Below are 57,671 nucleotides of genomic sequence, written 5' to 3'. Positions count from 1 at the left end.
CCCCGAAGACGATGTTCTGGTCGTCACCAAGGTCGGCGCCGACCCCGACCCGGACGGGCGCCTGCCGCTGCGGGTCGCGCAGCGGCCCGAGCAGTTGCGGGCCAGCGTCGAGGACAACCTGCGCAGCCTCGGCGTCGATCGGATCCCGGTGGTCAACCTCCGGCGCCTGGACACCGGACCCGGCCTGCGCCCCGAGGGCGACCAGGTGGTCGATCTCGACGACCAGCTCGCGACCATGATCGCCCTGCGCGACGAGGGCAAGATCGGCGCGATCGGCCTGAGCAGCGTCACCCTCGACGGCCTGCGCCGCGCCCTGCCGGCCGGCATCGTCTGCGTGCAGAACGCCTACAGTCTCGTCTCCCGCGACGACGAGGACATGCTGCGGCTGTGCACCGCCGAGGGCATCGCCTGGGTGCCGTTCTTCCCGCTCGGCGGGGCCTTCCCGGGCCTGCCCAAGGTCACCGAGGAGCCGGCCGTCCGCGCCGTGGCCGAGTCGCTGGGCGTCACGCCCGCCCAGGTCGGCCTCTCCTGGCTGCTGCACCACGCCCCGAACGTGCTGCTCATCCCCGGCACCGCCGACGCCGCCCACCTTGAGGCCAACATGGCGGTCGGCGAGATCACCCTCGACGACGCCACCCTCGCCGTCCTCGACGCCGTCGAGTCCCGCTCCGCCGACATCCCGATCGGTTAGCCGGGAGACGCGTACGGCCATGGACGCCCTGTTCTGCCACGGCATCACCACCGAGTGGAGTGATCACTGACAATGAAGGCCATCGTCTACCGCGACAACGGCGGCCCCGACGTTCTTCGGCTCGTCGAGCGCGACCTGCCCGTGCCCGGCCCAGGCGAGGTTCGGGTCCGGATCGCCGTGTCCGGGGTCAACCCGACCGACTGGCAGGCCCGTTCCGGCGCCGCGGGCCCCAAGAGGTTCCCGGAGGTCACTCCGCACCTGGACGGCGCCGGCGTGATCGACGCCGTCGGTGAGGGGGTCGATCAGAGCCGGGTCGGTCAGCGGGTCTGGCTGTTCATGGCCGCCGCCGGGCGGCCCACCGGCACCGCCGCCGAGTTCACCGTCGTCCCCGCCGAGCAGGCCGTGCCGCTGCCCGACGCGGCCGGTTTCGACGTCGGCGCCTCACTCGGCGTCCCCGCGCTCACCGCGCACCGCGCGCTCACCGTCGCCGAGGACGGGCCGAGCCGTCTGCGGCCCGGCGCGCTCGACGGCAGGGTGGTGCTCGCCGCGGGCGGGGCCGGGGCGGTCGGGCACGCGGTGATCCAGCTCGCCCGGTGGGCCGGGGCCACCGTGGTCAGCACGGTCAGCGGCCCGGAGAAGGCCCGGCTGGCCACCGCCGCGGGCGCCCACCACGTGATCAACTATCGCGAGGGCGACCCGGCCGCCGAGATCCGCAAGGTCGCCCCGGACGGCGTCGACATCGTCGCCGAGGTGGCGCTCGGCGCGAACCTCGCCCTGGACCTGGCCGTGCTGCGGACGCGCGGCACGATCTCGACCTACGCCAACGACGGTGGCAAACCGGTCGAACTGGACGTGCTGCGGAACATGGTGCTGAACGCCCGCTTCCAGTTCCTGGTGCTCTACACGGCCGGTCCGGAGGTGCGCGCCGCGGCCGCCGAGGACGTCGCCGCCGCGGTCCGCGACGGCGCCCTGCCGGTCGGGGAGGAGCACGGCTTGCCCCTGGTCCGCTTTCCGCTCGACCGCACCGCCGACGCCCACCGGGCTGTGGAGGGCGGCGCGGTCGGCAAGGTCCTGGTGGACGTCGCATGGTGACGTCCGGCCGGCTCGACCGCCGAGGAGAACGATGAGCAGCCGAGGAGAACGATGAGCGATCGTCTTCCCAGGAGCACTCCCGCCGAGCAGGGCGTCGACGCGACCGGCATCGACGCGTTCATCGCCGCCCTCGCCCCTCTGCCGGACGTCGAGCTGCACAGCCTGATGGTGCTGCGGCACGGCCACGTGGTGGCCGAGCGTTGGTGGCGTCCGTACCGGCCGGAGTCGCCGCGGGTGCTGTATTCGCTGAGCAAGAGTTTCGTCTCGACCGCCCTCGGCTTCGCGGTGGCCGAGGGCCTGGCCGACCTGGACGCCACCGTGCTGTCCTACTTTCCCGAGTGGGACGCCCGGGTGACCGATCCGCGGTCACGCGCCACGCTGGTCCGGCATGTGGCCGCGATGGCCAGCGGGCACGCCGGCGAGCGGGAGGAGCAGGCGTACCGGGCCGGGGAGGGTGACACGGCGCTCGGCCTGCTGCTGTTGCCGCCGGAGTTCGAACCGGGCACGTTCTTCGCCTACAACCAGCCGTGCACGAGCACACTCGCCGCGATCGTGCGGAAGGTCGGCGGCGGCTCGCCGGCCGCCTTCCTGGGGCCTCGGCTGTTCGAGCCGCTGGGCATCGACACGCACGGGTGGTGGCGCGACTCGGCCGGTGATGAGCTGGCCCATCTCGGATTGCACACGACCACCGAGGCGATCGCCAAGCTCGGACAACTCTATCTGGACGACGGCGTCTGGCAGGGCGAACGGCTGCTGCCGGCCGAGTGGGTCGCCGAGGCCACCCGGTCGCAGGTCGCCACCGACGGTCCCGATCCGGACTGGCGGCAGGGGTACGGCTTCCAGTTCTGGGTCAGCCGGCACGGGTACCGCGCCGCCGGAGCGCACGGCCAGTTCGCGCTGGTCCTGCCGGAGGCCGACGCGGTGGTGGCGATGACCGCGCAGAGCCCGAACATGCAGGGGGTGCTCGATCAGGTGTGGGCGCATCTGCTGCCGGCCCTGACCGCGGAGAGCGGCCCGGAGGGGCCGTGGCCGGCTCTCACCCCGGACCTGGCCCTTCCGGCGGGTACGACCGGCGCGATCACCAGGGCGACCTACCGGCCGGGCCCGGAGAACCAGGTCGGTCGTTTGCGTACGGTGGAGTTGAGCCCCGGCGAGATGACCCTGACCGACGACGGCCCGCCGGTCACGGCGGCCCTCGGCCCGGCCGGCCGCTGGACCACCACCGACGTCTGGGCCACCGCGTGGGCCTGGTCCGACGGCGAACTCCACGTCGATGTGGTCTTCCTGGAGACCCCGCACCGCCTGCGCCTGACCCTGAACCCGGCCGGCGACACCTTCACGGCGGCCTGGCAGTCGCCGCCGCTCACGCACCGGCCGCTCGCCCACATGCGCATGCCGGCCGCGGCCGGCGCCGACACCGCCGGCAGGCGGGTGTAGGGGCCTCTGGCCGGGTGAACCGCATCGGGAACACGGGGCCGTCGGTGCGGTGTGCTCCAGGCGCCGATGGCGGTCAGCCGGCGGACCCGCCGGTGTGCGGCGGCGCCACGGACTCCCGCGTCCGGAGGGGCATCGTGACCCGGTGCACCTCGCCCTTCCGGCCGGGGTCGGGCTGATCGCGGCCGATCTCGTCGAACAGCACGTCAACGGCCTTGCGGCCGAGCTCGTAATGGGGCAGCGCCACGGTCGTCAGCTTGGGCCGTATCCACGAGGCGATGGGATGGTCGTCGAACGAGACGACGGAGACGTCCTGTGGCACCTTGAGCCCGGCGTCGTCGAGCGCCTGGTACGCGCCCATGGCGATGCGGTCGTTGAAACAGATCAACGCGCGGGGGCGCCTGGTCCGCAACAGCTCCCGCGTCTCGGTCAGGCCGTACTCGGGCTGCCAGTCCTCACAGAGGCGGCCTCCCGCGAGCTTGACGCCCGCCTCGCCGAGCGCCTCGCGGATGCCCCTGAGCCGTTCCACCCCCGCTACGGTGTCGGGGGGCACGTTGCGCATGCCGGGGCCGGCGCCGATCACATAGATGCCCTCGCGATGGCCGGCGTCGAGGAGCACCCGGGCGGCGAGGCGCCCGGCCTCGATCTCGTCGGGGATGACGGCGGGCAGGGTGCCGGGCTGTTTGGGCAGCGCGTTGAGCAGGACGGCGGGAGCGGCCGTGACGCCCTTGGGCACCTTGATGGTCCTGGTGAACATCGAGGCCAGGATGAGTCCGTCGACCTGACGGTCGTGCATGGCCTGCAGCAGGAGGCGTTCGAGCTCGGGGTCTCCTTCGGTCTCGCCGATGAACAGCATGACGCCGCGTTCGCGGGCGGCCTCCAGCGCTCCCTTGATCATGTCGCCGGCCAGGCGTGAGGTGGCGACGGTGTCGGAGACGAAGCCGATCGTGCGGGTGCTGCCCGTGCGCAGGCCCACGGAGACGATGTTGGGCCGGTACTGCAACTCGTCGGCGGCTCGCAGGACTCGCTGCTCGACGTCCTGAGAGATGCGCAGCTCGCGGCCACGGCCGGACAGCACCAGTGAGGCGGTCGGGCGGGAGACGCCGGCCGCTTTGGCCACGTCGGCCAGCGTGACCCGTCGTGGGCTCACCCGGGGACCTCCGATCGTCAAGGATGTGTTACGGGGGGTTGACACCTCGCGACGCGCATGGTGAGACTATCGGGCGCTAACCCGATTTAGCAATTGGGGAATGCCATTGCCACGCGTCCCAGCAGCGAAGGAGAGGCACATGGCTCGTCGCGTTCGCCCCGGCAGGTCCACCGCAGCGCTCGTGGTCGCCGTCGGGGCATTGGCCGCCGCCTGCGGGGCTCCCGGCAGCAACAGCCCGCAACCCGCGGCCTCCGCCAGCGCGCCCCTGTCCGGGACGCCCACGTGCGGCACGGCGCCGGTCGCGCTCAACGGCTACTTCGAGACCGGCTTCCCGCTGCCCAAGGCCCTGACCACCGAGTTCTCCAAGCAGCACCCCAACGTCACCTGGAACATCCGGGAGGACCAGTTCGCGGTGATCACGCAGAACGCGCCCCGCGTCCTGGCGGACAACCCGCCCGACCTGATGCGCCTGCCCCAGGTCTCCGAACTGGTCAAGGACAACCTGCTGAAGAACCTGGACGGCTACGCGCAGGCATTCGGCTGGGACAAGTGGCCGGCCTCGCAGCTTGAGCAACTGCGCCTCGGGCCCGGCGGGCGACCGCGCGGCCAGGGCTCCCTGTACGCGATGGGGCTCAACTTCAGCATGACCGGCGTCTTCTACAACAAGAAGCTCGCCGCCCGGATCGGGATGTCCACGCCACCCGCCACGCTGGAGGAGTTCGACGCGGCGCTGGCCAAGGCCAAGGACGCGGGCATCACGCCCATCGTGCAGTTCAACGGCGGAGCCACCGGCGGCCTGGCGTTCCCGCTGCAAAGTCTCATGGCCTCCTACGGCCCGCCCGGGCCGATCAACGACTGGATCTTCCAGAAGCCGGGGGCCACGATCGACACCCCGTCCAACCTGCGGGCCGCCCAGCACCTGGAGCGGTGGGTCAAGGCAGGATACTTTCAAAAGGACGTCAACGCCGTCGACTACGCCACCATGATGAGCCGCTTCATCGACGGCCAGGGCCTGTTCATGTTCAACGGCGACTGGGAGTCGGGCAACCTCGACAAGCAGATGCCGGGCGACGTGGGCTTCCTGCTGATGCCGCCCGCGCAGAAGGGCGGCAAGCGGGCCACCATGTCGGCCCCCCTCACCTTCGGGATCGGCGCGAACGCCAAGAACGCCGACTGCGCGGCCTTCTTCCTCAACTGGGTGGCGACCGACAGGAAGGCACGCGAGATCACCGTCGAGGTCGGCGGGTCGCATCCGATGGGCCCGGCCGACGCGTACATGCCGGACGTGGCCGCGGACACGGTCACCGCGGGCACCCTGGCCGCCGGGGCGGACATCGCCAAGGACAACGGCGCGATGGACTTCATCGCCAACGCCACCGGCGCCATCTACGCCAAGAGCTGGACCCCCAACCTGCAGAAGCTGGTGGCCGGGCAGCAGACGCCGCAAGGGCTGCTCAAGGCGGTCCAGGCCGACTACACGAGCCAGCTCGAAGGGAACTGAGCATGACGCGGCCCGTTCCCGGCCAGTCCCCGCCGAGGCCGGCGGCCGTGGCGAAGGCGCGGAGCGCGCGTGGATGGGCCGGCTGGCTGTTCGTGATCCCGGCGTTCGCCTTCTACGCCGTCTTCGTCCTGCGCCCCATCGCTCTGACGGCCCAGTACTCGCTGTACCGGTGGGACGGCATCGGCCCGTCCACCTGGGTGGGACTGGCCAACTACGCCAAGGTCTTCACCGACCCGGACCTGTTCGACTCGCTGGTGAACGCCTTCAAGCTGATCGTGTTCTTCAGCGTGATCCCGGTCGTGCTGGGCCTGACGATCGCCGCGACGATCCGGCGCATCGCCCAGAGCCGGCTCGCCCTGGTCGCGCGCACGGTGCTGTTCCTGCCGCAGGTCATCCCGCTCGTCGCCGCCGGCATCGCGTGGAGCTGGCTGCTGTCGTCCACCGGGGTGGTCAATCAGTTGCTCTCGCTTGTGGGACTCGGCGGGGTGACCCGGGCCTGGCTGGGCGACCTCTCCACCGCGCTGCCGGCGGTCGGGATGATCGGCGCGTGGGTGCTCCTCGGCCTGTGCACGATCCTGCTCCTGGCCGGCATGAGCAAGATCGATCCGGCGCTGTACGAGGCCGCCCGGCTGGACGGCGCCGGGGCGTGGCGGGAGTTCGTCTCCATCACCGTCCCCAGCCTGCGGCAGGAGATCGGCGTCTGCGTCACCGTGACCGTGATAGCGGCCCTGGCGAGCTTCGACATCGTCTACATCTCCACCCAGGGCGGTCCGGGCAACGCCACCATGGTGCCCGGCCTGCAGATCTACTACCTGGCCTTCTCCGAACGCGAGGTGGGCATGGCCTCGGCCCTGGCCATGGTGCTCATGGTGCTCGTGATCGCCATCGCCCTTCCCATCCAACGGCTCACCAAGGACACCGACCAATGATCATCGCGCGGCGGGAGGCATGGACCGGACGGCTGCTGCTCGTCCTGCTGATGGCGGTCACCATCCTGCCGTTCCTCAGCTTGTTCGTCACCGCCCTGCATCCCTCGGGCACCTACCCGGTCGGGCTGGCCTGGCCGAGCGATCCCCAATGGGGCAACTTCGTCACCGCCTTCCAGGCCGCGAACATGAGCGAGCTGCTGAAGTCGAGCGTGCTGATCGTGCTGGGTGTGGTGCCGATCTCGATCCTGCTGGGCACGATGGCCGGCTTCGCCCTCGGCCACCTGCGCATGGCCGGCAGCCGCCTGGTCTTCCTGCTGTTCGTGCTCGGCCTGACCCTTCCGTTCGAGGGCGTCATCACGCCGCTGTACTACCAGATCCGCGACATGGGGCTGCTGAACACCCGCTGGGCGATCATCCTGCCGCTCATCGGCCTGTTCATGCCGTTCTCGGTCTTCTGGATGCGCGCGCACTTCGTCAACATGCCCGGGGAGCTGTCCGAAAGCGCGCGGATCGACGGCGCGAACGTGTGGCAGCTCTTCCGGCGCATCCACGTCCCCCTGGCCATGCCGGCGATCTCCTCGCTGGGCATCCTGCTGTTCCTGTGGACCTGGAACCAGTTCCTGCTGGCGATCGTCCTGGTGGACGACCCCGTCAAACGCACCATGTCCGGCGCCCTGGGCGCCTTCCAGGGCCAGTGGGGGACCGACATCCCGCTGTTGTGCGCCGGGTCGCTGCTGATCCTGACCCCCACGCTGGTGATCTTCCTCATCTTCCAGCGGCGCTTCGTCACGGCCCTGCTCCAGGGCTCCGTGAAGGGCTGACGGCGATGAGCGCACCACGGGACGAATCGCGCGCATGGCCCCGGCCGGCGCGCTGGACACGCCGGCACCTCGGCCTGCTGACCGAAGCCGCCACGACCACCGCGCCCGTCATCGGCCCGGCGGACGCACCCCGGGTCCTGCCGGACCACGACCTGTGGGACGTGTGGCCGGTCCAGGAGGAGGACGGCTCGACCTGCCTGATCAGCGGTCAGGAGCTGTGGATGGGGCTGTCGGCCCCTGCTCTCGGCCACCCCGAGGAGCGCCACGACCTCGCCCGCATCCGCCTGCTCGCCAAGGGCGGCGGCCGGTGGACGGACCTGGGCCCCGCGTTCGCCGACGGCGCCTCACCCGGCAGCCGCGAGTGGTCGGGATCGGCGGTCCGCCGGTCCGACGGCACGGTGTCGGTGTTCTACACGGCCGCCGGCCGGCGCGGTGAAGCACGCCCGACGTTCGGACAGACTGTCGTCGAGACGCGCCCCGCCCTGATCGCCGGCGGTGGCCGGATTCTGCTGGACCACCGCGCCGGGCATCGGGAGATCCTCCGCTCCGACGGCCGCGTGTACCTGCCGGCGGATGAGCTCGTCGGCGCGCCCGGACGCATTGCGGCATTCCGCGATCCGGGCTGGTTCCGCGACCCGGCCGACGGGCGCGAGTACCTGCTCATCGCCGCGTCCGTCGCAGGGGACGACGGCTTCAGCGGCGCCGTCGCCCTGGCCGAGACACGCGGCGGCGCCTGGTCGCTCCTCCCGCCTCTCCTCGTGGCCGAGGGCGTCAACCACGAGCTGGAACGCCCGCACATCGTCGTCCACCACGGGTGGTACTACCTCTTCTTCTGCACCCAGCGTCACACCTTCCATCCGGCCGGCCTCGCGCCCACCGGGCTCTACGGCTTCGCCGCGCCCAGCCTGGCCGGGCCGTACGAGCCGCTGAACGGGTCCGGACTCGTGATCCAGAACCCCGCCGCCGAACCGGATCAGGCCTACGCCTGGCTGGTGCTCCCCGACCTGGACGTGGTCAGCTTCGCCAACTACCGATCGCCCTCCGGCCGGGATCTCCGGCACGCGGAACCGGCGCGGGCACGAGCCGCCTTCGGCGGCACCATCGCGCCGACGCTCAAGCTCACCCTGGCCGGGATGACGACCTCGGTCATCCCGGCCACGTCGTCCGTGCCGGCCCCCGGGTGATGAGGGCCTCGGCGTCGGTCAGGTGGTCGCGACGGGCAGGCCGCTGGGGCGGTAGAGGGCGCCGGGGTCGGTCGCGGCCATGAGGGCGGCCAGCAACGCGGTCTCGACGGTGCCGAAGAGAACGCCGCGGGCCGAGAGCGTACGGATCAGGCGCACGCAGATGGTGTCTCCGTCGCGGCCGAGCTCGGGTCGTCACCGAGCTCGGCGAGACCCGGCAGGCGGATCGCGTTCAGGGCTGGGGGGTGAGCGCGTCCTCCAGTGCCGCCCGTGCGCCGCGCAGGGCGAGACGGAGCTGGTCCGGTGAACGGCGGACCTGGGCCAGCAGGAGGCCGCCCTGGATCGCGGCCATGGTGAGGTCGGCCAGTTCCGTCACGTCGGCGTCCGGGCGCAGCTCGCCCGACTCCTGCATCCGGCGCAGGCCCGCGATGAGGGGGGCCTCCCAGCGTGCGAAGGCGTCCACGAACGCCTGTCTTGTGAGGTCGTCCCGGCCGCTGAGCTGGCTGGCCAGGGAACCGATCGCGCAGCCGCCCACCGCGTCCTGCCGCGTCCCGTTGGCCACGATCGCGTCGAACCAGCGGTCGATGCCGGCCAGTGAGTCGACCTCCAGGAGCAGCGGTTCCTGCGCGGCCAGCACCTTGTCCACGGTGGAATGGACCACGGAGCGGATGAGATCGTCGCGGTCGTCGAAGTAGTGGTAGAGCTGGCTGCGGCCGACCCCCGCGGCGCGTTCGACGTCGTCCAGCGTCACCGCCGCGACGCCGCGCCGCTGGATGAGGTCTGCCGCCGCATCGAGGATGCGCTCTCGGGTCGCGCGACCCCGCGCGGTGGCCGGTGTGTGCCCCATGCAGCCTCCTCCGTGTTCTGTATCCCATAGTACAGACTTTCTGTACTTGCTGATACAGTCTGGCGGCAGACCCTCTGTACTGCGCGATACAGTCCGCGGCGGCGAGGGGCGGTCGGAGGACGCGTACGGTCCCTCGAACCGGCCGCCGAGCAGGTGCCGCACCCGTCCCGGCAGTAGGAGCACACCCTCTCCAGCCCGCACGACCGAAAGGAAGACCATGTCCTTCCACCGACCCACCGGGCTGCGGCGGCGCGCCGCCGCGCTCGGCCTCGCCGCCCTGCTCGCCGCGGCCCCGGCGGCCCTCGCGGCCCCGGCCCCGGCCCTGGCCGGGGTCCTGGCCACCGCCCCGGCGCATCCCGGCCACGGTGGCGGCACCCGCCTGGGCGACGTGCGCGTCCTCGTCCACTTCGACCGGGCCGCGGGCCAGGTCGCCGAGAGCATCGCCCTGGAGCCCGGGGGCGGCGTGGTCATCGGCATGATCCCCGCCCGCCAGGTGGTGCGGGTCACGCGGGACGGGGCCGTCCAGGTGCTCGTCACCATGCCGCTGCCTCCGGGAGGCGGCGGAACCACACCGGTCATCGGGACCCCTGTGGTGACCGGGGTCGCCCGGTCGGACGATGGCGCCCTGTACTTCCTCTACTCCTCCGGGCAGGGCGGGCTGACCGGGATCTGGCAGGTTCGTCGCTCCGGTGGGCCCCGGCTCGTCGTGCCGCTGCCTGCCGACACCATGCCGAACGCGCTGGTCATCGACGGCAAGCGGGGCCGCTTCCTGGTCACCGACTCCACCGGCGGGCGTATCTGGCAGGCCCCGCTGCGCGGCGGCGCGGCCTCGGTGTGGTCGGCGGACCCGGCCCTGGCGCCCAGTGGCTTCTTCGGCGCCAACGGCATGAAGATCCGCGACGGCGCGGTGTGGGCGAGCAACTCCGACCGCGGCACCATCGTCCGCATCCCGGTGACCAGGGACGGCGGCTCCGGCCGCGCCGAGGTCCGGGCGACGGGGCTGGAGGGCATCGACGACTTCGACTTCACCGGCCGGGGCACCGAGATCCTCGCCGCGATCAACCAGAGCAGCAAGCTCGTACGGGTGGGCGCGGACGGCGCCCAGGAGACCCTGCTGGACGCCGAGGACGGCATGCAGGGGACCACGGCCGTCGCCGTCCGAGGGAATCGGGTCTATGTGACCAACGGCGCCAACCTGGCCGGGAACGACCCGACCCTGATGCTCGCGAAGCTGCGGCGGCGCTGACGCGCCTTGATCTCACGCCAGGTCGCGGCGGCGCAGGCCGTACAGGCCGAGGAGGGTCAGCAGGGCGGCGAGCACCGTCAGCACGACCGTGGCCACCGGGGTGAACGTGCCCAGGGGGTGCCAGGGCAGGTGGGACAGGACGGAGGTGTTGGCCAGCCATTCCGGTACGCCCGCGTACGGCCCGAAGACCTGCACGAGCGCGCTGTAGAGGAACACGACCCAGGCCGCGGCCATGGCGCGCGGGGCGAGCCCGAAGAGCGCGGCGGGGATGGCGAGCAGCACCAGCACCTCCGGAAGCCGGAGCAGGCTCGCCGTGATGATCTCCGCCGCGAGAGCGGGCTCGCCGGTCGAGACGGCGGCGCCGGCGCCGAGCCCGGCGCCGTAGGCCGCCAGCAGGACGACCGTCCCGAGCGCGGAGACCGTCAGGGACGAGGCGAACCACGCCGATCGGCCGGTCGGCCCGGCGAGCACGGGTCCGGCCAGGCCGCGAACCTCCTCGGTACGCAGCCGGACGACCGACAGGAGCGCGAAGACGCCGGTGTAGAGGGATCCTGAGAACACCATGAGGCTGATCCAGGCCCGCCCGGTGTCCGCTCCGGCGGAGAAGACGGCCAGGTCGGTGGTCGCCATGCCGCCGGTGAGGCCGCCCAGCGCGAGACCGGCGGCGAGGAACGCCGCCGCCCACCAGCCGATGGCCGGCTGCTGCAGCCTCCATGCCAGGGTGAACGGCGAGCGCAGCCACGACGGCGCCGCGGCCCGGCCGGGACGCGCGGCGATCAGGGCGGCGCCGAGATCCCGGCGGCCGGCCAGGCGGTAGGCGCCGGCGATCAGGAGCCCGGCGAGCAGCACGGACACACCGAGCGGCCACCAGCGGTCACCGGCCAGTACCCGGGTCTGCTGGGACCAGCCGATGGGCGACAGCCAGAACACCGGTCCGCCCTCCTGGCTCTGCAGCGCTCCGGCGCCGCGGACGATCCACGCGGTGAAGAGCACCGCGCCCGCCATCCCAGTGGCCCCTCTGGGCTGCTCGGTGATCTGCACGGTGACCGCCGTGATCGCGGCGAAGACCAGCCCGGACGCGGCGAGAGAGGCGCCGAACAGCAGCGCGCTCCCCGCCGGGAACCCGATGCTGATCGCCGCGGCGGCGGTGAGGACGGCGAGCGCGGCGTTGCCGATCCCGGAGACGATCAGGGCGGCGGTGAGCTGGGCGTGCCGGCCGACGACCGCGGCCCGGATCAGCTCGGCTCGGCCGGTCTGCTCCTCGGCGCGGGTGTGCCGGGTGATGAGCAGGATGTTCATCAGCGCGGCGGCGAGCAGGAACTCGACCCAGTAGGCGGCCAGGAAGTAGCTCTGCGAGGTGACGGCCCGCTCGCCGAAGACGGGGCCGGCGAGCACCCGCATGAAGGACGTCCTGATCAGTTGCGCGGCTTCGGCCCTGGTCTCCGGGGTCGGGGCGACGATGGTGGCGGCCGCGTAGTAGAAGCGCGGGACCATGACGGTGATGGCGATGAGCCAGACGGGCAGCTTGATCCGGTCGCGGCGCAGCGCCAGCCGTACCATGGCGGCGGTGCCGGTCAGGTGGCCGCCGGCCGTGGGCGCCGCGGTGCGGCCGTGTGCCGGGGCGAGCGTGGTCATGCCGCCTCCTTGACGCCGTAGTGCCGGAGCATGAGCTCCTCCAGCGTGGGCGGATGGCTGATCAGCGAGCGGATGCCGAACGTGGTCAGGTGCCGGACGGCGGCGTCCAGATGCTCGCTGTCCACGCTGAACCGCACGCCTTCGCCGTGGCCCGCCGGGTCGTGCACGCCGGGCAGCCGGTCCAGGCCGGTGACCGGGGCGGCGGTGGTGGCCACGATCGTGGTGCGGGTCAGGTGCCGCAGTCGCTCCAGCGTGCCCGACTCCACGGTGCGGCCCGACCGGATGATGGTGACGCGGTCGGCCAGGTTCTCGACCTGGGCGAGGATGTGGCTGGACAGCAGGATGGTGTGGCCGGCCGCCTTGGCCTCGGCGACGACCTGCTGGAAGACCGCCTCCATCAGCGGGTCCAGCCCGCTCGTGGGCTCGTCCAGGATCAGCAGGTCCACGTCGGCGGCGAAGGCGGAGACGAGGGCCACCTTCTGGCGGTTGCCCTTGGAATAGGTGCGCGCCTTCTTCTTCGGGTCCAGCTCGAACCGCTCGATCAGCTCGTTCCTGCGCCTGGCGTCGAGCCCGCCGCGCAACCGGCCGAGTACGTCGATCGCCTCGCCGCCGGTCAGGTTGGGCCACAGCTCCACGTCGCCCGGCACGTACGCCAGCCGCCGGTGCAACGCCACGGCGTCCGCCCAGGGGTCGCCGCCCAGCAGCCGGGCGCTGCCCGAGGTGGCCCGGATCAGGCCCAGGAGGATGCGGATGGTGGTGCTCTTGCCCGCCCCGTTCGGGCCGAGGAAGCCGTGCACCTCTCCCTGGCGCACGGTCAGGTCGAGGCCGTCGAGGGCGCGTACCGGCCCGTACGTCTTGACCAGCCCGGAAACGGCTATGGCAGATGTCATGGGGGTCTCCGATCGGGGGTGATGTGTTCTGGCCGGGGGCCGGTCAGGTGAGCGGGCCGGTCACAACCGCGTCGAACTCGCGGTCGGAGAGGGTCCTGCCGAGGTTCAGGAGGGCTTCGGCCTGCCGGCCGACGACGTAGCGGGTCTCGGGCCGGTCCGCCTCGATCGCCTGCCGGATCGCCGTCGCGACGACGCCCGGGTCGGAGGCATGGTCGCTCTGGTGCCCGGTGGGGGCCTCGGCGGCGCGTGCCATGGCCTCGGCCATTTCGCGGTAGGCCCCATGTCCGGAAATTTCCCGCAATTGGCGGGGGGTTTCGGCCTCGAAGTCGGTCCTGATGATGCCCGGCTGGATGACGACGACGTCGATGCCGAACTGCGCGGTCTCCATGCGCAGCGTGTCGGAGAACGCCTCCAGCGCGTGCTTGGAGGCGTAGTACCAGGCGCCCAGCGGAAGGGCGATCTCGCCGCCCACCGACGACACGTTCACGATCGTGCCTGAGCGCTGCCGCCGCATGTGGGGCAGGACGAGCTGCACCAGCCGCGCCGGCGCGAACACGTTGATCTCGAACTCCTCGCGGGCCATCGCGAGCGGGGTGTCCTCGACCGCGCCGTGCACGACGGCTCCGGCGTTGTTCACCAGCACGTCGATGCGCCCGTGCTCGTCCAGGATCGTCCGGACCGCCCGCTGGAGGTCCTCCTCCTTGGTCACGTCCACGCCCAGGGCGTGACCCCCGGCCTGGCCGATGGCGGCCATGCGGTGCACCCGGCGCGCGGCGCCGTACACGATGTGCCCGCCGCGCAGGAGCTCCAGCGCGGTGGCGTGGCCGATGCCGGACGAGGCGCCGGTGACCAGGCATACCTTGACTGCCATTGCGGGCAATCTCCTTGACGTTGCGATGGTGGATCGTCCGTCCGGGCGCGGCCGGCCCGGGTCGCGCCGCGGGCTCGCGGGCCGGGCGGTCCGTCCTCGCGTGAACGGCCGTTCGTTCACGCACGGAGAAAAGTTACGGATGCCATCAGGAATCCGGCAAGCTGAGAACGGCGTTATCGCAGGTCACGGCGCTGTGATTGGCGCAGTGACGATGCCGGTGAATGCAACTGCGGGGATCGCGTGTCGCAATGACCGGCCATCGACGGCATACTTGGGCGTCCGCCGCGAAGGAGCCGTGAAGGCGCGGCGACGGAAGCGTCAGGAGGGGGAATGCCCGGAGGTCGCCTCTCGTACGAGGACCGCCGCACGATCGCGGAAGGGCTGCGAGACGGGTTGACGTACGCGGAGATCGCCCGTCGCCTGGGCCGCCCCAGGTCCACCATCGGCCGCGAGATCGCGCGCAACGGCGGCCCGCACGGCTACCGCGCGGCCCACGCGCAGCGGGCCACCGATTGGCGCGCCCGCCGCCGGTTGAGCCCGCCACCGGGTGCGTCGGCCACGACGGCAGGCAGGCGCGATCCGGTGGCGGTGCGGGAGTTCGAGGAGCTGCTCACGTCGCGGCTGAGCGGCATCCCGGCGATGGCGGCCCGGGTCCTGGCCTGCCTGTTCACCAGCGACACCGGTGACCTGACCGTCGCCGACCTCACCGAGCGGCTGCGCGTGAGCCCCGCGTCGATCTCCAAGGGCGTCGGCTATCTGGAACAGGTGGGGCTCATCAGGCGTGAGCGCGACAGCCGGCGCGAGCGGTACATCCTCGACGACGAGGTCTGGTACCACGCGTGGCAGGCGGGCACCCGGTCGATGACGCTGTGGGCCGAGACCGTACGCGCGGGCGTGGACGTGCTCGGCGCCGACACCCCGGCGGGCGTCCGCCTGAAGACCGCGAGCCGGTTCTTCGACCTGCTCAGCGCCGACATGGCGTTGGCGGCCGAGCACTACCGGCAGACCGTCTCGGGCAGCGGCGACGCGACTCCCGGCGCGTCGCCAGGTCACTGATCGGCCGGCTCCCACCACGTCAGATGGGCGGCCGCCTGGGCCACCGGCTCGATGATCTCCCATGCCTCGGCGATCAGCCCGTCGTCGATCCGCCAGATGTCGACGACGGCGATCCCCGGCCCCGCGCCCGGAAGCCGGCGCCGCGAGTGCATCACGACGTGATCGCCTTCGGCCAGCAGATGCTGGATCTCCACCTGCATGCCGCCCAGGTGGACGAGCGCGGCGCGTACGGCGTCGAGCCATTCCGCCTTGGTCGAGGAGGTCGAATCCGGCCGGTGATGGACGAAGTCCTCGCGCAGCAGCGGCGCGAGCGCATCGACGTCGCCCGTCGCGACCAGGGCCGTCAGCGCCCGCTGGATGATGCTCTTGTGGTCTGTGGCCATGTTCTGTGTAGTCATGCGGGGCAGTGTTTCCGCCGTCGCGACGGTTGTCGATGAACTCGCATTACATGGCGTGCGGTTCTCAGGAGGAGCTAGCATCGGCGGCCATGGACACGGTCGGGGAACTGTTGCGACGGTGGCGGCACCGACGGCGGCTCAGCCAGCTCGATCTCGCGATCGCCGCCGACGTCTCGGCCCGTCACGTCAGCCTGGTGGAGACCGGCAAGTCCAACCCGAGCGCCGGCATGATCCTCCGGCTCGCCGATCAGCTCGACGTGCCGTTGCGTGAGCGCAACCGGATGCTGCTCGCCGCCGGCTTCGCGCCCCGCTACGCCGAGCGGCCGCTCGACCGGGACGCGATGCCGGCGGCGTGGGACGCGATCGCACGGGTGCTGCGCGCGCACGAGCCGTACCCGGCGCTGGTCATGGATCGCCGATGGAACATCGTGATGACCAATCGCGCCGTCGATCCGTTCCTCGCCCACGCCGCCCCCGACCTGCTCCGGCCGCCGATCAACATGGTGCGGCTCGGGCTCGACCCGCGCGGCCTCGCCCCTCACATCGTCAATCTGGCCGAGGTGCGCTCGCTGCTCCGTACCCGGATCGGGCGTCAGCTCGCCGTGGCTCCCGACGCCGAGCTCACCGCGCTTTACCAGGACCTGCTGATGCCGGGCTCCGAGGACGCGGGCCACCCGCCGGAGTCCGAGGTGGCGATCCCGATGATCTTTCGTTTCGGTGGCCGGGAACTGCGGCTGTTCTCGACCACCACCACGTTCGGCACGCCGCTGGACATCACGCTGGATGAGATCTCGGTCGAGTCGTACTACCCGACGGACGCCGAGACCGCCGCCTACTTCACCGAACCCCGAGCGCACCCGGCTCGTCACTTCAGCTTGTCGTAGACCTCCACCTCGAAGATCCGGGCGACGTTGACCGCGTCGGACGACGGGCGCAGGAACACCAGCCGGACCGCGTCGGCCGTCACGGAGGACAGCAGCACGTCCGCCATCGGGGAGGTGTTGCCGCGCACCGTCGCGACCGTCGTCCACCCGCCGCCCGAGCGAGCCTCGACGTCGAAGTCCACGGCGACCTGCCGCTGCAGCGTGCCGCCGCTGTAGACGCGGACGAGCCGGAGGGCGGCGGCCGCCGCCAGGGTGACGGTGAACGTCGGCCTGCCGTCGCCCACGGCCGACAGCCAGCGGCTGGCGGTGTCGGCGCGGTCGCCGTCCACGGCCTTCTCCGGCGGGTAGGCGGCGCTGTAGACCGACGACGCCTCGACGGGCCGCCCGAGCGCCAGGTTGGGGCCGTCGGGGTCGTAGACGCGGTGGACGATCGGCTGCGAGTAGCCGACGCTGCCGTCGGACGCCTTGCAGGCCAGGCGTATCTGCACGTCGCCTGCCGGGACGCCGGACAGGTCGAGCGGGGCCCGGAAGCGGTAGCCGTCCTGCGCGGGGGTGCCCTTCCAAGCGGTTCCCCCGGCTTCGCGCCACTCCGCCCAGCTCGTGGTCGCCTTCCAGTACGACCAGGCCACCACGGGGCTGCGCGGCATGCCGGTGACCTCCAGGCTGCGCGGCTGCTGCCCCTGCGGGTCGGGGCTGAGGGTCAGGTCGACGGACAGGACCGCGTGGCCGTACGCGGGGATGGTGGTCTTCCAGGCCAGCTCGCCCACCCGGGTCAGGCTTCCGGCCACCGAGCGCCAGCCGGTCATGTCGGCCAGCTCGCCGGGCGAGACCGAGCGCGGGTCGATCGTGAGCGTGGCCGTCTGGTTCTCCGGCCGGCCGTTGAGCGCGATGACGAGGAGGGTACGGCCCTGCGTGGACATCGCGGTGAGCACGTCCACCTCGGGGTTGTCACCCTTGACCAGGCCCGGTGGCATCCAGAGGCGGGCGGCGCGAGAGTAGACCGTGCCGGCGGCGAAGCCGTACGGCGCGCTCGCCCCGACCTTCGCGGTCATGAAGCCGCGCGGGAAGGATATCCGCCCCTGCGAGCGCAGCCGGGCCTCGGCGAGCAGGTAGTCGATCATCCAGCCCAGGTGCCACCACCCGTGCCAGGGGAACTTGCCCGACTCGGTGTTGCCGGCGTTCCAGTAGTAGGAGGGCCACCCGCTGGCGGGATCGACCCACTCGTCCCGCCCGCGTGCGGCGGCCCTGGCCATGTCCAGGAACAGTTGCTCACCGGTCAGCTCGGCGAAGCGGACGAACGCGCCGGCGTGGGCGGCGAGCAGGATGGGGCCGCGCGAGGGCGCGCTGCCGGAGAACCCGGCGTGCTCGAACGACAGGCCGGCCTGGCTGGTCTGCCACTGCTCGACCTCGTGGTCGTTGAACGTCCGCGGCTGGGTGGACGGGGTGGGGTGGGTGTAGACCTGGGTGGCGTAGTGCTGGGCGGTCTCGATCGCCGCGTGGCGGTAGCGGGCCTCGCCGGTGACCTCGGCCAGTTCGAGCAGTGCCTGCGCGGCGAAGATGACCTGGAAGTCGCGCGGGAGCCGCGCGTCGTCGCAGACGCCGAGGAAGCGGCCGGTGCGCAGCGCGTTGGCGATGAACCAGTCGGCGCCGCGCCGCGCCGCCTGGAGGCAGGCGGGGTCGCCGAGCACGCGATGCGCCACGAGCAGGCCGTACCACGTGGCCCGATAGTCGGTCAGGTCGGGGTAGACGAGCTGGCCGGGAGACTCGCGCAGGTAGCCGACGTCGAAGGAGCCGTCGGGCTTCTGCCAGGCCAGCAGCCGGTCGGCGGCCAGGCGTACCCGCCGGCGCAGCTCGTCGTCGGCGCCGAACAGCAGGATGTTGCCCACGTCGGCCAGGGTGTAGAAGGTCGTGAAGATCGGCGAGACGTAGTTGGGCCCGGGGGTCTTGTTGTTGACGTTCTCGCTCTCCCACCCGCCGCGCCGGAAGTACTCGCCGAGCGCGGCGCCCTGGAAGGGACCGGCGGCCGTCTCCTGCTGGGCCAGCTTGAAGTTCCGCGCGTACGGCAGGCGCTCGTGCTCGATGACGGGGTCGCCGGTGATGGCGCGCATCATCCACATGGCGCCGATGTCGGAGAGCTTGTCGCCTTCCGCGCCGAGGGTCAGCCCGTTGTAGGTCCAGGTGCGCCAGCCGGACGGGCCGGTGCTGAGGAAGCGCTGGATGGTCGCGACGCGCTCGGTGAGGGGGCGGGCGTTGCGCGCCAGTTCGAGGTAGCGGCCCAGCCGGCAGACGTCGCGGGCGACGTGGTCGAGGACCTTGAACCAGTGCTCGTCGGTGAGGACGTAGCGGAAGGTGTAGGTCAGCGCCTGGCCCGCCGCCACGCGGGAGCCGGCCTGGCCGAGTATCGGGTGGAACGCGATCGGGGTGAACGTGCCGCGCCGGTCGGAGGTGGCCATGCCGAGCCGCCACTGGTGGTGGGTCGAGACGTCGGACGCCCATGGGTCGCGGGCCACCCCGGGCGCGGCCACCACGGCTAACGTGAGGTCGTGGTCGGTGGTGACCAGGGCCAGGGGCGTGGTGATGGTCCGGTCGCGGGCGGTCAAGGGCTCGGCGGGTACGCCGAGGCCGTAGAGGTAGGCCAGGTCGTGGTCGCTCTGGGGCGTCGTGCCGGACCAGAAGCCCGGGATGAGGCCGCGCTTGAGCTGGGCGGCCGTCAGCGTGACCAGGGCGGGGGTCGGCACGGAGTAGTAGGCGGTCTGGCTGGGCTGCCAGGTCATGGTGACGGAGATGTCAGCGGGGTGCGCCGGGTCGAGCCGCCATTCGGCCACGAGCGCGCCCGTGGGGAGCGTGGCGTGGAAGGCGTACCCGTCGGCCGTCTGGACCGCGCGCTGCGGCCAGAAGTGCTCCATCGTGCCGGCGGTTCCCTGCTGGACGGCCACGTCGGCGGGCGCGGTGGGGCTGTTCAGCAGGCCGTACTCGCCGGAGGGGCCGGGCAGGTCACGCCAGCCGTCCTTCGTGCGTATCGAGACCCCCGAGACGCGCCACACGCCGTCGCGGCGATGCCACTCGACCTTGATCCGGTCGTTGCCGAGCTGGATCGCGTCGGCGGTGACGTCCTGCCCCTTCGGCGAGGGCGGGGCGGTGCTGTGGACCTGTACGGGGACGACCAGCGCGGCTGAGCTTCCGGCCATGAGCTTGAGCGCGTCTCGACGGTGCATGGACATCGGGGCACCTCGCTCTGAAAGTTAGTTGCATATTGTGAGATGAAATCTCGGGTGTTGCACAGAGATAACCACTATGTGACTGTGATGTGCAAGGCCTTTAGATTGCAAGAAGACATCGGATGGATAGGGCCTAGACGAGCGGGATCTAGCCTGTTACGTTCCATTAGCCCCACATTCATCCGATCTCTCGTGTGGGAGTGCTCTTATGCTTCCGATGCGCCGTCGTCAGCTCTTACAACTCACCGCGCTGAGCGCGGGAGCGTCCCTCCTCCCTCCCGCCTTCCCCGCCACCGCCTCGGCCGCCGCGGGCGCGCCCGCCTACGGCTTCGGCCCGCCGCCCGCCACCGGCGCCCACCCGCGGGTCGTCACCGCGCCCGGTGACCTGCCCGCCCTCCAGGCCCGTGTGCGAATGGGCTACGTCCAGCAGAACTACGCGGACGTCCTGCGCCCGGCGGCGCTCGGCCTCCCCCAGAACCCCGACCTGGTCAAGCTCGCCGGAGGCGGCAGGCTGTCGGACGGCGAGCAGGAACGCCTCGCCAAGACCCTCGCCGGCGCCGCGTTCACCGCCTGGCTGGAGCAGTCGCCCCAGCTCGCCGCCACCGTCCGCGACGGCCTCCTGCTCTGGGCCAGGAAGCTCGCCGCCGAGACCTCGGGCGACTTCAGCCGCACCACCCACGGCGTGGGCCTGGCCTACGACTGGCTCCACCCGTTCCTCACCGAGGCCGAGCGCGCCGAGGTGCGCGACTGGCTGGTGCGCCGGGTCACCGCCTACGAGGCGTACCTGGACGCGCAGCCGTACGGCTTCAAGCCCGGCGCCTCCCGCTGGGACAACTGGACCCCGCACTACGTCGGCGCCTTCGGCGTCGCCGCCCTGGCGGTCGAGGGGGAGAGCGGCTACCTGGACCGCTGGTACGCCAAGGCGGTGGCGGCCATCCACGACTTCCTGGACAACGGGATCGGTCCCGAGGGCGCGCCGCTGGAGCTCGTCCACTACTTCGCCTACGGCATGTGGCAGGGCGCCTACCTGGTCAACGCGATGGCCAGGCGCGGCGACCCGGTCTTCGCCCACCCGCACCTGCGCCGGGTGCCGCAGTGGTGGACCAGCGACCTGTTCCCCTGGGGCAACGACTTCAACTCCCTGGCCGACACGCGCGACGTCTTCAACGGCGTCCCGGTCGTCTACCAGCTCATGCGCCTGGCCTACCCGGACGATCCGCGCATGCGCTGGGTCTACCTCAACGTCATGCGCGGCTACCTGCAGAGCCCCGAGGCCCTCGCGGCCGTGCTGTGGGCCAGCGAGCTGGACCAGTCCGACCAGGCCAGGACGGCGGAGCATCTTCGGCTCGACCCCAGCCAGCTGTTCCTCCACAACGGCCTGGTCTACCTGCGCAGCGGCTGGAAGACCTCCGACGTCTACTTCCAGTTCCAGAGCGATCCCGCCTGCGCCGGCCCGAGCCACGCGCACGCCGACCGCAACTCCTTCACCCTCGCGGGCCGCGACCGGCTGTGGATCATGGACGGCGGGGGCCTGTTCCCGGAGGACGTCGGCCACAACCTCGTCTTCATCGACGGCAAGGCCCAGGGCTGGTACCCGCACCGGGGCAAGGTCCTGGCCTACGAGGACGCCGGATGGGCCACCGGCATCCTCGGCGACGCCAAGGCGGCCTACGACTGGCGGGCCGAGCACGCCCACCGCGTCGAGAACGACCCCGCCTGGTCCCTGGTCGACGGCTTCTGGTCCCAGCCCTACAACCCGGTCCGGCGCGCCTTCCGCAGCGGCACCCTGGTGCGCGGAGCCCGTCCGTACGTGATGATCAGCGACGACATCCGCAAGGATGACGCCGCGCACGACTACTCCTGGGAGGCCCTGGTCCCGCTCGGCACGCTGGTGGTGCGGCGCGACGAGCGCTCGGTGCTGCTGCGCCCGGTGGACGCCGGCAGCGCCCTGCGTTCCGGCACGGCTCCGCTGACCGTGCCCTTCACCGTGCCCCGGGCCGGGCGCTACCGGGTCTGGGTGCTGGCCGGGCACGCCTACGACGGTCCCTGGCGGTGGGGCTCCACCCTGGCCCTCGACGGCCAGGCCCCGGTCACGGTCAGCGTCGCGGCCGAGGCCGACTTCGGCGACTGCGCCCAGCCGCACTGGCTGCCGGTGATGCATCCCGGCGGCTCCACCGAGCTGGCGGCCGGCCCGCACACCGCGACCATCACCCCCACCGGGGTGAACGTCTATCACGCCCTCCTGGTCGCCCCCGCCGACCACGATCCGGCCGGGCCGTACGGGGCGCGGGCGCCGGAGGGGAGCGTCACCGTCAGGCTCGGCGAGCTGCCCGCGCCCGGCGACTGGAGCCGCCTGCCCGCCGACCCCGCCTACCCCTCGTGCCTGGTCACCGTGCTGAACCCGGCCGACGCCAGGCTGACGGCGGAGCTCTTCGAGCGCCGCAGGGCCAGTGGCGAGTACTGGGGCAAGACCATCAAGCTGCGCGCCAGGGTCACCACCGACGAACCGCGCTTCCGCGTGCTGCTCTACCCCCACCGCCACGGAGACCCGGTGCCGTCGGTCACCGCCGATGCCGGCCGCGCCACCGTCACCTGGCCGGACGGAACCGTGGACAACTGGCGCTTCGGCCCGGGGCCCGGGTTCGCGGCGACCAACGGCGCCGCCGTGCGGCTGCAACGCGGACGCGACCGGTTCACGCTCGACATCACCTACGCCGGCCTGCGACGCCTCACCCGGGAGCACGTCGAGGGCCGCCACACCGCCGAGCAGTTGTGCGAGCTGCTGAACCGGGCCGAGCACGAGGACCGGAGAGGCCGCCTGGAGCCCAGGAACGCGGCCCTGCGGTCCTATCGAGACGGAGTGAAAGGATTCGACATGCCGCGTGCGGCACGTGACCTGCTCGTGCACCAGTCCGAGGAGCTGGCCCGATGAGCCGGGTGGCGGGCTTGGCCGAGCAGCGGTTCGGCCTGTTCATCCACTGGGGGCTGTACGCCCTGCCGGCCAGGCACGAATGGGTGAAGAACCGCGAACGGCTCACCGACCGGCAGTACCAGGTGTACCTGGAGCACTTCGATCCCGACCTGTTCAATCCCGAGGCGTGGGCGGCCGCGGCGGCGGAGGCCGGGATGAGGTACATGGTGCTGACCACCAAGCACCACGACGGCTTCTGCCTGTGGGACTCCGGCCTCACCGACTACAGCGTGGCGGCCACGCCGTACGGCAAGGACCTCGTCGGCCCGATCACCCGCGCCTTCCGCGCGGCCGGGCTCGGCGTCGGGTTCTACTACTCGCTGCTCGACTGGCACCACCCGCACTTCCCGCTGGACGAGCTGCATCCCGACTGGGGGCGGGCGAGCGGAGAGGGCCGCGACATCGCGGTCTATCGCCGCTACCTGCACGGCCAGGTGGAGGAGCTGCTCACCCGCTACGCGCCGATCGACACGCTGTGGTTTGACTTCTCCTACCCGACCCGCTGCGAGGGCGGGAAAGGCCGGGCGGACTGGGGCTCGGAGGAGCTCGTCGAGCTGATCAGGCGGCTGTCGCCGGACACGCTGATCAACGACAGGCTGGACGTGCCGGGGGACTTCGTCACCCCCGAGCAGTACCAGCCGTTCGCGCCGCTGCCCACGACCTGGGAGGCGTGCCAGACACTCAACGGAAGCTGGGGATACGACCGCGACAACCACGACTTCAAGCCGGTCGGCCTGCTGGTGCGCATGCTGGTCGACACCGTGTCCAAGGACGGGAACCTGCTGCTCAACGTCGGCCCCAACGGCCGGGGCGAGCTGGGGCCCACCGCCCTGGACACGCTTCGCGGCATCGGCCGATGGATGCGCCTGCACAAGCGCTCCATCCACGGCGCCGGGCCGAGCGCCTACACACCGCCGCCCGACTGCCGCTACACCCAGCGCGGCGACCGCCTCTACGCGCACGTCTTCGCCTGGCCGTTCGACCACCTGCACCTGCCGGACCTGGCGGGCAAGGTGCGGTACGCCCAGTTCCTGCACGACGCCTCGGAGGTGCCGCGGCTGGACTACGGCGACCGCGTGCCGCCCGGCACCCTCACGCTCAAGCTCCCGGTGCGGCGGCCGGACGTCGCGGTGCCCGTCATCGAACTGTTCCTCGACTAGGAGAGACCATGGACGCATATCCTTCGCGCCGTGCCGTGCTGACAGGGCTGGGAGCGCTGGGAGCAGTGGGCGCGCTCGCCGCCTGCGGCGGCACGGCCCGTACCCCGCAGACCGCGGAGGGACGCTCGACGGGCGGCCCCGGCGGCGACCTGTACCCCTTCGCGGAGGCCGAGAAGCTAAACGCGAGCCTCACCTGGCCGGCCTCCATCGGCGAGCCGGCGTCCAAGGTCGTCATCACCGTGGCCTCGCACTGGGAGGCCGCGTTCCTGCCCAGGCAGGAGCAGTTCGACCACTTCTTCATGCGGCGCCACCCGAACATCGAGGTGCGCAGGGAGATCACGCCCTTCGCCCAGTTCCTGCAGAAGTACCTGGCCCAGGCGGCGGGCGGGAGCCTGCCCGACATCATGTACAGCCACTACTCGTGGGTCTCGAACTTCGTCAAGCAGGGCGTCTTCCTCTCGGTCAGCGCGTACGCGGCCAAGCAGCCCGGCTTCGAGCGGGAGGACTTCACCGGCCCCTCGCTCGGCTACTTCGAGCGCGGCGGCCAGTTGTACGGCCTGCCGTACGACTGCGGGCCCAAGCTGCTCTTCTACAACAAGGACCTGTTCGACGCCGCGGGCGTGGCCTACCCGACCGCCTCGTGGACCATCGAGGAGATGCTCGACGCCGCGGTCAGGCTCGCCCGCGGCAAGGGCGCCGAGAAGGTGTTCGGCATGGCCGGCCTGCCCGCGCCCATCGCCGACCTGACCCCGACGTACCTGCTGGCGTACGGCGGGCGGTATCTCGACCCCACCGAGACCCGGTGCCTCATCGACCAGCCAGGCGCGGTCAACGCGCTGCGCCCCTGGTTCGACCTGCTCCACAAGCACAAGGCCGTGCCGAGCGCGGCCGACGCCGAGGCGATGAAGGCCGAGCCGTTCAGCATCGGCAGGGCCGCCATGGGCGTGCACGGCTCGTGGAACGCCCCCAACCTGGCGGCCAACGCCAGGTTCCGCTGGGCGATGGCGGACATGCCCTCGGGGCCGGAGGGCCGCTTCACCTCCGCGGTGGGCAGCGGGTTCGCGATCACCGCCGGGAGCAAGGCCAAGGACGCGGCCTGGATCTACCTCAACGAGCTGACCTCGCCGGCAGGGCAGATCTTCATGTGGGGCAGCACCGGGCGGGGCAGCCCGTCGCGCACGTCGGCCTGGCCGTCGTACCTGGAGTCCAAGCTCGCCCCCGAGGGCGCCGGCCTGCTGGAGAAGGCGCTGAACGACTACGCGACCAACGACGGCGTCATCAGGCAGCCCGCCGGGCCCAAGGTGGTCAGCGTCGCGACGCCCACCTGGGACCGGATGGCCTCCGGGCGGATCGCCGTGCCGGAGGGCCTGCGCAAGATCCGTGACGACGTCACGCCCGTCCTCGTGGAGAACCGTTGAGACAGGGGCCGCTGGCACGCGGGGAGGCGAGGCGGTTCTACCTCTTCGTCTCCCCGTGGATCCTAGGGTTCGTGCTGTTCGGCGGCGGCCCGATCGTGGCCTCCGCGGCGATCAGCTTCACCGACTGGTCTCTGCTGTCCAGCCCGTCGTTCGTGGGCGCCGCCAACTACGTGAAGCTGGTGCAGGACCCCGTCTTCTACACCGCGCTGGGGAACACGGTCTACTTCGCCGCCGCGTCGGTGGGTCTGGGCGTCGTCTCGACGCTGGGCCTGGCGCTCCTGCTCAACCTGCCGCTGCGGGGCATCGCCGCGTTCCGGACGATCTTCTACCTCCCGTCCGTGGTGTCGGGCATCGCCACCGCGCTGCTGTGGGTGAACATCCTGCATCCCGACTTCGGCATGATCAACTACCTGCTCGGCCTGGCCGGCATCCAGGGGCCGGGGTGGCTGACGGCGGAGGAGTGGGCGGTCCCGGCGCTGGTGCTCATGAGCATCTGGGGCGCGGGCAACACGATCGTCATCTACCTCGCCGGGCTGCAGGGCATACCGCAGTCGCTGTACGAGGCCGCGATGATCGACGGGGCGGGATGGTGGCGCAGGCTGCGCCACATCACCGTGCCCATGCTCTCGCCGGTGGTGTTCTTCAACGTCGTGACCGGCTTCATCGCCAGCCTCCAGGCGTACGTGCTGGTGCTGGTGATGACCAAGGGCGGCCCGGCCAACGCCACGCTCCTGCTCGGCCTGTACGTCTACCGGCAGGCGTTCGAGTACTTCGACATGGGATACGCGGCGGCCCTGTCCTGGGCGCTGTTCGCCGTGGTCATCCTCGTCACACTGGTGCAGTTCCGGCTGGCACGCCGGTGGGTCCACTACGAGGTGGCATGATGCGGCGGAACACGCCCAGGCTGCTGGCCTACCTGCTGCTGTGCGGCGGCGCCGTCGTCTACCTGCTGCCGTTCCTGTGGATGGTGACGACCGCGTTGAAGTCCGGGGACGAGGTGCTGGCCTTCCCGCCGGAGTTCGTGCCCTCCAGCTTCGAGTGGCACAACTTCCCCGACGCGTGGACCCAGCTCCCCTTCACCCGATTCCTGGTGAACACGCTGCTGATCACCGTGCTGGCCGTGACGGGGACGCTCGTGTCGAGCATCCTGCCCGCCTACGCCTTCGCCCGGCTGCCCGCGCGCGGCCGCGGGATCATGTTCGCCGCGATGATCGCGACGATGATGATCCCGGCGGAGATCACGCTGGTGCCGCAGTTCCTGATGTTCACTGAGCTGGGCATGGTCAACACCTACTGGCCCCTCGTGCTGCCCGCCTGGTTCGGCTACGCCTACTACATCTTCCTGTTCAGGCAGTTCTTCCGCACCATCCCGCAGGAACTCTCCGACGCCGCCCGCATCGACGGGGCCTCCCACGCCAGGATCCTGTGGTCGATTATGCTGCCCCTGGCCAAGCCGGCCATCGCCGCCGTGACGGTGTTCTCGGTGATCGGCAACTGGAACAACCTGCTCGGCCCGCTGATCTACCTGCGCGACCAGGACAAGTACACCCTGGCCATCGGCCTGAGCCTGTTCCAGGGGCAGTACACGACCGCCTACCACCACATGATGGCCGTCTCGACGCTCACCATCGTGCCGATCGTGGTTCTCTTCTTCCTCGCCCAGAAGGCCTTCGTCCGCGGCATCACCCTGACCGGCATCGGCGGCCGCTGAGGACGATCACGTCGCTGTCAGTTGGCCGGCCAGGAGCCGGGTGTAGGCGCCGTCGTGGGTCAGGAGGTCGTCGTGGGCGCCGGTCTCGGCGATCCGGCCGTTGTCCAGGACGATGACGCGGTCGGCGGTGCGGATGGTGGACAGGCGGTGGGCGATGATCAGGGTGGTGCGGTCGCGCCGGGCGGCGGTCATGGCGGCGGCGACCTCCTGTTCGCTTTCGGCGTCGAGGTTGGAGACGGCCTCGTCCATGATCAGGATGGGGGCGTCCTTGAGCAGGGCGCGGGCGATGGCGATGCGCTGACGCTGGCCGCCGGACAGGCGGGCGCCGAGCTCGCCGGGCAGGGTGTCGTAGCCGTCGGGCAGGCCGGTGATGAACTCGTGGGCGTGGGCCGCCCGCGCGGCGGTCTCCACCTCCTCCTCGGTGGCGTCGGGGCGGCCCAGGCGGATGTTGTCGCGGATCGGGATGTTGAACAGGTAGACGTCCTGGGGGACGAGGGTGATCAGGCGGCGCAGGTCCTCTTGCGGGAAGTCGCGCAGGTCGTGGCCGCCGATGGTGATCGCGCCGCCGGTGACGTCCCAGAAGCGCATGAGCAGGCTGGCGCAGGTGGACTTGCCCGCTCCCGAGTGGCCGACCAGCGCGACGCTCTCGCCGGGTGCGATGTCGAAGGTGACGCCGGCGACGGCTTCGGGCAGGTCCGCGGCGTAGCGGAAGCGGACATCGGTGAAGCGGACCCGCGGCTCGACGGGGCCGGGTGGCGGTGTGGTGACGCGGTCGGTGACAGGGGCCGGGGTGGTGAGGATGGTCATGATGCGGTCGCCGGCGGCGATGACGAGGTTGAGGTCGCGGGCCACGTCGGTGACGGCGATGACCGGGGCGAAGGTGGTGGCGGCCAGGACGACGGCGACGGGGAACAGCGCCGGTTGCAGGCTGCCTGCCGAGGTCAGCAGGGCCGCGGTGATGAGGACGGCGAGCAGGCCGAACGTGGTGGCCGCGTTGGTGACGGCGTGTTCGAGGCCGGAGCGCCGGCCGTGGGCGAGCTTGGCGTCCAAGAGCCGCCGATCGTGACCGGTGAGGCGGTCGAGCTGGCGGCCCCCGGCGCCGGAGGTGAGCAGTTCGCGCAGCCCTTGGAGAGTGTCGACGGCTTCGGCGTTGAGCTCGCCGAGCTCGGCGCGCAGCCGCGCGCCCTGGGCGGCGGCCCGTTTGCGCAGCCAGGCGGGCAGGAGGGCGAGCAGGATCAGCGCGGGTGCCAGCGCCAGGGCCAGGGCCGGGTGGAAGACGGCCAGGGCGGTCAGTGCGGCGACGGGGACGGTGACGGCGCTGATCAGCGGGCTGAGGGTGTGGGCGAACCACAGCTCCAGCTGCTCCACGTCGGAGATGGCCGCGGCCCCGAGGTCGCCGGAGCGGCGCTGGAGCAGGTAGCCGGGTGCCAGGCGCTCGAAGGCGGCGTAGACGCGTCCGCGCACGTCGGCCAGCACGCGGAAGGCGGCCACGTGGGCGAGGTAGGACTCCAGCCACGGGGTGAGGGCGAGCAGCGGCAGCAGGAGGCCGAGGGTGATCAGGCCGCCGCGCAGGTCGTCGGCGGTGGCTCCGGTGATGGCACGGCTGACCACCCAGGCTCCGACGCCCGCCGAGGCGAGCACGACCAGGTGGTGGGCGATGCCGCTGACGATCGCGGTCACCAGCAGCGGCCGGTGCGGGCCGAGCAGGGCCAGGATGGGCCGGAACCGGGAGCCGGGACGGACGGTCGTGGTGGTCGCGGTGGTCGCGGTGGCGGTGGTCATCGGCTCGCTCCGTTCTGCGCGGCGACCAGCCGGGCATACGCGCCCTGGCCGGCCAGGAGTTCGCCGGGCGGCCCGGCCTCCTGGATGCGGCCATCGGCCATGACGATGACCCGGTCCGCGGTTCGGACCGTGGACAGCCGGTGGGCGATCATCAGCGTGGTCCGGCCGCCGGACAGGGTGTCGAGAGCGTGCTGGATGGCGGACTCGTTGGCCGCGTCAACGCTGGAGGTGGCCTCGTCCAGGATCAGGATGGGGGCGTCCTTGAGCAGGGCGCGGGCGATGGCGATGCGCTGGCGTTCGCCACCGGACAGTTTCAGCCCGCGTTCGCCGACGACGGTGTCGTAGCCGTCGGGCAGCGCGGTGATGAACTCATGGGCCTGGGCGGCGCGGGCGGCGGCTTCGAGCCGGCCTGCGGTGGCGTCGGGCCGGGCCAGGGCCAGGTTGCGGCGGACGGAGCCGTGGAAGAGGTAGGTGTCCTGGGAGACGACGGCGACGAGGGCGCGCAGCCGCTCCAGGGGCAGGTCGCGCACGTCGATGCCGTTGACGGTGATGCGGCCGGCGTCGGGGTCGAACCAGCGCAGCAGCAGGGAGGCGACGGTGGTCTTGCCCGCGCCCGAGCGGCCGACCAGGGCGACGCGTTCGCCCGGGGCGACGTCGAGATGGAAGCGGTCGAGAGCGGGACGGCGGCGGCCCGGGTAGCTGAACGTCACTGCGTCGAAGGTCACCGACGGCGGACCGGTCAGGCCGAGCGGGGTTGTGCCCTGCGCGGGTTCGGGAGTGTCGAGGATCTCGAAGACGGCCTTGAGCGAGGGGACGGCGTTGTAGCTGGAGTGGTAGGCCGCCTCCAGCTCCTTCAGGGGCCGGAAGCTCTCGGCGGTCAGCAGGAGGATGATCAGCAGTTCGGTGACGGTCAGCTCACCGGCGGCCAGGCGCAGGGCGCCGGCGCCGAGCGCGACGGCGGTGCCCAGGCCGATGATGAGCGCCACGCCGCCGACGTAGCCGATGACGATGGCCATCAGCCGGATGGAGTCGCGGCAGAACCGCTCGGCCAGGCGGGCCAGCTCGGCGCCGCGCCGGGTGCTGGCGTTGAACGCCTTGAGCGTGGTCATGCCCTGCAGCGCGTCGAGGTTCTCGGCGTACAGGCCCTTGTAGCCCCGGAACCAGGCGGCGTTGCGCGCCCGCAGGATGCGGTCCGAGGCCAGCGGCAGCACGGGCAGCAGCAGCGCACAGGCCAGCACCACGCCGCCGACCAGCGGGTCCAGCGTGAACAGGTAGGCGGTCACGGCGATCGCGCCGAGGACCGCGGCGATCACCTGGGGAAGGAACCTGCCCACGTAGGCGTCGGCGGTCTCGATGCCGTCCACCAGCGTGGTCTGGGCCGCGCCGGTACGCACGCGCTGGGCGTAGGCGGGTCCGAGCCGCAGCAGTTTGCCGGTCAGGCGGCGGCGCAGCTCGGCTTTGACCGCGCCCGAGGCCCGCAGCGCGAGGGATTCGCGGACGGCCAGCGCGGCGCTGCGGGCCAGTTGCAGCACGACGACGGCGGCGACGAGCCACAGGATCGAGCCCGCATCCCGGCCGGCGAAGATCCGGGCCAGCGCCTGGGCGACGAGCACGCCCTGGCCGACGTAGGTCGCCGTGATGGACAGCAGCAACAGCACGAGCCCCGCCAGGCGCCATCCGATGGACGGCGACAGGGCCAGTAGTCGGGGGATCACCGCTCCTCCTTGAGCCGCTCGAAGACGAGCTGGGTGCGGCGCACGGCGCGCACGCCGTACACCTGACTGATCAGGTCCGGGGTGAGGACCTGTTCGGGCGGGCCGCCGGCCAGGATCCGGCCGGCGTTCATGACGTAGAGGCGGTCGCAGAAGGCGGCGGCCTGGTTGAGGTCGTGCAGGACGGCCAGCGTGGCGATGCCCAGCTCGCGCACCAGGTGCAGGAGCTCCACCTGGTGGCGGATGTCCAGGTGGGCGGTGGGCTCGTCCAGCAGCAGCAGGCGGGTCTGCTGGGCCAGGGCGCGGGCGAGCAGGACGCGCTGCTTCTCGCCGCCGGACAGGGTGGCGAAGACGCGGCCGGCGGCCCCGGTCAGGCCCACGCGGTCCAGCGAGCGCGCGCACACCTCCTCGTCCGCGGCCGGGGCGATCCTGTACGGGGTGCGTCCCATGAGCACGATCTCGGCCACGGTGAAGTCCAGGTCGGGCGGGGTCTCCTGGGCGACCACGGCGGTACGCCGGGCGGCCTGGCGGGCGGGCAGGCGGTGCACGTCGTCGCCGTCCACGGTGATGAGCCCGGCCGAGGGGCGAAGCGCCCGGTAGATCGTGCGCAGCAGGGTGGACTTGCCGCAGCCGTTCGGCCCGACCAGGCCGACGAACTCGCCGTCGTCCACCAGCAGGTCGGCCTCGTGCACGATCGGATGGCCGTCGAGGGAGACGGAGACCGCGCGCAGGTCGAGTTTCACGTGACGCTCACCGCCCGGTCCACCGAGCGGCGGCGCAGCAGCCACAGGAAGAACGGCACGCCGAACAGCGCGGTGACGATGGTGAGCGCCAGTTCCTGAGGTGCGTTGACGGTGCGGGCCGCGATGTCCACGAGCTGAAGGAACACCGCGCCGAGCAGGGCGGTGACGGGCAGCACCCGGCGGTGGTCGGCGCCGACGAGCAGCCGGGCGGCGTGCGGCACGATCAGGCCGACGAACGCGATGGCGCCGCTGGTGGCCACCAGCACGCCGACCAGCAGCGAGGTCAGCACGAACAGCGTCGCCCGGAAACGGTTCACGTTCACGCCGAGCGAGACGGCGGTCTCCTCCCCGGCGGCCAGCGCGTTCAGCGGGCGGTACTGGGCCAGCAGGTACGCCACCCCGGCCGCCAGGACGACGGCCGGCAGCGGCAGCATGTGCCAGCGGGCGCCGCCGAGGCTGCCCATCAGCCAGAACAACACCTGCTGGGCGGCCCGGCCGCTCTGGGCCAGTTGCAGCACGAAGCTGTACGCGGCCTGGAACAGGTACGCCAGCGCGACCCCGGCCAGCAGCAGCCGCGACGGGGTGAGGCGTCCGGCCCGCTGCGCCAGCACGTACACCAGGGCGAGCGCGAGCAGGGAGCCGGCGAAGGCGGCCGCCGACAGCGACAGCCCGCCCAGCGCCGAGGCGCCCAGGATCAGCACGAGCACCGCCCCGAACGAGGCGCCGGAGGAGATGCCCATCAGGAACGGGTCGGCCAGCGGGTTGCGCACCAGCGCCTGCAGCACCGCCCCGACCACCGCCAGCCCGGCCCCGACCAGCAGCGCCAGCAGCGCGCGCGGCAGCCGGAACTCCCACACGATCTGCTCCTGCACCGGGGTCCAGGTGCGCGGCAGGACGCCGGGGACGAGGCGGTCGGCGACGATGCCCCAGGTTTGGGGCAGGGCGACGTGCACCGCGCCGATGCTCACCGCCAGCCAGGTCGAGACGACGACGGCGACGATGAGCGCGGCCACGAGCAGGAGGAACCGGCTCGCGCGGCGGGTCGTGGGCGCCGGCCCGGTCTGTGCCCGGGTCTTCTGCGTCGTGCTGGTCACCGGGCGAAGGCGTCCGGGTGCAGGAAGCGGGCGATGTCGGTGATGGCCAGGATGTTGCGGTAGCCGGGATGCTGGGCCGCCACGGGAACGGCGAGGTAGCGCCTGTCCTTGGCGGCCGGGCTGTTCCTGGCGATGGCGAAGGCGTCGGCGGCCTTGGCCGGCGAGCTCGGCATGGCCTCCCCGCGTAGCGTGGCGTAGTCGCTGACCAGGATCGCCTCGGGCTGGGTGGCGCTGATCCTCTCGGCGCTGACCTCGGTGTAGTCGCCCTTGACGTCGGCCAGCACGTTCACGCCACCGGCCAGGGTGATCATCTGGTTGGTGATCCCGAAGCCGCCGTAGGCGTTGACCGGGCCCGTGCCGCCGTCGGTGGCCAGCACCTTGACCGGGGTACGGCCCGCGACGCGCTTTCGGACGTCGGCGAGCCTGCCCTTCAGTTCGCTGATCAGCTTGTCGGCGTGGCCGGGGACGCCGAAGATCGCACCGAGGTTGCGCAGGTCGGTGAAGGTGTCGTCGATGGTGAACTCCAGCACCTCCTCGGGGCTGCACCAGCCGCCCATGATGTACACCGGGCTGCCCGCCGCGTCCAGCTCCTCCACGGTGGCGTAACCGCCGGCGGCGTCGAAGCTCGCCATCGCGTTGTCCAGGACGAAGTCCGCCCCTTGGGCGAGCATGACCTCCTTCTGCGGCAGCATGATCGTGTCGGAGATCTCCGGGATCTGGTCGTACTGCTCCTTCTGGCCCGGCAGGAACGCGCTTTCGGCGAAGTTCGTGCGCCCGGCGATCCGGTCGCCCAGGCCGAGGGCGAGCAGGGTCTCCAGGGAGGGGTGGTAGCCGGTCACGACCTTGGCGGGCGGCCTGTCGAAGGTGAGCTTTCGCCCGCAGTTCTCGATCGTGACCGGGAAGCCGGCCCGCGGCGCCGCCGCCTGCCCGGCCTCGTGGGCGGCGGGAGCCTGCGAGCAGGCGGCCAGCGTCAGTGCCGCCAGCAGCACGAGCATGCGTCTCAAGCGCGTCATGCGGATCATGCGGATCATGCGGAGAGCACCGCCTCCAGCAGCGTGCGGTCGCGGGTGATGAGCGCCAGCGTGCCGACCCGCGACTCCTTCCAGGCGGCGAGCCGGTCCACGATCCGCGGCAGCGGCCCGAGCAGCGCGACCTCGTCCAGCAGCGCGTCCGGGACGGCGGCGATGGCCTCGGCGCGGCGGCCCTCGCGGTGGTGGGCGCGGATGGTCTCGGCCTCGGCCTCGAACCCGATCTCGCGCGCCAGGTCGAAGTAGGTGTTGCGGACGCCGGGCACGTCCGGGCCGAGGTAGGCCGCATACAACGGACGCAGCTCGTCGCGGGCCTTGGCCAGGTCACGGGTGCGGACGGCGTGCGTGATCACGGTGATGTCCACGGCCTCCCGGTCACGGCCGGCGCGTTTGAGCCCTTCGTCGAGCGGGGCGGTGATGACCCCTTCGCGTTCGGGGGAGTAGAAGCCGGGCAGCCAGCCATCGGCGATCTCCCCGGCCAGGCGCACCATGCCCGGCCCGATGGCGGCCAGGTAGGTCGGGATCGTGGTGCGGACCGGGTCCAGCAGGGCCTTGACCGGGCGGGCCCGGCCGGTGGAGCCGGGGCCGTGGTAGGGGAGCCGGTAGTACTCGCCGTCGTGGGTCACCCGCTCCTCGCAGCGGATCGCCGCGCGCAGGATCTGCACGTATTCGCGGGTGCGGGTCAGCGGCCTGCCGTACGGGACGCCGTGCCAGCCCTCCACGATCCACGGCACCGACACCCCCAGGCCGAGCAGCAGCCTGCCTTCGGACAGGATGTCCAGCGTCAGCGCGGTCATCGCGGTGTTGGCCGGGGTGCGGCCGGCCAGTTGCAGGACGCCGGTGCCGAGTTTGATCCGCTCGGTCCTGGCCGCCAGGTAGGCCAGCACGCTCACGCCGTCGGCGCCGTACTCCTCCACGCTCCACACGGAGTCCACGCCGATCCGATCGGCCAGCTCGACCAGCGGCGCGATCTGTGTCATCGGCTCGCCGTGGTACCCCAGGGCCAGTCCTATCCGCATATCCGGTGCCGCTCCTTAGGCGAAGGGAAGAGGGTCGAGGATCAGGTCGCCGGCGGCCGTGCCGAGCCGGGAGCCGCCGAGGAAGGGGAAGGCCGCCGGCGCGTTCGCGTACAGGCCGGGCACCACCACCCGCACCACGCACAGCCCGGCGGCCCGTACGTCGGGCGTGGTCAGATCGACCGACACCGCCCGCAGGCCCGCCGCCGCCAGCCGCGCCACATGGTCGTCCGGGCCGGCGGGGGCGGGAGGCGGGCCGGGCGGGGGCTCGCGCAGCCGGTCCAGCAGCGGGCCCTGCATGCGCGGGTCCAGGAAGAGCTGCAGGTTCAGCTCCAGGTCCGTCAGGTCGTGCCAGTCGGGGCGGAAGGCGTCGCGGTAGGTTCGGCCGGCCCGGTAGGGCCGGTAGGGGTGATCGCAGGTGCGCCAGACGGCGGCATCGCCGTCCAGCAGGTCCAGGCTCATCGTGTAGGACACCACGGCCTCGGTGAACGCCTTGGCCGCCGCGGCCTCCGGGTCGCGGCGGCAGGCCGTGCCGAAGGCGACGACCTGGCGGGCGCGGTCCTCCAGGAAGGCGCCGATGACCGGGACGCCGAAGGCCGAGGGGATCGTCAGGAAGGTCACCGACAGGCCACGGCCGGCCGCCTCCTCCAGCGGCCCGGCCAGGCCGTCGGGGATGTAGCGGGTGGCCTGCCGGCCGCGCAGCCACCACAGCGTGACCGCGTCGCGTTCGAACAGTTCTTCCAGCGCCGAGCGCTCGGCCCGCTCCCGATCCGGGCCCGCGGCGATGCCGGCGTTGACGTGGGCGTTGGTGTGCGGAGGGCGGGTGTAGTTGAGATAGACCAGCGAGGCCGGCACCAAGACCTCCGCGCCGCCGGCCAGGTCGCGACCGCTCGCCCACTCGATCTCCAGGTCAGGGGTCAGGGGCGTGAACGGGAAACCGGCGGCCGCGTACTGGTGTGGCGCGTACAGGGCGAGATGGTCCGGGTCGATCGCGTCGGCGGCCAGCCCGGCGTAGCTGCCACGAGGCAGCTCATCGGGGACGGCGTTGCCGCAGTAGCGTTCCACCGCCTCGCCGATGGCCGCGTCGCGGGCCTGGTCGTCGTCCAGCGCGGCGCCGCCGGCCACCCGGTCGGCCTTCCAGGGCGCGAAACGGTCCGTGGCCGCCACGTACGCCCGGTAGATCACACAGGCATCCAGCGCGCTCGCCTCCCGCACCACCCGCGTGATCAGCCCGTACTCCGAGTCCACGAGCTGCCGGGGGGTGGCGCTCCACGCCCAGCCCGGCCGCGGCAGCGGCAGCACGGGACGGCGGGTCAGGCACGCGCCGACGATCACCTGATGCCCCTCGCTCGGGACCGGCCGCCCGGACAAGACCGCGAGCACGTCATCGGCCAGCAGCCCCGCGACCAGGCCGCTCGACGCGTTCTCCGGTTCACCGGTCATGACGTCCCCGCCGTCCAGCCGGTCCCACAACGTCAGCAGTTCCTCCGGCAGGCGGGCGGCGGCGAGCCGGCGGGCACGGGTGTCGGCATAGGTGGCGGTGCGGCCCGGGACGGTGCACGGCCCGATCCGGAACGACAGGCCGTCGGCATGGCAGCGATGCCAGGGAACCCGGGCGCACACCTTGTCGATGCGCCGCCACTCGGCGTCGGGCAACCACCCGGCGCAGGCGACGACCATGTCCACGCCGTCCACCGACTCCAGCGGGCCCCGCACCACCGTGACGTGCGGCCGCAGGAGCGCGGCGGTCAGGTCGGCGATGGGCGTCTCCCCGGTCACGTGCACGACGCGGCCGCTCAGCGGCGGGACGGTCCCGGCCGGGACGAGCACCCCGCGCCGCTCCAGGGCCCGCAGCAAATCGCCCATGTCGTCGTCGATCGGGACCGCCCCTGCCAGGGCTTGGGGCAGGCGCCGCATCAGCGCGGCAGAAGTCAGGACGCGGGTCACCCGGCCGTCGGGGCTGTGGCAGCGCCAGACGCCGTCGGCGCCCGGGTAGAGCTGGTGGCCGGGGGCGATTCGGAGCGGGCGGGTCATCCGGCTGGCCTCCGGAGTCGGGCGGTCGGGCGAGGAGCGCGAGGCGATGAGGGTGCGGGAGACCCAGACCGCGGCCTCCCGCGGTCGATCACTTCTCGTCGTCCTCGTTCCAGGCGAACGCGGTGTCGACGGCCGGCGTGTGCGCCCTCACGCACACGGTGAGGTCCTCGATCTCTTCGAATGAGACATGTGCCATGGCCATCCTCCTCATGGATAGCTTGCAATGATCTCGCAACTGCGAATTATTCGCAGTAAGGCCACGGTAGGCAGGGATCGGCGACCGGTCAATGGGTGGATCGCCGGCCGCGGGACCGCCGGCCGTCCCACCTGCGGTGTGTACGCGGCGTCGCCGCGCATGATCGGCCTGGTCGCGTCCGGAGCGGTGAGCCGCGCGGCCCCCGCCGGTCCCGCTGCCGGCACAGGCCCAGGGGGCCGCAGGCCCGAGCTGCGCCGCCCGCTTCAGCGCGGTGCTCGGCGACGGTGGCATGCTGGGCGTGTGGAGGAGATGGTGTGCCTGCGCGTCGAGGCGGGGCTGCGGTTCTTCCTGCCGCCGCGGCAGCGGGGCGAGGAGCTCTGGCTCGCCTGCGACGGCGTCTCCTCCCTCGGGCACGTCGTCGAGTCGGCCGGAGTGCCGTTGCCCGAGGTCGGGAGCCTGGTCGTCGGCGGGCGGGAGGTCGCCCCCTCGTACCGGCCGCGGGCGGGGGACGTGGTGAGCGTCCTCGGGGTGCCGCGGCCGCAGATCGTCCCCGCCCACCGGTTCATCCTGGACGTGCACCTGGGCACGCTCGCACGGCGGCTGCGGCTGGTGGGAGTGGACACGGCCTACGAGAACGACCTCGACGACGACGTCCTCGTCGAGCGGGCGAACGCCGAGCGGCGGGTGCTGCTGACCCAGGACCGCGGGCTGCTGCGGCGCAGGAGCCTGTGGCTCGGGGCGCACGTCCGAGGCTCGCGTCCGCAGGACCAGTTCGGCGACGTGCTCGAACGGTTCGCGCCCCCGCTGGCCCCGTGGACCAGGTGCACCGCCTGCAACGGGTCGCTGGCGTACGTCGGCAAGGACGAGGTCGAACGCTCGCTGCGCCCCGGCACCCGCCGCAGCTACGACACCTTCGCGCGCTGCACGGCCTGCCGTCGTGTGTACTGGCGCGGCGCGCACGGCGCCCACCTGGAGGCGATCGTGGCACAGGCCGAACGCATGGTCTCGAACGCCGGGCGCGGATGAACGCCGACGACCAGGAGCCGGCCACCCACACCGACGGCATGCTCGGCGTCGGACGGCGCGCCTGGGGGTTCGAGTCGGGCTGGGCGACGGGGCGCCAGGCTCGCCGGAGGAGACGATCGCGGCGGGCAAGCGGCTGGGCAAGGCCATCCGCGCCGCCGTGGGCGAGGACCCGCACGTGGTCTTCGACTACGCCGGCCGGGCCACCATCGGCATCTCCACCTTCGTGGCACGGCGCGGCGGCGTGGTGGTGACCTGCGGATCGAGCAGCGGCCACCTGCACGAGTACGACAACCGCTACCTGTGGATGAACCTCAAGCGGATCAGCGGGGTCACAGCCACCCGTACCATGACCGAGACCCAGGAGGGCGACGACCATGACGTCGATCAGCAGGACCACCCGCGGCGTGTACGCCATCGCGCCCACGCCGTTCCACCCCGACGGCCGGATCGACCTGGACTCACTGCGCCGCCTCGTCGACTTCTACGAGGCGGCCGGAGCCGACGGCCTCACGCTGCTGGGGCAGATGGGCGAGGCGCCGAAGCTGACCCACGCCGAGGCCGTCGAGGTGGCCGCGGCCGTCCTGGACCGGACCCGCCTCCCGGTGGTCGTCGGGGTCTCCGCTCCGGGCTTCGCGTCCATGAAGGCGCTGACCGGCGAGGTCATGTCCCGGGGCGCGGCGGGCGTGATGGTCGGCCCGCCGCACACCCTGCGCACCGACGATCAGATCGTCGGCTACTACGCGCAGGTCGGTGAGGCGCTCGGGCCGGACGTGCCGGTCGTCGTCCAGGACTACCCCCTCACGTTCTCCGTCGTGATGTCGGTGCCGGTGCTGCGACGCATCGCGCGGGAGGTGCCGTCGGTGGTGATGCTCAAGCACGAGGACTGGCCCGGCCTGGAGAAGATCAGCGCACTGCGCGCCGCGGAGGAGGCCGGTGCCATGCCGCGTCTGTCGATCCTGTGCGGCAACGGCGGCCTGTTCCTCGATTTCGAGATGCGCCGCGGCGCGGACGGCGCCATGACCGGCTACTGCTTCCCGGAACTCCTCGTCGATGTCGTCCGGCTCATGGGCGAGGGGAGGACCGCTGACGCGCACGACCTGTTCGACGCGCATCTGCCGTTGATCCGCTACGAGCAGCAGGCCGGCGTCGGTCTCGCGGTCCGCAAGTACGTCATGCGGCGGCGCGGTCTGCTCGCAGACGACGCCCAGCGCGCGCCGGGGCGCTCGCTGACCGCGGCCGAGCGCGCCGAGATCGATGTGCTGCTGGAACGGCTCGCCCGGCGCGACCCTCGGGCGAAGCTCTCCTGAGCGACGCCGCCCGGCCGGCCCCTCACCGGCCGGGCGGCCCCGGCGTCGTGGCGTCAGTGGCGTGGCTCGGCGAACCGGGCCATGGGGATCGCGACGGTCAGTAGGTGGCGCGGCCGCCGCTGATGTCGTAGACGGCGCCGGTGGAGAAGCTGACCTTATCGGAGGCGAGCCAGGCGATCAGTTCGGCGACCTCCTCCGGCCTTCCGACGCGGCGCATGGGGATGAGGCTGGTGATGTGGGCCAGGGCCTCGGGGCCGGTGTCGGCGTTCATCGGGGTCTCGATCACGGCGGGGGCGATGGCGTTGACGAGGACGCCGCTGGTGGCCAGCTCCTTGCCGAGGGACTTGGTGAGGGCGATGACGGCGGCCTTGGAGGCGGAGTAGGGGGCCATGCCGGGATTGCCGTCCTTGCCGGCCATGCTGGCGATGTTGACGATGCGGCCCCAGCCGCGCTCGCGCATGCCGGGGACGAAGGCGCGGCAGGTGTGGAAGGTGCCGTTGACGTTGACGTCGAAAGTGCGCCGCCAGCCGTCCAGCGGGACCTCCCACAGCGGGGCGTTCGGGCCGACGACGCCGGCGGAGTTGACGAGGATGTCGACGGGGCCGATCTGCTCGGCGGAGTTATGGACGGCGGCCGGGTCGGTGACGTCCACGACGAGGTCGGCGCCGTCGGCGACGTCGAGGGTGACGACCTTGACGCCGTCGGCTTGGAGGCGGATGGCGGCGGCCTTGCCCAGGCCGCTGACGCCGCCGGTGATGAGCGCCGTGCGGGACATGAGAAATCCTTTCCGTGGGATTCGCGCGGGTCGAGCAGGTCGCGGACCTCGTTCAGCACGGCGTGCAGGCCGCCGGCCCGGTACGGGTCGTCTTGCCGCAGCCGCCGAGCAGCGGGTTGGCTCGCAGCATCTCCTCGATGGCCGGCGCGGCCATGTTCCGCCACGGCATGGCGGTCGGGACGGACCTGGGTCTCGCCGAGGGAGACCACCGGGAGGTTCGGCGGGACGCCGCCGGCCTCCCACACGCCGTGCCGCGTCCACGCCCGATGGATGGAGGCGTTGCGATCGGCGCCGGCGTGCCACTGACCGCTGCGGCTCGTCGCCATGAGGACAACCACTCTTTCCGGTACGAGGGCGAGGGGCCTGCGGGGGCTCCCACCGCCCGGCTGCGGGTGCGCTACCACTCCCGTGGACAAGCGCCGACGGATACGTATAAGCAGGGAACTCGCTGTGACATTAGCCCAGCCTCACCGCCGGGGGAAGCCCTCCCGGCGGGAAACTTTCGTTTTTAGGAACGATGGTCTAATCTCCGGAATATGGGGGAGGCGGCAGAAGGCGAGCAGAAACTCGTAGGCTCCGATCGGGTGCTCGCGGTGCTGGCCGAGCTGGCCCGGCATCCCGACGGGATCGGGCTGGAGGAGATGGCCCGCGCGGTGGCAAGCCCCAAACCGACGGTGCACCGCGCCCTGGCGGCGTTGCGGCGCGCCGGGTTCGCCGCCCAGAACGGCCACGGCCGCTACCTGCTGGGCGACGAGTTCCTGCGGATGGCCTTCGCTCACCACGAGGCGCGGCCCGACCACGTCCGGGTCACCCCGATCCTGCGGGCGTTGTGCGACCGCTACGGCGAAACGGTGCACTACGCGGTGCTCGACGGGACCTCGGTCGTCTACCGCTCCAAACTCGACCCCCCATCCGGAGCCATACGGCTGACCTCGGTGGTCGGGGGCCGCAACCCCGCTCACTGCACCGGAGTCGGCAAGGTGCTGCTGGCGCACGCCCTGCCCGACGAGGACGCGGTCCGCGCCTGGGTGGGCGACCGCGAGCTGGAACGCCCGACCGAACGCTCCATCACCACCGTCGAGGAGCTCCACGCCGAGCTGGTACGCGTCCGCGAACAGGGCTACGCGGTCGATGACCAGGAGAACGAGCCGGGCGTCAACTGCGTCGCGGTCGCGGCCTACCTGACCTCGCCCACCGTCCCCAGCGGCGCGATCAGCGTCAGCGCCCTGGCCTACCGCACCCCGCTCGGCAAGCTCGTCGCCGACCTGCCCGCCATCCGCGCCATCGTCTCCGGAGAGGACCCGTTGTGAAGTTCCATGCGAGCCCGGCGTCGGCCGAGGTCTACAGCCTCGGCGAAGGCCCGGTCTGGGACGCCGCCCGCCGGCGCCTGCTGTGGGTGGACATCGTCGCCGGGGCCGTGTACGAGGGCGTGCTCGACGACGGCACGGTCACCGCCACGCGACGGCACGCCTTCGACTCCACGGTCGGAGCGGTCGCCGTCGCGGCCGACGGGCAGTTGATCGTGGCCGAGAAGGAGACGCTCACCAGGGTCGGCCTCGACGGGCGCCGTACCGAGCTGGCCCGGGTGCTGGAGCCGGGCAGGCGCAGCCGCCTCAACGACGGCGCGGTGGACCCGGCCGGCCGGTTCCTCATCGGCAGCCTGGCCCAGGACGACCGCCACGGCCAGGAGGTGCTGGCCCGCCTCGACGAGACCGGCGTGACGTACCTCGACACCGACTTGGTGCTGTCCAACGGCCTGGCCTGGGTCGGCGACCGGCTCTACAGCGTGGACACCGTCCCCGGCACCATCTGGGTGCGCGACTACGACGCGGCCGGGGGCACGACCGGGCCGCGGCGCGAGGCGTTCACCATCACCGACGGCAAACCCGACGGGATGTGCGCCGACGCCGACGGCAACCTGTGGATCGCCAACTGGGGCCGAGGCCGCGTCGAGTGCCGCACCCCCACCGGCGAGCTGCTGGCCACCGTCGAGACCGGCGCGCCGCACACCTCCAGCGCCGCGTTCGCCGGACCCGACCTGGACACCCTCGTCATCACCACCTCCACCCAGGGCCTGGCTGAGCCCGGCCCCGGCGACGGCCGCCTGTTCACCGCGAACGTCGGCGTCCGCGGCCTGCCCACGCCGTACTGGAACCCCTTCTGACCCGCGGAGCACCATCCATGTCCCTCATGCGCGCCGGCACGCGGCGCCGGAACGCCGTCGGGCCCCGGTAGATGCGCGCCCTGGTCCTGACCGGCCCCGGCAAGGCCGAAGTCCACGAGGTCGAACCACCGGCCGCCGCGCCCGGCGAGGTGGTCGTGGACGTCGAGCGGGCCGGCGTGTGCGGCACCGACGTGGAGCTGTTCACCGGCGAGATGAGCTACCTGCACACCGGCCGCTCCTGGTACCCGCTGCGGCCCGGCCACGAGTGGTGCGGCAGGGTGACGGCCCTCGGCGACGGCGTACCGGCGGAATGGCTGGGCCGCCGCGTCACCGGCGACACCATGCTGAGCTGCCGCACCTGCGACCGCTGCCGCTCGGGCCGTCACCACGTCTGTGGCGACATGGCCGAGATCGGCATCAGCCGGGGCCGTCCCGGGGCGCTCGCCGAGCAGCTCGCCGTGCCGGTGACCGCGCTGCACGCGCTGCCGGACACGGTGGACTCCACCCTGGGCGCGCTGGTCGAACCCGGCGGCAACGCCTTGCGGGCGGCCCGGGGCGCCGGGCTTCGACCGGGCGGGCGGCTGTTGGTGCTGGGCACGGGGACGATCGGCCTGCTGACGGCGCTGTTCGCGAGGGCCGGTGGAGCCGAGGTTCATCTGCTCGGCCAGGACGAGTCCACGTTGCGCCTGGCCCGGCACCTCGGCTTCGGCCACGCCTGGACGCGGGCCTCGCTGCCGCGGCTGCCGTGGGACGGCGTCGTCGACGCCTCCAACGCGCCCGGCCTGCCCGCTCTCGCGCTCGACCTCGTCGAACCCGCCGGCCGCGTGGTCTACATCGGACTGGCCGGCACCCCCTCCGCGATCGACACCCGCGACCTGGTGCTCAAGGACGTCACCGCGGTCGGCATCCTCGGCGGCTCGGCCGGCCTGGACGGAGCCATCGCCGCGTACGCGGACGGCTCGGTCGACGCCCGCCCCCTCGTGGCGGCCACCGTCGGCCTCGCCGAGACCGCCGGCGTCCTGGCCGGACACCGCCCAGCCGACGCCGGCCCGGGGCCGAAGATCCACATCGACCCGCGCCGGTAGGGAGCGACCACCGCGGACCTCGTCATGACCGCACCCGGCCCGGCCGTCCTGATGCGGACACCGGATTCACCGGGCGGAGCCGGAGGCCTCCGCCCGGTGGTGCTCCGGCGGGTTACCCGGCGATCGGCGTCACCGCGATCTTGTCGATGATCGGGGCGTACTTCGATCGGAGCAGGATGTCGGGGAAGGTGTCGGAGATGTAGCTGTCGCCGTCGAAGTTCGGCAACTCCATCGAGGCGAAGGCCACGGTGTTGGCTCCCTTTTCGAGCTCGACCGGGACGGACAGCTCCCAGAAGTTGTTGGCGTGGAAGGAGTGGGGGAACCAGGCCCGCAGTGGCTCCGCGCCATTGACGGAGATCTCGGCGTGACGGGCAAGGGGATCGGGGTTGTAGTGGGTGGCGGGGGACTGTTCGGGGTTGGAGTAGCGGACGGTCAGCGCGTAGGTCCCCTTCTTGGGCGCGGTGACGTCGAAGGTGAGGGTGTTGGCGTTGCCCGGGTCGCCGCCGATGTCGGTGACCGCCTTGCCTCCGCCGGCCAGCGAATAGGCGGCCACCTTCGCGGTCCCGGAGACACGGGCCGACTCGGCCTCGTACCAGGTGGGCGTGAGGGTGCCGGCGGTGTCGGTGACGCGGAGGCGATCAAGCCGGAGCTTGCCGGACTGCCCGGTGACGGTGATCTTGTTCACGCCTCCGGCCAGGAACGCCTTCAGGCCGGTCGAGGCGTTGACGCCGCCGACGCGCCGGCCGTTGACGTCGATCCAGGCCCTGCCGCCGCCCGAGGTGTCGACGTTGATCGTCGCCTCGCCGTCGTCCGGCGAGTAGACCCAGAAGGTGGCGGTCTGGCCCTTGGACAGGGTCGTGACGCCGGCGCCGGATACCTTCTTACGGGTGTAGTCGGTGCTCGCGCCCGTGAGCGTCGCGTACTCGGCCTCGTAGATCGACTCCTTCGCCGCCGGGTTGGGCAGCGACAGGTCGATCTTGTCCACGATCGCGTCGCCGGTCGTGGCCCGAGTCCCGTCCAGGCTGCGGGCGGCCAGGGTGATGACGTGCTCGCCCTTGGACAGGGTGACCTTGGTGTCGGTGTGGTCCCACACGACCCACTTGTAGCCGAGCGGCAGATGCAGCTCCTGCTCGGCCCCGCCATCGACGCGCAGGAACACGTTCGTGGGGCCCTGCTCCCGTACCGCGCCGGAGGTGTTCAGCGAGTTCGCGAACACCGACAGGTCGTAGGTGCCGTCCTCGGGGACCGATACGGTGAAGTTCAGCGCGAGGTCGGAGCCGGTGCGCAGGCCGCCCACGTTGTAGCCGCCCGAGGTGTAGAACCTGCCCACGTCGGACGGTGATCCCTCGGGACCGTTGCGGCTGTAGCCGCTGCCGGTGTGCGCGGCGTCCTCGGCCTCGTAGGTGGCCTCCCACAGCGTGGTCTTCGCCGCGGGGGACGAGGCGTTGGCTCCCGGGGTGAGGATGATCTGGTACGCCGAGGACTCCTTCATGGCGGGCAGGTCGTCGCCGAAGCGGAAGATCAGCGAGCCGTCCTCGATCTTCCGGTTGAGCTCGGCGACCACACGGGGCTGGGCGGAGTCGCCGAGCTGGCCGGTCCACGGGATCTCCTGGATCAGCGCGTGCACGGTGCCGCCGAACAGCTCGGCGTCCACGTTGTCGAAGCGGATGCCGACCTTGCCCGAGGTGCCGCCGAACAGCGCGCGGGCCTGCGCCTTGGCCTTGTCGAGGGTGGCGACGCCCTGCAGCGTGTAGCTCGTGTCCGGGCGTGGCGGGATGACCTTGACCGTGTTGCCGCTCATCTGGCCGTAGGCGTGCAGCAGCCACCACTGGCCGTTGCCGCGGTTGGCCTGTACGGCCGAGTCGGACAAGTTGCCGTCGATGTTCCAGTACGCGATGTCGGCGTCGACCTTGGACTCCTCGATGGCGGAGACCCACTGGATCATCTGGCCGGGTACCGAGGTGTGGTAGTTGAAGGCGTACTCGTTGATGTTGATCGGCAGCCGCTTCTCGCCGAGGATGGCGCGCTCCCACTGGCGGTACCTCGCGACGCTGCTCCGGATACGAGCGGGATCGCCCAGCTCGTGCCAGGTGATGACCTGAGGCAAGGTGCCGGCCTGCAGTGTGTGCCGGAGGAAGCCCTGCACCTGGTCGTAAAGGACGCTCGTGTTCGGCCCGGCGATCCTGGCGGTGGGCATCTTGCCCTTGATCAGGGCATAGACCTCGTCCCACGCCTTGAAGAAGTGCCGCGGGTCGGAGAGCCAGCTCACCCTGTTGTAGCTCCACTCCCCGGTGCCGAACATGTTGCCCTCGGGCTCGTTGAACGGCACGAAGACGATGTTGTCCTGGTATTTCGGGTCAAGCTTGAGGACCTGGTCGACCTGCTTGGCGATCTTCGCCTTGAAGTCGCCGAGCCTCTCCTCCGGTGTGTCGCCCGGCCACTGGTACGGGAAGCCGCGATAGATGTCGGTCATGTAGATGTACACGTCGCCGTCGGTGCTGTCGGCCAGAGGCTTGACCACCTCCAGCGCGTCGGCGCCCGGGTGCTGCGGGCCGTCCTGGGCCTTGGTCGAGACCGTGCGCAGCTTCATGCCCTCGATGAGGTTGCGTGCGGGCACGCCGTCGCCGTACACGCCGTACAGGGTGCCGGACGCGCCGCCGTGGAAGGCGCCCGTATCGGTGCCGAGGTCCACGGTCAGATCGTTGTTCGTGACCTGCACGACGGCCTCGACCGGGGTGCCGTTCGCGGTGCCCTTGACCGTGAACCGGCCGGGCTCGGCGTACTTCGCCGGGTCGATACTCTCCCAGGTGATGGGAACGCCGCGGCGGATGCCGTCGGAGAACTCCGCGTTCGCGGTCCTGGGCAGCGCCGGTGCGACGCCGGTGAAGGTGGTGACGTCGAAGGAGGTCTGCTCGACCTTCGACAGGGTCGCCTTGTGGTCGCCGGCCAGCTCGGCGACCTGCTCGGCGCTCATCGCGGCGTCGTAGACGCGGAACTCGTCCAGTTCGCCCGCCAGGAACGGGTGCCCGTTCCAGAAGGGCTTGCCCAGGAAGCCGGAGGTGGTGTTGCCGTCGGCGTGCATGACCGCGGCCAGGTCGACGGCGGCCGTGGTGCTGCCGATGGGCGCGCCGTTGACGTAGAAGGTGAGGGTCCTGCCGTCGATCGTGGTGACGAGGTTGGCCCACTTGCCGGCGGGCAGCTTCTGCAGGCCCGGCACGCCGACCTCACTGCCGCCGTTGACCGGTTTGATGGACGACCTCATGGTCGCGTCGCCGCTGTAGGACGGCGTGACGAAGGTCGCGGTCGCGGCGTCCTTGCCGAGGTTGTAGACCCATTGGAAGTCGGCGCCGCCCGCCCACTTCACCCAGACCGAGACCGTCATGGCCTGGCGTCCCCGGAACAGACCGTTCGGGATCGTCACGAACGGCGCCGTCTGGGAGCCGCTCGGCCCGCCGGGCAGTGCGAGGGCCTGCGTGCCGTCGGCGCCGGTGGCGGTCTTGGCCGAGCCGGGGTTGGCGAGGGTGCCGTTCAGTCCGGAGGAGGTCCGGTCGGTGATGACGCCGGTGGACAGGTCGCCCTCGAAGTCGTAGTGGAGCACGAGCGCCGGGGCGGCGGCGCCGGCAGCCGGTAAGGCGGCGGCCGGGATCGCGGTCGCCGCGAGGGCGGAGGCGAGGACGGCATGAGGCACGAATCTGCCGACTCGCGGGGACAAGGATGTGGCCATGTGCTTTCCCCTCGGGGAGATGCAGCGGGAAGTCGAATCGATTCGCCGAATCGATTCGACTGGACCTTAAGCGCGATACCGCGCGACGGTCAAGCATCGGAAACGCGCCTGAGATCGCACCGACACGCAGGCGTCACGGAGGTGTCATGCGTTCAGCCGCTGCTCCGATGCGTGCGGTCCGGGGCGGGCCGATGGCGGCACGGCCCATCCGCCGGGACGGCGCGCGGGCTCGACGCCGGCGTGTGCCGCCGCGACGGGAAGACCTTGCGACCTGGGCGTGCGGACCTGGGCGTGCGGACCTGCGCGTGCGGACTTGGACGTGCGGACCTGGGCGTGCGGACCTGCGCGCGCGGACTTGGACGTGCGGACGTTGGGCGTGCGGACCTGGGCGTGCGGACGTTGGACGTGCGGACTTGGACGTGCGGGCCACGGGCCTGGTGCGGGCCACGGGCCTGGGCGTGCGGAGCCGGGCCGTGCGGGGCCACGGGCCTGGGCGTGCGGATCTGGTCGTGCGGACCTGGTCGTGCGGTATCGGATCTGGGCGTGTGGATTTGGTCGTGCCGGCCTGGCGTGGGGGCCTGGGCCGGGCGGGTCAGGCCGGGCCGCCGCGCCGGGCGGGGCCGGTCGAGCCCCTCAGCGAGATCGGCGGGGCGGCCAAGTGGTGGCGGTGCGGGGCCGGCGGGTCGGCGATGCGCTGGATGAGCAGCTCGACGGCGCGGGCGCCCATCTCGTCGGCCGGCACATCGGCGGCGGTGAGCGGGGGGTGGAGGTTCTCGGCCCAGTGCCGGGCGGCGACGCCGACGATGGAGAAGTCCCGGGGCACGGCCAGGCCCGCCCGGCTCAGACCCCGGTACATGCCCGCGACGGCGGCCTCGTTGATCGTGGCGATCGCGGTCAGCTCGCCGTGCCGGGCCAGGAGCTCCTCGACGCAGGCCTGGCCGCTCTGGGCGTCGTCCCCGCAGCAGACCTGCACGCCGGACAGGCCCCGCTCGGCGACGGCGTGCTCGAAGCCGCTCTGGGCCCGGTGCCCGGGACCGTAACCGACGGCGACCAGCTCGGCGTTGCGGTTGATCAGCGCGACGTGCCGGTGGCCGAGGTCGGCCAGGTGATGCACGCACCTGGCGATGAGCGTCTCGTAGTCGATGTCCACCCAGGACATCTCCTCCGGGCGCCTGGTGCGGCCGATGCCGACGAACGGCAGGCCGCTGTGCCGCAGGCGGGCGACGCGCTCGTCCTCCAGCCGGATCTCCATGAGGATGACACCGTCCACGCGGCGGCCTGTGACGATCCGCTCGAAGGAGCGGTCGTGCTCGCCCCCCGAAGGCGACAGCAGGACGTCCAGGTCGGCGCGGGCCGCGGCGTCGACCACGCTCGCCACGAAGGTGAGCTGCATGTCGGTCAGGCGCTGACTGGCGGGCGGGATGACCAGGCCGATCGTGCGGGTCCGGCCTTCCTTCAGGGCGCGGGCGGCGGCGTTGGGCCGGTAGCCCAGCTCGTCGATCACCGCCTGGATGCGGCGTTTGGTCTCCACCGACACCGGACGTTTGCCGGTGAGCGCGTACGACACGGTGCTGCGTGACACGCCCGCCCGCTTGGCGATCTCCCCGATGTTCACCCGCGCTCCTTCGGTTCTGCCGTTCGGCGTCCATCGTAGATCGAACCGTTTCACCACGAGGCCCGGCGTCCGGTTCCGTGACGAGCATGCCTGACCCGCCGCACGTCATCCGCCACCTCTTCGAAACGGTGCCCCGCGGACTATTGACGCCTGCGGCGGAGCATGCCTATGTTCTGTCGAACCGATTCGCGGAATCGATTCGACTCTAGGTGGACGTCATGGGATCAGCGTCAAGGGGCCGGCGTGCGACCGGCATGGGTCTGGCGATTCTGGCCGCCGCCGGCGGGCTGGCCGCCTGCTCGTCGTCCGAAGGTCAGGGCTCGGCGAACGCGAGCCAGGCCGCCGGGGGCGGCCCGTACACGATCTGGGACCCCTACCCGCAGTTCGACAAGAGCTCGGAGTGGGTCAAGCTGCTGGAAGACTGCGGCGCCCAGGCCGGCGTGCGGGTCGAGAGGACCGGCTACGACACCAGCGACCTGACCAACAAGGCACTGCTGGCGGCCCAGCAGGGCAACTCGCCGGACGTGCTGATCGTGGACAACCCGGTGGTCTCCACGCTGGCCGAGGCCGGGGTGCTGACGACGACCGAGGAGAACAAGCTCGATGTCTCGGCTGTCGCGCCGAACCTGCTGGCGGCGGGGCAGAGCGGCGGCAAGACCTACGGCGTGCCGATCGGCGCCAACACCCTGGCGCTGTACTACAACAAGGACGTCCTGGACGAGGCCGGCGTCAAGCCCGGTGACATCAAGGACTGGGCGTCGCTGACCGCCGCACTGGAGAAGGTGAAGACGGCCGGGAAGAAGGGCATCACGTTCTCGGCGATCGGCACCGAGGAAGGCAGCTTCCAGTTCCTGCCCTGGTTCTGGGGCTCCGGGGCGAACCTCACGAAACTGGACTCCCCCGAGGGCGTCGCGGCGGTGGCCCTGTGGACGGACTGGCTGAAGAAGGGCTATGCCCCCAACTCCGTCATCAACAACACCCAGACCACCAGCTGGCAGGAGTTCGCGAGCGGCGAGTACGCCTTCGCCGAGAACGGCACCTGGCAGCTCGCCAACGCCAAGAAGACCGGCTTCCCATACGGGATCATCCCGATCCCGGGCAAGGACGGCGGCACCGCGCCCGCGCCGACGGGCGGCGAGTTCGTCAGCATCCCGGTGCAGGCCGACACCGGCCGCTACGCCACCTCCCAGAAGCTGGTGACGTGCCTGACCGCCACGGAGACCTCGCTGACCACCACGACGACCCTGTCGTACATCGCTCCCACCGAGGCGGTCCAGGCCAAGCAGGTCGCCGCCAACGCCGAACTGCGGGTGTGGGTGGACGCCGTCAAGGCCGCCAAGGGCCGCACCAGCGACGACCTGGGCACCAAGTATCCCAAGATCTCCGAGCCGATGTGGGGTGCCGTCCAGGCGGCGCTGAGCGGATCGAAGTCGCCGCAGGAGGCGATGACCGCGGCGCAGGCCGCGGCGGCGAGCGCGACCCGGTAGCGCGCATGAGCCTGAGCACGCGGACGCGGGCCCGGGACTCCGGCCGGACGAGCGGGCCCGGCCACCGGGCGGCTCGCACGCGGGGTCACCGTCACTCCCGCTCGCCGCAATGGACGGCGTGGGCCTTCCTCACCCCGGTCATCGCGTACCTGCTGATCTTCTACGCCTATCCGCTGTACCGCAACGTCGAGCTGAGCCTGCGCGACTACACGGTGCGCTCCTTCGTGCAGGGGGACGCGCCGTTCGCCGGGTTCGGCAACTACGCCAAGGTGTTCGCCGACGCCACCTTCGCCCCCGCGCTGTGGCACACGATCGTGTTCACGCTGGTGTCGCTGGCCTTCCAGTTCACCATCGGGCTCGCGCTGGCGGTGTTCTTCGCCAGGAACTTCCGGCTTTCGGCCACACTGCGGGCGCTGTTCCTGGTCCCGTGGCTGCTGCCGCTGATCGTGTCCGCCTCGACGTGGTCGTGGATGCTCAACAGCGACTCCGGCGTCGTCAACGCCGTCCTGGGCTGGATCGGCATCGGCCCGGTCAACTGGCTGACCTCGCCCGAGTGGTCGCTGTGGTCGGTGATCATCGCCAACATCTGGATCGGCATCCCGTTCAACCTGGTCCTGCTGTACTCCGGGCTCCAGGCGATCCCGCCGGCCGTGTACGAGGCGGCGGCGCTGGACGGGGCGAGCGGCCCGCAGCGGTTCTGGAGGGTGACGTTCCCGTTGCTGCGGCCCGTTTCGGCGATCACCATCCTGCTCGGGCTGGTCTACACGCTGAAGGTGTTCGACATCATCTGGATCATGACCAAGGGCGGTCCCAGCGGCGCCTCCACCACCTTCGCCACCTGGTCGTACCGGCTCGGGTTCGGCAACCTCGTGCCCTCGTTCGGACCTGGCGCGGCGGTGGGCAACCTGCTCATCGTGATGGCGCTGGCCTTCGGGCTGCTCTACATCCGCATCCAGCGAAGGCAAGCCCTGACATGAGGCACGTCAAAACCGGCATCGGCCTGGTGCTGACCGCGCTGATGCTGTTCCCGGTCTACTGGATGGTCAACGTGTCCCTCACCCGGGACACCGACATGCGCAAGAGCCCGCCGAACTTCTTCCCGGCCGACCCCACGCTGGAGGGCTACCGGGCGGTGCTGGACGAGCAGGTGCCGTACTTGGGCGTGAGCCTCGTCGTCGGGCTGGGCACGGTCGCGCTGACCCTGGTGGTCGCGGCGCCGGCGGCGTACTCGCTGGCCAAGCTGCGCCCGCGCGGCGGCGGCCTGCTGAGCTTCGTCCTGCTGATCGCCCAGATGATCCCCGGGATCATCATGGCGATGGGCTTCTACGCCATCTTCCTGGCCGCCGGCGTGCTCAACACCGTGCCGGGGCTGATCGTGGCCGACTCCACGTTGGCGGTGCCCTTCGCGGTGCTGATCCTCACCACGTTCATGTCCGGCATCCCGGACGAACTCCTGCACGCCGCCCGCGTGGACGGCGCCGGAGCGGTACGCGCCTTCGTCTCGATCGTGCTGCCCGTCTCCCGCAACTCGCTCATCACCGTGTCGCTGTTCGCGTTCCTGTGGGCCTGGTCGGACTTCATCTTCGCCTCCACCCTCGACCAGGGCGGCGACCATCAGCCGATCACGCTCGGGATCTACGCCTACATCGGCAACAACAACCAGGAATGGAACGCCATCATGGCCACCGCGGTGGTGGCCTCCATCCCGGCCACGCTCCTGCTCATCGTCGCCCAGCGCTACGTCGCCGCCGGTGTGACCGCGGGCGCTGTCAAGGACTGACCTCTTCAGAGAAGGGACACCCTCTTCATGACCGTCGCCGCCTCCGGCCCGGGGTTCTCCGTGCGGGACATCCCGTTCAGCTATCGCGGCTCCTGGTTCGGATTCTCGCCGGTGATCGCGGAGAAGACCTACGCGCAGGACGTGCACCTGGTCTCGCACCAGACCGGGATGCATCCGGTCTTGCGGCTGGTCCCGGCCGCCGATGCCGGCGTCACGGCCACGCCGCACCTGCTCACGTGGAGCGGCGACGGCGGACGGATCGACCTCGCCTACGAAAGCGCCGACACCGTACGGCTGCGCGGCCGGGGCCTCGGGCTCCGCCTCACGGCCGCCGACCCGGACCTGACGCCGTTCAGCGGGCCGTATTTCTACCACGACCCCGTCGATGGCTCGTTCGTCTTCACCGTCTACCAGACCGGGCGCCGCTATCGCATCACCGTGCTCGGCGGTCAGGCGGTCCCGCTCGGCACGCAGGCGCTCGGTACCGCCGAGCGCGGCGTCACCTTGGCCGGCGACTGGGAGATCGCCCTTGAGGAGTACGAGACCGCACGTGCTCCCTACGGGGGCGCGGACACCTTCGAGCAGGTGGTCAAGGCGGCGCGGGCCGAGTTCGACGCGTTCGCCGCGGCGGTCGCGCCCTGGCGCAGCGAGGCCACGCCCGCCGCCGAGCTGGCCGCGTACGTGCTGTGGTCGGCCACCGTACGGCCGGCCGGGTTCGTCACCCGGCCCGCGGTGCTGATGTCCAAGCACTGGATGGACAAGGTGTGGAGCTGGGACCACTGCTTCAACGCCATGGCCCTCGCCGACGGCCTGCCCGAGCTGGCCTGGGACCAGTTCCGCCTGCCCTTCGACCACCAGGACGCCGCCGGGGCGCTGCCCGACTCCGTCACCCACTCCGAGATCCTGTACAACTTCGTCAAACCCCCCATCCACGGCTGGGCCCTGGGCCGAATGCCGAAGGGCGGCCAGGACGAGATCTATCGGCTCCTGGAGCGCTGGACCACCTTCTGGCTGACGGCCCGCCGGGTCCCCGGCCACGAGCTGCCGCACTACCAGCACGGCAACGACAGCGGCTGGGACAACGCCACCACCTTCGATCCCGGACGCGTCGTCGAGACCGCCGACCTCGCCGCCTTCCTCGTCCTGCAGATGCGCGAGCTGGCCCGCCGGGCTCCGGACCCGGACGCGGCGGCCCGCTGGTCGGGCGCCGCCGACCGGATGCGCGACGCGCTGCTCGCCGAACTGTGGACCGGTGACCGGTTCGTCGCGCGCTGCGCGCACTCCGGAGCCACCTGGAGCAGTTCCAGCCTGCTGGACCTCATGCCGATCGTGCTCGGCGGCGAACTCCCCGAGCCGGTGCACACGGCGCTCGCCGCCCGGATCGCGGAGCACCTGACCGCGTTCGGGCCCGCCACCGAGCACCCGTCCTCCGAGCACTACCAGGACGACGGCTACTGGCGGGGGCCGATCTGGGCCCCTTCGACCGTCCTGATCGAAGACGGCCTGCGCCGCGCCGGCCACACCGCGACGGCCGACGAGATCAGCGCCCGTTTCCGCAGGCTGTGTGAGCAGTCGGGGTTCGCGGAGAACTTCGACGCACGCACCGGCGAAGGGCTGCGCGACCGCGCCTACACGTGGACGGCCAGTGCGTACCTCATCCTCGCCGCCGCCCACGAGCGGCGCCGACGGCGGCATTGACACGCGTACGCTGCCGGCGGCTCTCATGGACGGACATCACGTGTTCTCCGGAATCGCGATCCCCAGTCTTCTCCACGTGCGCTGATCAGAGGGTGGATTCGCGGGTCATCAGCTCGAAGGGGGCGATGTGCTGGCTGGTCGGGCGGAGAGGGGCGCGGATGCGCTGCGCCACCAGTTCGACCGCCTTCGCGGCCATCCACTCGTGGTCCGGCGCCACCGTGGACAGCGACGGCACGCTGTAACTCGCTTCGGGGACGTCGTCGAAGCCGATGAGGCGGATGTCGCCGGGAACCCGCAGGCCACGGTCGGCCAAGCCGCGCAGGACGCCCAGCGCGACGGTGTCGGTCACCGCGACCACGCCGTCCACCTCGTGACCGGAGTCGGCCAGGCGGTGGGCCGCGGCACGGCCGGCTTCCATGGTCAGGCCGTCCAAGGGGACGAACAGGGACGGGTCCACATCAAGACCTCGCTCGGTGAGCGCGGCGAGGTAGCCATGGTAGCGGCGGCTCACGGCGTTCACGCGGTCGAGGACGCCGCCGGTGACGATCGCGATCCGCCGGCATCCCCGGTCGGCCAGGTGGGCGGTCGCCGCTTTGGCGCCCTCCTCGTTGGGCATGGCGACGTGGTCGAACCGGCCGCCGAAGTCCTGCTCGCCGAGCATGACGATCGGGTAGCCGGCCTCGGCCGGCCGGTCGTCCAGGCGGTCCAGGGCGACGGCGCTGAGGATCAGCCCGTCGAAGTGCAGCGTGCGGGAGTGCGTGATCGCGTCCGCCTCTCCGTCGGCCGCCGCGCCGGTCTGTTCGATCGCGACATGGAAGCCCTGGCGCCGTGCGGCGTCGATCACGAGGGCGGCGAGGTGACCGAAGTAGGGGCGGTCGATCTCGGGCACGGCGAGGCCGATGACGCCGGTCCGCCCCGACTTCAGCGTGCGTGCGGAGACGTTGACCCGGTAGCCCGACCGGCGGATGGCCTCCAGCACCCGCTGACGGACGGCATCGCTGACCCCTTCACGGTTGTTGACCACGTTGGAGACGGTCATCTTCGACACGCCGGCCAGCCGGGCGACGTCTTGCATCGTCACCATGTGCTGCCCCACGTTCCGCCCTTCGAACGGCGCTTCGAACGGCGCATCGAACGGCTCTGTCCTGACCGAGGTCGTCGTCCGTATCGGAGCCTATCGCGGTTCCGTCCGCTCGCGTACAGTCATGCCAGCCGTGCCTCCACGGTGACGAAGGAGTGGGCGGGCAGGTGGACCCGCAGCCCGGAGGCCGTGGGGACGACCTGCTGGTGCGGGCGCGGGGCGACGGTGTCGGGCGCCTCAGGGGTGTTGTGGTCCTGGAGCCTGCCCGCGGTCAGGATCCGGGAGCGGACGTCGGTCACGGAGCCGCCGCGGAGGTCCAGATCGACATCGGCCGCTTCCGCGGCGTCCAGGTTGGACAGCGAGATGAGCACCCGGCCCTCCTTGCGGCTGGCCGAGAGCGAGACGGTCTGAAGCGGCGCCGATCCGATCACGCGGGCCGGCGCGGCCGACAGGAGATCGACGCGCAGCGAGGCGGCGTCATGGTGTCCCTTGTTCATCTCGAACACGTGGTAGGTGGGGGTCAGGACGAGCGCGCCGGACTCGGGGTCGGTGAGGATCATGGCCTGAAGCACGTTCACGGTCTGGGCGATGTTCGCCATCACCAGCCGGTCGGCGTGACGGTGGAAGATGTCGAAGTGCAGGCCGGCGACGAGGGCGTCGCGGAGGGTGTTCTGCTGGTAGAGGAAGCCGGGGTTGGTGCCGGGCTCCACGTTCCACCAGGTGCCCCATTCGTCCAGCACCAGGCCCACGTGCTTGTCCGGGTCGTAGCAGTTCATGATGTCGGAGTGCCGGGTGAGGAGTTCGTCGACGCGGGCCGCCTGGACCATCGTGCGGTAGTAGTCGTCGGTGTCGAACACCGTGGCGTCGCCCTTGTCGTGCCAGGGGCCGGGGACGGTGTAGTAGTGCAGCGACAACGCCTGGACGAACGACGTGGGCCGGTACGCGCAGCCCAGCGTGCCCAGCGACTTCATCAGCGTCTCGGTCCAGGCGTAGTCGTCGGAGTTGGCGCCGGCGGCGATGCGGTACAGCTTGTTGTCGCCGTGGTCACGGCAGTAGGTGCCGTATCGGCGCGCCTCGGCGGCGTACTGCTCGGCGCTCATGTTGCCGCCGCAGCCCCACGCCTCGTTGCCGAGCCCCCAGAAGCGCACCCGCCACGGCTCGTCGCGTCCGTTGGCCTTGCGCAGGCGCACCATCGGCGAGTCGCCCTCGCGGGTGAGGTACTCGACCCAGTCGCTCATCTCCTTGACGGTTCCCGAGCCGATGTTGCCGCTGATGTAGGGCTCGGCGCCGAGCAGTTCGCACAGGGCCATGAACTCGTGGGTGCCGAAGTGGTTGTTCTCCTCGACGTTGCCCCAGTGGGTGTTGACCATCACCGGACGCCGGTCCTTGGGGCCGATCCCGTCCATCCAGTGGTACTCGTCGGCGAAGCAGCCGCCGGGCCAGCGCAGGTTCGGGATGTTCAGGGCGCGCAGGGACTCCACGACGTCGAGCCGGATCCCGGCGGCGTTGGGCAGGTCGCTGTCCTCGCCGACGTAGAAGCCGCCGTAGATGCACCGGCCCAGGTGTTCGGCGAAGTGCCCGTAGAGGTGCCGGCTGATCACGGGCCCGGTCACGTCGAGGTTGATCACTGCGGGCACGACGACGTTCGTCATGTATCACTACCTTCGGGGTCGGGGGAGCGGTGCTGCGACGCGCCCCATCGGGGTGGCGCGCCGGACGCCGGGTTGCGGTGTCAGCGCCGGATGGAGCCGGCACGGTCAAGCCGGGAAACCGGCACGGCGTGCCGGAGCCGTCGATCCACGCGGCCTGGCGGAACTCGCGCGGGACGGCGGCACCAGACGCGGGCGCCGGCGAACGGGGCCGCTCGCGGAGCGCGTCTCGGAGCGGTCGGTGAGCGCTGCGGCGATCAGGACGGTGACCGCGAGCACCCGTGATGCTCGTCCCATGGCTGCTGATACTCCGGCGATGAATGTGACCACCATAACTTTACCGATACATTTTATCGGTAAAGTAAGGCCACCCTATCGACAGAGACCGGTATGTCAAGACCCGCGGCCCACGGTGACCCATGACCGCACCCATCCGACGGCCCGGGGCACCCGTCCCCCGGGGACGGGGCGGCGGGCCGCTCCGGTCCCGGGCCCGTGGGTCCGTCCGGGCGGCCCGCCACCTCGTGGTGGTCAGTTGGCGGGTTCGCCGGAGGGGGCGGGGAGGGTGGTGCCGAGCCGGACGGGGGTGCCGAAGTTGGGGGTGCCGTCGGCGTTCCAGGTGAACTTCTGGGCACGGGTGCTGCGGTTCATGTCGCAGCCGCCGCTCGCCGAGTCGTTGGCGTGGTAGACGATCCAATCCTCGGTGCCGTCGGGGGATTTGAAGAACCCGTTGTGGCCGGGCGCGTAGACGCCGTTGGCGTCGTTGCGCTGGAAGACCGGGTTGGGGGACTTGGTCCAGTGGGCGGGGTTGAGCGGGTCGTTGCCGGTGAGGGTGAGCATGCCGAGCTTGTAGTCAGGGCCCCAGCAGGCGCTGGCGGAGTAGATGACGAAGGTCTTGCCGTTGTGGTAGAGCGGCTCGGGGGCCTCGGTGACCGGGAACGTCTGCCTCTCCCAGGGGAGGGTGGGCCCGGTGATCTTCACCTGCCCGCCGCTGGTGGTCCAGGGGTTGCTGAGCGCCTGGATGAACAGGCTCTGGCCGCCGTTCTGGTAGGTGCCCATCAGGTAGAGCCGGCCGCCGTGCTGTAGAACGCCGGCGTCCAGGGCCCAGCTCGTGCCGAGGTCGGCCTTGAAGCGGTAGGGGCCCATGGGGTCGGTCCCGTCGCTTTCCAGCACGTGGAGGCGCTGCGTCGGGTTGTAGTCGGCGACGTTCTGGCCCGCGACGTAGTACAGGTACCAGCGCCTGCCGTTGGGGCCGTCCAGCAGGTGGAACTCGGGGGCCCACATGTTGCAGCAGCCGTTGGGACGGCCGCTCAGGTCGAACACCGTGGTGTCCGGCGCGCTCGGCAGACCGGCGAGCGTGCGGGACCGCCGCATGGTGATCGTGGAGTTCCACGTGGTGGTCGCCAGGTAGTAGTAGCCGTTGTGGTAGGTCAGCCAGGGGTCGGGGCCGCGCTGCTTGATCGGATTGGTGAAGGTGCCGGGCGTGCCGGGTCCGCCGATCTTGATGAGCTGCCATTGCTGGTTGGTGCCGTTGAGGTCGGTGTACTGGGAGACGCGGGCGCCGTCGGCGG

At 71.6% G+C, this 57,671-nt stretch carries 45 protein-coding genes (1 of these 45 running past the window's edge); 24 read left to right on the top strand and 21 right to left on the bottom strand.

Annotated elements, in window-relative coordinates; genetic code table 11:
* The 3 genes from HNP84_RS39875 to HNP84_RS39865 form a co-directional block, all read left to right on the top strand.
* Positions 1-691 carry the 3' portion of an aldo/keto reductase gene (locus tag HNP84_RS39875; protein ID WP_185055254.1) on the top strand. 203 nt of this gene lie to the left of the window's left edge, so 691 of the gene's 894 nt are visible here — the last part of the coding sequence; its start codon lies beyond the left edge, outside the window; it ends in the stop codon at positions 689-691.
* A gap of 72 nt (positions 692-763) precedes the next feature.
* Positions 764-1,783, top strand: a complete 1,020-nt coding sequence (locus tag HNP84_RS39870; RefSeq protein ID WP_185055253.1) for an NADPH:quinone reductase — start codon at positions 764-766, stop codon at positions 1,781-1,783.
* Positions 1,784-1,834: 51 nt separating this feature from the next.
* Positions 1,835-3,220 carry a serine hydrolase domain-containing protein gene (locus HNP84_RS39865; RefSeq protein WP_185055252.1) on the top strand — a complete coding sequence of 462 codons (1,386 nt, stop codon included), beginning with the start codon at positions 1,835-1,837 and terminating at the stop codon, positions 3,218-3,220.
* 73 nt (positions 3,221-3,293) lie between these two features.
* Here the strand turns inward: HNP84_RS39865 and HNP84_RS39860 are convergent, their stop codons facing one another.
* The gene (locus HNP84_RS39860; RefSeq protein WP_185055251.1) at positions 3,294-4,367 is read right to left on the bottom strand and encodes a LacI family DNA-binding transcriptional regulator; all 1,074 of its coding nucleotides are present in this window, start codon (positions 4,365-4,367) and stop codon (positions 3,294-3,296) included.
* Positions 4,368-4,506: 139 nt separating this feature from the next.
* Between HNP84_RS39860 and HNP84_RS39855 the strand changes: the two genes are divergently transcribed.
* Genes HNP84_RS39855 through HNP84_RS39840 form a run of 4 tightly spaced genes read left to right on the top strand, consistent with a single transcriptional unit; the run spans position 4,507 to position 8,802 of the window.
* Positions 4,507-5,868, top strand: a complete 1,362-nt coding sequence (locus tag HNP84_RS39855) for a type 2 periplasmic-binding domain-containing protein (RefSeq protein WP_185055250.1) — start codon at positions 4,507-4,509, stop codon at positions 5,866-5,868.
* A 2-nt stretch (positions 5,869-5,870) separates the two neighbouring features.
* Positions 5,871-6,797: a carbohydrate ABC transporter permease gene (locus HNP84_RS39850; protein WP_185055249.1), complete on the top strand. Its 927-nt coding sequence runs from the start codon at positions 5,871-5,873 to the stop codon at positions 6,795-6,797.
* Positions 6,794-7,618 carry a carbohydrate ABC transporter permease gene (locus HNP84_RS39845; RefSeq protein ID WP_185055248.1) on the top strand — a complete coding sequence of 275 codons (825 nt, stop codon included), beginning with the start codon at positions 6,794-6,796 and terminating at the stop codon, positions 7,616-7,618. The genes HNP84_RS39850 and HNP84_RS39845 overlap by 4 nt, the downstream gene beginning before the upstream one ends.
* Before the next feature lie 5 nt (positions 7,619-7,623).
* Positions 7,624-8,802 (top strand): glycoside hydrolase family 68 protein, encoded by a 1,179-nt coding sequence (locus tag HNP84_RS39840; RefSeq protein WP_185055247.1) that lies wholly within the window; start codon positions 7,624-7,626, stop codon positions 8,800-8,802.
* Between the two features lie 18 nt (positions 8,803-8,820).
* Here HNP84_RS39840 and HNP84_RS39835 read toward each other — a convergent pair whose 3' ends face one another.
* Both HNP84_RS39835 and HNP84_RS39830 read right to left on the bottom strand, forming a co-directional pair.
* Positions 8,821-8,958, bottom strand: coding sequence for a hypothetical protein (locus HNP84_RS39835; RefSeq protein WP_246519267.1), 138 nt, complete (start codon positions 8,956-8,958; stop codon positions 8,821-8,823).
* A 73-nt stretch (positions 8,959-9,031) separates the two neighbouring features.
* Positions 9,032-9,646: a TetR/AcrR family transcriptional regulator gene (locus HNP84_RS39830; RefSeq protein ID WP_185055246.1), complete on the bottom strand. Its 615-nt coding sequence runs from the start codon at positions 9,644-9,646 to the stop codon at positions 9,032-9,034.
* A gap of 217 nt (positions 9,647-9,863) precedes the next feature.
* Between HNP84_RS39830 and HNP84_RS39825 the strand changes: the two genes are divergently transcribed.
* Positions 9,864-10,892 (top strand): hypothetical protein, encoded by a 1,029-nt coding sequence (locus tag HNP84_RS39825; protein WP_185055245.1) that lies wholly within the window; start codon positions 9,864-9,866, stop codon positions 10,890-10,892.
* A 12-nt stretch (positions 10,893-10,904) separates the two neighbouring features.
* On the opposite strand, the gene HNP84_RS39820 is transcribed toward HNP84_RS39825, so the two are convergent.
* The 3 genes from HNP84_RS39820 to HNP84_RS39810 are packed head-to-tail and all read right to left on the bottom strand — an operon-like array spanning position 10,905 to position 14,288.
* Positions 10,905-12,527: an ABC transporter permease gene (locus tag HNP84_RS39820; protein WP_185055244.1), complete on the bottom strand. Its 1,623-nt coding sequence runs from the start codon at positions 12,525-12,527 to the stop codon at positions 10,905-10,907.
* Complete coding sequence (locus HNP84_RS39815) at positions 12,524-13,417, bottom strand: ABC transporter ATP-binding protein (protein WP_185055243.1); 894 nt, start codon at positions 13,415-13,417, stop codon at positions 12,524-12,526. The genes HNP84_RS39820 and HNP84_RS39815 overlap by 4 nt, the downstream gene beginning before the upstream one ends.
* Before the next feature lie 43 nt (positions 13,418-13,460).
* The gene (locus tag HNP84_RS39810; RefSeq protein WP_185055242.1) at positions 13,461-14,288 is read right to left on the bottom strand and encodes an oxidoreductase; all 828 of its coding nucleotides are present in this window, start codon (positions 14,286-14,288) and stop codon (positions 13,461-13,463) included.
* Positions 14,289-14,618: 330 nt separating this feature from the next.
* Here HNP84_RS39810 and HNP84_RS56920 point away from each other — a divergent pair, with 330 nt between their 5' ends.
* On the top strand, positions 14,619-15,344 hold the full coding sequence (locus HNP84_RS56920; protein WP_185055241.1) for a helix-turn-helix domain-containing protein: 726 nt from the start codon (positions 14,619-14,621) through the stop codon (positions 15,342-15,344).
* Here HNP84_RS56920 and HNP84_RS39800 read toward each other — a convergent pair.
* A complete protein-coding gene (locus HNP84_RS39800; RefSeq protein ID WP_246519266.1) occupies positions 15,338-15,742 on the bottom strand; it encodes a nuclear transport factor 2 family protein in 405 nt (134 codons plus the stop codon). The two genes, HNP84_RS56920 and HNP84_RS39800, sit on opposite strands and share 7 nt — an antisense overlap.
* A gap of 89 nt (positions 15,743-15,831) precedes the next feature.
* Between HNP84_RS39800 and HNP84_RS39795 the strand changes: the two genes are divergently transcribed.
* Positions 15,832-16,626, top strand: coding sequence for a helix-turn-helix transcriptional regulator (locus HNP84_RS39795; RefSeq protein ID WP_185055240.1), 795 nt, complete (start codon positions 15,832-15,834; stop codon positions 16,624-16,626).
* Here HNP84_RS39795 and HNP84_RS39790 read toward each other — a convergent pair.
* Positions 16,608-19,847, bottom strand: a complete 3,240-nt coding sequence (locus HNP84_RS39790; protein ID WP_185055239.1) for a discoidin domain-containing protein — start codon at positions 19,845-19,847, stop codon at positions 16,608-16,610. The genes HNP84_RS39795 and HNP84_RS39790 overlap by 19 nt on opposite strands.
* Positions 19,848-20,061: 214 nt before the next feature.
* Here HNP84_RS39790 and HNP84_RS39785 point away from each other — a divergent pair, with 214 nt between their 5' ends.
* Genes HNP84_RS39785 through HNP84_RS39765 form a run of 5 tightly spaced genes read left to right on the top strand, consistent with a single transcriptional unit; the run spans position 20,062 to position 27,104 of the window.
* Positions 20,062-22,776, top strand: a complete 2,715-nt coding sequence (locus tag HNP84_RS39785) for a carbohydrate-binding protein (protein ID WP_185055238.1) — start codon at positions 20,062-20,064, stop codon at positions 22,774-22,776.
* On the top strand, positions 22,773-23,975 hold the full coding sequence (locus tag HNP84_RS39780; protein ID WP_185055237.1) for an alpha-L-fucosidase: 1,203 nt from the start codon (positions 22,773-22,775) through the stop codon (positions 23,973-23,975). The genes HNP84_RS39785 and HNP84_RS39780 overlap by 4 nt, the downstream gene beginning before the upstream one ends.
* An 8-nt stretch (positions 23,976-23,983) precedes the next feature.
* Positions 23,984-25,393, top strand: coding sequence for an ABC transporter substrate-binding protein (locus HNP84_RS39775; protein ID WP_185055236.1), 1,410 nt, complete (start codon positions 23,984-23,986; stop codon positions 25,391-25,393).
* Positions 25,390-26,277 carry a carbohydrate ABC transporter permease gene (locus tag HNP84_RS39770; protein WP_185055235.1) on the top strand — a complete coding sequence of 296 codons (888 nt, stop codon included), beginning with the start codon at positions 25,390-25,392 and terminating at the stop codon, positions 26,275-26,277. Before HNP84_RS39775 ends, HNP84_RS39770 begins: the two co-directional genes overlap by 4 nt.
* Positions 26,274-27,104 (top strand): carbohydrate ABC transporter permease, encoded by an 831-nt coding sequence (locus HNP84_RS39765; protein WP_221337346.1) that lies wholly within the window; start codon positions 26,274-26,276, stop codon positions 27,102-27,104. Before HNP84_RS39770 ends, HNP84_RS39765 begins: the two co-directional genes overlap by 4 nt.
* A gap of 6 nt (positions 27,105-27,110) precedes the next feature.
* Here the strand turns inward: HNP84_RS39765 and cydC are convergent, their stop codons facing one another.
* The 7 genes from cydC to HNP84_RS39730 are packed head-to-tail and all read right to left on the bottom strand — an operon-like array spanning position 27,111 to position 36,513.
* Positions 27,111-28,886 carry a thiol reductant ABC exporter subunit CydC gene (gene cydC / locus HNP84_RS39760; RefSeq protein ID WP_185055234.1) on the bottom strand — a complete coding sequence of 592 codons (1,776 nt, stop codon included), beginning with the start codon at positions 28,884-28,886 and terminating at the stop codon, positions 27,111-27,113.
* Entirely contained in the window at positions 28,883-30,601 is a 1,719-nt protein-coding gene (locus tag HNP84_RS39755; RefSeq protein WP_185055233.1) for an ABC transporter ATP-binding protein, read from the bottom strand. The genes cydC and HNP84_RS39755 overlap by 4 nt, the downstream gene beginning before the upstream one ends.
* Positions 30,598-31,341, bottom strand: coding sequence for an ABC transporter ATP-binding protein (locus HNP84_RS39750; RefSeq protein ID WP_185055232.1), 744 nt, complete (start codon positions 31,339-31,341; stop codon positions 30,598-30,600). Before HNP84_RS39750 ends, HNP84_RS39755 begins: the two co-directional genes overlap by 4 nt.
* On the bottom strand, positions 31,338-32,435 hold the full coding sequence (locus HNP84_RS39745) for a FecCD family ABC transporter permease (protein ID WP_312926803.1): 1,098 nt from the start codon (positions 32,433-32,435) through the stop codon (positions 31,338-31,340). Before HNP84_RS39745 ends, HNP84_RS39750 begins: the two co-directional genes overlap by 4 nt.
* Entirely contained in the window at positions 32,432-33,448 is a 1,017-nt protein-coding gene (locus HNP84_RS39740; RefSeq protein ID WP_185055231.1) for an ABC transporter substrate-binding protein, read from the bottom strand. Before HNP84_RS39740 ends, HNP84_RS39745 begins: the two co-directional genes overlap by 4 nt.
* A gap of 14 nt (positions 33,449-33,462) precedes the next feature.
* Positions 33,463-34,482: an LLM class F420-dependent oxidoreductase gene (locus HNP84_RS39735; protein WP_185055230.1), complete on the bottom strand. Its 1,020-nt coding sequence runs from the start codon at positions 34,480-34,482 to the stop codon at positions 33,463-33,465.
* Between the two features lie 15 nt (positions 34,483-34,497).
* Entirely contained in the window at positions 34,498-36,513 is a 2,016-nt protein-coding gene (locus tag HNP84_RS39730) for a SagD/YcaO family ATP-dependent cyclodehydratase (RefSeq protein ID WP_185055229.1), read from the bottom strand.
* A gap of 505 nt (positions 36,514-37,018) precedes the next feature.
* Here HNP84_RS39730 and HNP84_RS39725 point away from each other — a divergent pair.
* Positions 37,019-37,735 (top strand): Mut7-C RNAse domain-containing protein, encoded by a 717-nt coding sequence (locus tag HNP84_RS39725; protein WP_185055372.1) that lies wholly within the window; start codon positions 37,019-37,021, stop codon positions 37,733-37,735.
* A gap of 374 nt (positions 37,736-38,109) precedes the next feature.
* On the top strand, positions 38,110-39,042 hold the full coding sequence (locus HNP84_RS39715; RefSeq protein WP_185055228.1) for a dihydrodipicolinate synthase family protein: 933 nt from the start codon (positions 38,110-38,112) through the stop codon (positions 39,040-39,042).
* A 97-nt stretch (positions 39,043-39,139) separates the two neighbouring features.
* Here HNP84_RS39715 and HNP84_RS39710 read toward each other — a convergent pair whose 3' ends face one another.
* The gene (locus tag HNP84_RS39710; protein WP_185055227.1) at positions 39,140-39,817 is read right to left on the bottom strand and encodes an SDR family oxidoreductase; all 678 of its coding nucleotides are present in this window, start codon (positions 39,815-39,817) and stop codon (positions 39,140-39,142) included.
* 536 nt (positions 39,818-40,353) lie between these two features.
* On the opposite strand from HNP84_RS39710, the gene HNP84_RS39700 reads away from it, so the two are divergent.
* From HNP84_RS39700 to HNP84_RS39690, 3 genes are all read left to right on the top strand, one after another.
* Positions 40,354-41,127 (top strand): IclR family transcriptional regulator, encoded by a 774-nt coding sequence (locus HNP84_RS39700; protein ID WP_185055226.1) that lies wholly within the window; start codon positions 40,354-40,356, stop codon positions 41,125-41,127.
* Positions 41,124-41,981 carry an SMP-30/gluconolactonase/LRE family protein gene (locus HNP84_RS39695; protein ID WP_185055225.1) on the top strand — a complete coding sequence of 286 codons (858 nt, stop codon included), beginning with the start codon at positions 41,124-41,126 and terminating at the stop codon, positions 41,979-41,981. The genes HNP84_RS39700 and HNP84_RS39695 overlap by 4 nt, the downstream gene beginning before the upstream one ends.
* Before the next feature lie 71 nt (positions 41,982-42,052).
* Positions 42,053-43,066 carry a zinc-dependent alcohol dehydrogenase gene (locus HNP84_RS39690; protein WP_185055224.1) on the top strand — a complete coding sequence of 338 codons (1,014 nt, stop codon included), beginning with the start codon at positions 42,053-42,055 and terminating at the stop codon, positions 43,064-43,066.
* 112 nt (positions 43,067-43,178) lie between these two features.
* Here HNP84_RS39690 and HNP84_RS39685 read toward each other — a convergent pair whose 3' ends face one another.
* Both HNP84_RS39685 and HNP84_RS39680 read right to left on the bottom strand, forming a co-directional pair.
* A complete protein-coding gene (locus tag HNP84_RS39685) occupies positions 43,179-46,754 on the bottom strand; it encodes a LamG-like jellyroll fold domain-containing protein (RefSeq protein ID WP_221337345.1) in 3,576 nt (1,191 codons plus the stop codon).
* Positions 46,755-47,382: 628 nt separating this feature from the next.
* The gene (locus tag HNP84_RS39680) at positions 47,383-48,405 is read right to left on the bottom strand and encodes a LacI family DNA-binding transcriptional regulator (RefSeq protein ID WP_185055222.1); all 1,023 of its coding nucleotides are present in this window, start codon (positions 48,403-48,405) and stop codon (positions 47,383-47,385) included.
* Positions 48,406-48,659: 254 nt separating this feature from the next.
* Between HNP84_RS39680 and HNP84_RS39675 the strand changes: the two genes are divergently transcribed.
* Genes HNP84_RS39675 through HNP84_RS39660 form a run of 4 tightly spaced genes read left to right on the top strand, consistent with a single transcriptional unit; the run spans position 48,660 to position 53,370 of the window.
* Positions 48,660-49,892, top strand: coding sequence for a sugar ABC transporter substrate-binding protein (locus HNP84_RS39675; protein ID WP_221337344.1), 1,233 nt, complete (start codon positions 48,660-48,662; stop codon positions 49,890-49,892).
* Positions 49,893-49,897: 5 nt separating this feature from the next.
* Positions 49,898-50,869 (top strand): carbohydrate ABC transporter permease, encoded by a 972-nt coding sequence (locus HNP84_RS39670; RefSeq protein WP_185055220.1) that lies wholly within the window; start codon positions 49,898-49,900, stop codon positions 50,867-50,869.
* Positions 50,866-51,672: a carbohydrate ABC transporter permease gene (locus HNP84_RS39665; RefSeq protein ID WP_185055219.1), complete on the top strand. Its 807-nt coding sequence runs from the start codon at positions 50,866-50,868 to the stop codon at positions 51,670-51,672. The genes HNP84_RS39670 and HNP84_RS39665 overlap by 4 nt, the downstream gene beginning before the upstream one ends.
* A 27-nt stretch (positions 51,673-51,699) precedes the next feature.
* Positions 51,700-53,370 (top strand): amylo-alpha-1,6-glucosidase, encoded by a 1,671-nt coding sequence (locus HNP84_RS39660; protein WP_185055218.1) that lies wholly within the window; start codon positions 51,700-51,702, stop codon positions 53,368-53,370.
* Positions 53,371-53,455: 85 nt separating this feature from the next.
* Here the strand turns inward: HNP84_RS39660 and HNP84_RS39655 are convergent, their stop codons facing one another.
* From HNP84_RS39655 to HNP84_RS39645, 3 genes are all read right to left on the bottom strand, one after another.
* Complete coding sequence (locus HNP84_RS39655; RefSeq protein WP_185055217.1) at positions 53,456-54,454, bottom strand: LacI family DNA-binding transcriptional regulator; 999 nt, start codon at positions 54,452-54,454, stop codon at positions 53,456-53,458.
* A gap of 119 nt (positions 54,455-54,573) precedes the next feature.
* A complete protein-coding gene (locus tag HNP84_RS39650) occupies positions 54,574-56,103 on the bottom strand; it encodes an alpha-N-arabinofuranosidase (RefSeq protein ID WP_185055216.1) in 1,530 nt (509 codons plus the stop codon).
* A gap of 528 nt (positions 56,104-56,631) precedes the next feature.
* Positions 56,632-57,671, bottom strand: a 1,040-nt coding sequence (locus HNP84_RS39645) for a glycoside hydrolase family 43 protein (RefSeq protein WP_185055215.1), incomplete at its 5' end; no start/stop codon positions are given.

This window comes from Thermocatellispora tengchongensis (assembly GCF_014202315.1).
Classification (GTDB): Bacteria; Actinomycetota; Actinomycetes; order Streptosporangiales; family Streptosporangiaceae; genus Thermocatellispora; species Thermocatellispora tengchongensis.
The sequence above is the reverse complement of the archived record's forward strand: the minus strand, read 5'-3'. Positions and strand labels throughout refer to the sequence as shown.

Excerpts from the sequence above, each read along its gene's own strand:
- HNP84_RS39870 (WP_185055253.1), top strand. The coding sequence starts at position 764 with ATGAAGGCCATCGTCTACCGCGACAACGGCGGCCCCGACGTTCTTCGG.
- HNP84_RS39865 (WP_185055252.1), top strand. The coding sequence starts at position 1,835 with ATGAGCGATCGTCTTCCCAGGAGCACTCCCGCCGAGCAGGGCGTCGAC.
- HNP84_RS39855 (WP_185055250.1), top strand. The coding sequence starts at position 4,507 with ATGGCTCGTCGCGTTCGCCCCGGCAGGTCCACCGCAGCGCTCGTGGTC.
- HNP84_RS39850 (WP_185055249.1), top strand. The coding sequence starts at position 5,871 with ATGACGCGGCCCGTTCCCGGCCAGTCCCCGCCGAGGCCGGCGGCCGTG.
- HNP84_RS39845 (WP_185055248.1), top strand. The coding sequence starts at position 6,794 with ATGATCATCGCGCGGCGGGAGGCATGGACCGGACGGCTGCTGCTCGTC.
- HNP84_RS39840 (WP_185055247.1), top strand. The coding sequence starts at position 7,624 with ATGAGCGCACCACGGGACGAATCGCGCGCATGGCCCCGGCCGGCGCGC.
- HNP84_RS39830 (WP_185055246.1), bottom strand. The coding sequence starts at position 9,646 with ATGGGGCACACACCGGCCACCGCGCGGGGTCGCGCGACCCGAGAGCGC.
- HNP84_RS39825 (WP_185055245.1), top strand. The coding sequence starts at position 9,864 with ATGTCCTTCCACCGACCCACCGGGCTGCGGCGGCGCGCCGCCGCGCTC.
- HNP84_RS39820 (WP_185055244.1), bottom strand. The coding sequence starts at position 12,527 with ATGACCACGCTCGCCCCGGCACACGGCCGCACCGCGGCGCCCACGGCC.
- HNP84_RS39815 (WP_185055243.1), bottom strand. The coding sequence starts at position 13,417 with ATGACATCTGCCATAGCCGTTTCCGGGCTGGTCAAGACGTACGGGCCG.
- HNP84_RS39810 (WP_185055242.1), bottom strand. The coding sequence starts at position 14,288 with ATGGCAGTCAAGGTATGCCTGGTCACCGGCGCCTCGTCCGGCATCGGC.
- HNP84_RS56920 (WP_185055241.1), top strand. The coding sequence starts at position 14,619 with ATGCCCGGAGGTCGCCTCTCGTACGAGGACCGCCGCACGATCGCGGAA.
- HNP84_RS39800 (WP_246519266.1), bottom strand. The coding sequence starts at position 15,742 with ATGACTACACAGAACATGGCCACAGACCACAAGAGCATCATCCAGCGG.
- HNP84_RS39795 (WP_185055240.1), top strand. The coding sequence starts at position 15,832 with ATGGACACGGTCGGGGAACTGTTGCGACGGTGGCGGCACCGACGGCGG.
- HNP84_RS39790 (WP_185055239.1), bottom strand. The coding sequence starts at position 19,847 with ATGTCCATGCACCGTCGAGACGCGCTCAAGCTCATGGCCGGAAGCTCA.
- HNP84_RS39785 (WP_185055238.1), top strand. The coding sequence starts at position 20,062 with ATGCGCCGTCGTCAGCTCTTACAACTCACCGCGCTGAGCGCGGGAGCG.
- HNP84_RS39780 (WP_185055237.1), top strand. The coding sequence starts at position 22,773 with ATGAGCCGGGTGGCGGGCTTGGCCGAGCAGCGGTTCGGCCTGTTCATC.
- HNP84_RS39775 (WP_185055236.1), top strand. The coding sequence starts at position 23,984 with ATGGACGCATATCCTTCGCGCCGTGCCGTGCTGACAGGGCTGGGAGCG.
- HNP84_RS39765 (WP_221337346.1), top strand. The coding sequence starts at position 26,274 with ATGATGCGGCGGAACACGCCCAGGCTGCTGGCCTACCTGCTGCTGTGC.
- cydC (WP_185055234.1), bottom strand. The coding sequence starts at position 28,886 with ATGACCACCGCCACCGCGACCACCGCGACCACCACGACCGTCCGTCCC.
- HNP84_RS39740 (WP_185055231.1), bottom strand. The coding sequence starts at position 33,448 with ATGACGCGCTTGAGACGCATGCTCGTGCTGCTGGCGGCACTGACGCTG.
- HNP84_RS39735 (WP_185055230.1), bottom strand. The coding sequence starts at position 34,482 with ATGCGGATAGGACTGGCCCTGGGGTACCACGGCGAGCCGATGACACAG.
- HNP84_RS39730 (WP_185055229.1), bottom strand. The coding sequence starts at position 36,513 with ATGACCCGCCCGCTCCGAATCGCCCCCGGCCACCAGCTCTACCCGGGC.
- HNP84_RS39725 (WP_185055372.1), top strand. The coding sequence starts at position 37,019 with ATGGTGTGCCTGCGCGTCGAGGCGGGGCTGCGGTTCTTCCTGCCGCCG.
- HNP84_RS39715 (WP_185055228.1), top strand. The coding sequence starts at position 38,110 with ATGACGTCGATCAGCAGGACCACCCGCGGCGTGTACGCCATCGCGCCC.
- HNP84_RS39710 (WP_185055227.1), bottom strand. The coding sequence starts at position 39,817 with ATGTCCCGCACGGCGCTCATCACCGGCGGCGTCAGCGGCCTGGGCAAG.
- HNP84_RS39700 (WP_185055226.1), top strand. The coding sequence starts at position 40,354 with ATGGGGGAGGCGGCAGAAGGCGAGCAGAAACTCGTAGGCTCCGATCGG.
- HNP84_RS39690 (WP_185055224.1), top strand. The coding sequence starts at position 42,053 with ATGCGCGCCCTGGTCCTGACCGGCCCCGGCAAGGCCGAAGTCCACGAG.
- HNP84_RS39675 (WP_221337344.1), top strand. The coding sequence starts at position 48,660 with ATGGGTCTGGCGATTCTGGCCGCCGCCGGCGGGCTGGCCGCCTGCTCG.
- HNP84_RS39670 (WP_185055220.1), top strand. The coding sequence starts at position 49,898 with ATGAGCCTGAGCACGCGGACGCGGGCCCGGGACTCCGGCCGGACGAGC.
- HNP84_RS39665 (WP_185055219.1), top strand. The coding sequence starts at position 50,866 with ATGAGGCACGTCAAAACCGGCATCGGCCTGGTGCTGACCGCGCTGATG.
- HNP84_RS39660 (WP_185055218.1), top strand. The coding sequence starts at position 51,700 with ATGACCGTCGCCGCCTCCGGCCCGGGGTTCTCCGTGCGGGACATCCCG.
- HNP84_RS39655 (WP_185055217.1), bottom strand. The coding sequence starts at position 54,454 with ATGGTGACGATGCAAGACGTCGCCCGGCTGGCCGGCGTGTCGAAGATG.
- HNP84_RS39650 (WP_185055216.1), bottom strand. The coding sequence starts at position 56,103 with ATGACGAACGTCGTCGTGCCCGCAGTGATCAACCTCGACGTGACCGGG.